Consider the following 57,671-nt stretch of genomic DNA (forward strand, 5'->3'; position numbering starts at 1 on the left):
CACTTTTTTTTAACAAAACATTTTGAATTCCCGAGAATTCTGTTATATTTGTTAATACAGATTTCTAAAAAATATTTAACGATGAGTGAATTTAAAGAACGACATGAGAATGAGATTTTCACTAAAGTGTTGAAAGCAGGCAGAAGAACGTATTTCTTTGATGTGCGAGAGACAAAAGCAGGTGACTATTATTTAACCATTACAGAAAGTAAGAAGAATTTCGGGGAAAATGGCGAAGCAACTTTTGAAAAACATAAGATCTATCTTTACAAAGAAGACTTCAAAAGTTTCCAAGAACTATTCAATGAATCTACAGACTTCATCATTCAGCAAAAAGGCGAAGATGTTATCTCTGAAAGGCATGACAAAGACTTCAAATCAAAATCTTTTACAATAGACTCTGACGATGAAGTTTAACAAAACTAAAAAATCACATCATAAGATGTGATTTTTTAGTTTTGTTTTTCTTAATAATCTTTTTTGGATATCATCATAAAAACTATGCAATATTACCGCAGTAAAAATAGGATAGAACAATAGTAGGTATCTGGGTAATGGTGCCACTACATAGAATAAGACAAAAAACATATAAAAAATTGCCGTACCGTATAGAAGAAAATCTTTCTTATTCTTGCGGAATTTCTTCCTGATTGCAAAAATCAAAAAAGTCTGAAAGGTTATCATATAAAAACTATATGCAAAGTAAAGTTTAAATCTATTAATACCTTCATAACCTGGAAAATACTGAGTTAGATTAATTAACAATTTCTTTCCGGTCAGTTCTATAAATAACTCAGGATTTTCACTGATAAAATCCTGATTAAGTCTCCTCAAATAGTCATTCATATCCTTTTCATTAGTAAACATCTCGGAAAGCGTTTTATTTGTAAGGATTTTTTTCAATTCTGGAGAATAAGGATTATTGAAAATAATATTTGTATCATATTTTTCATTATATCCTTTAGCAAAATTGAAATTAAATGATGTGGAATAAGTAAATGTACCGATTTCAATATAATTCCTTATACACCAAGGCAAATATATAATGAATAAAATGACTAATGATGATATAAATTTTTTAAATGATATTTTGCCCCGAAAATAAAAAACCAGGGCAGATAAAATAATTATAAATATAAATTCATATCTCAAATACATGCCTATGACAGAAACCATCAATAGATATACAAGTTGTTTTTTATTTGCCAGCCGATGTTCATATATTTTATGTAAAATTGTAAAAAAAATTAGCATTACACTCAATGAGAAGGCAAAAGAACTTATTTTATAAGTTCCGACTAGAAGTGGAGGAAAAAAAATAACCGAACAATACGCCAATATTATGGTCGTAGAATTTATTTTTTCACCAAATATACCTTTAAACATCCAATATGATGAGAGAAATACTATTGTTCCTTGAATGATACAGACAATTTGCAACCAGTAATTACCTAAAGTTTTACTGCAAAACAATAGAAAATACGGATAAAACGGAGGCATGTAGGCAGTTGGCATTCCAAATAATCTATAATCATATCCATATTTGGAAAAATCATCCATTATTAGCATCCATTCATATTCCAATACTATATCCTTTTTAAGGAAATAGATGGCTGTTAATATATAAAGCGAAAAAATAAAAAAATAAGCTTTCTTCCTCATGCTCAAGATTGGTATATTAAAATAATTTTATAGCAAATGCTATCATTTATTTTAGCAATTTTTTCCTCAGAAAAGGGCTTTCTATAAATTTCCAAATTAAGACAGAGGATAAAATAACCACAATATAACTCGCAGTAAGGCCAAAAAAAGAATATTTATCATAAATCCCTTGCTGTACAAATATCTGAATGATCGGAAAATGAACCAGGTACATACCGTAAGAAAAATCTCCATATTTTCCAAAATTTTTCAACGGGATACTTGTAAAAGCAAACCATATGATCACAATTGATAAAGCAAATGGAAAAACCAATGTGATTGGTAAAAAATATAACTCTGAAACACCCAATATAATTGCAACAGGTAATAATATTGTTTTATTATTTTTAAAAAAATCAAGATTCAAATACAAAAACATACCACTTACAAAATATATCAAACTTCCTGGAAATTGTTTTGCCATCTCATAATTATAATATTTCCCTACAAAATAGCCATAGGTAAAAGACAACAAATACAATATTAAAAGAATTAAATTTTTTGTTTTCAAAGATTTCCCAGCCAGAAAATAATATAAGATCGGCACAAAGGCATAAAACATGATCTCTACTTTTATTGTCCATAAAGAACCGTTCACAGCACACTCAGGATTACCTGTAAAAACGAAAGGGATACAAGGCTTTAGAAAATTTGCAAAGACGAGATTAGCTCCTAAATATTTTATCCAATCTTTGGAAAAATAATTGGTAATATCAGTTGATGAAAAAATAAATAAAAAGACCGAAAAAAAAATAACTATAAAAATATAAGCAGGCAATATTCTTTTGAGTCTATTTCTAATGTATTTTTTAATATCATTCAGTCTTTCGAAACTTGAGTATATTAAAAATCCACTAATAACAAAGAATGAATAAACACTGTAATTTGGCATTGCTGCTAAAAAGTCATTCCAAAATTCAGGTTTGCCACTTAAAATTATAGAATGTCCAATAACAACTAAAAATGAAAACAAGAATCTTAGAAAATCAAAATTGTTGTTATGCTTCATATGTTTATTAAAATATAAAAATAACGAAACATTCTCAAATAAAAAAACGCATTCTAAATAAGAATGCGTTTCAATGTGGGTGAATGAGGGGTCTCGAACCCCCGACCTCCGGAACCACAATCCGGCGCTCTAACCAACTGAGCTACAATCACCGTTTTTGCGTGTGCAAATATAGCATTTTATCATTTAATTGCAAACTATTCCCTCAAAATTTTTGATTGCAATTAATTTTTCTGTTGTAAAACCCTCCGCATATTCTACTCCGGAAAGTCTTCCCAGATCTTGAGCCCTATAAGTCAAGCTCTCCAGGAAATCCTTTGTTGCGATTGGTGTAATAGGTTCATTGGATTCTGGGTTATAAAATTGTGTCTTATAAGCCAGGCAAGCTTCTATTTTTTTATCCAGAAAACCTGTAATATCAATTACGAAATCCGGTTCTATATTTTTCCACTGGATATAATGAAAAATATGTTTCGGACGCCATACTTCTTGCAATTCATTATTATCGAATGTCTCAATTTTCTTTAACCCAGATAAAAAACAAGCATCAGATATTAATTTTGCAGCTTTTGCATGATCAGGATGACGATCGTCTATTGCGTTAGCTAATACAATTTCGGGCTTATATTTTCTTATTTTCTCAACTACTTTCAATTGATATTCTTCTGAATTATTAAGGAATCCATCTTTCAATTTTAGGTTCTCCCGAACACCTATTCCCAAGATCTTTGCAGCATCTGATGCCTCAACGGCTCTGGTTTGTGCAGTTCCCCTTGTTCCCAACTCGCCTTCGGTCAAATCAATAATACCGATTTTTTTTCCTTCAGAGATCAATTTTATAATAGTTCCTCCACACCCTAATTCTACATCATCCGGATGCGCTCCTATTGCCAGGATATCACATTTCATAATCAAAATATTTTGTACAAATTTACTAAAAACAATACTTCCCAACTTTCAGGGTTGGGAAGTATTCATATCTAGTAACTTAAATTATTTATTCAAAGCTTTCTGAAGATTGATCGCATCCTGGTATGTTGGTTCATATTCCAAAGATTTCGCAACATCTTGCTTTGCCTTTTCAGGATCAGTATCTTTCTCCATAAATGCAATAAAGAAATAGGCATAACCTAAGCTTGGTTTGCTAGCTTCGATCTCTGCTGGTTTTACAAGAGAAATGAATTTCTCATAAGAAGCTTTTGCCATATCATTATTCTTAGCTTGCTGATAAGCATAACCTTGGCTATAATATGCCGGTGCCCAATCCGGTAGAGCAGAAATCATTTTCCCCCAAGTAAGGACAGCTCCATTCCAGTTTTGAACATTCTGATATTCTGTTGCCAATTTGTAAAGTGAATCTGTATCGCTAGGGTTTTCTACGATTTTCTTTTTAAGTGCCTCTATTTCCGGGGAAGTCGGACCTTGGTCAACAGAAGCAGAGTTGATTCCTCCTTTTACTTTTGCAAGTTCCTCATCCCATTTAAGCGTTTCATCTTTTGCAGCCTTTGCGAAAGCAATTTTTTGTTGAGTAATTGCTTCCAACTGTGCCTTCTTCGCAGCATCCTTTTCATCTTTGGCCATACCTGCCGCAATCAGCCCTTGTAAACCTTCATCAGAAGGCTGGATTCTACTTTTTTCAGCCTTTGATAAAAATGTTTCAATGTTTTGTTGAGCCCCGGTATAATCTCCATCTCCGTATTGGATGTAAGCTCTTAATCTATATTTGATGGGATCATCAACTTTATCAAAAACCGAATCTAATGTCGTTTTTGCATTAGCAAAATCTTCGTTTGTGAAGTAAAGTTTTGCAATCTCCAATTTTGTATATGGGTCATCATCCGCATATTTTGTATAGTTGATCAAGTTTTGAGTAGCTTCAGCATTCTTTTGATATTTGATATTGAAACCAGCTAAAGCCTTGTAAGCCGGCGCATAAGTTGGGTCAACGGCAATTGCTTTGTCAATATTCTCTTTTGCCTGCTGCCATCTTTGCGCAGCCATCCAAAGTGTTCCCATTCTCGTATAAACAGATGCTTTGCTTTTTGCCACCTCAAGCGCTTTATCATAAGCAGACATCGCATTGCCCGGATCTTTTTTCAGTCTATAAGCATCACCCAAAGAATAATAATAGTTTGCCGGAACGCCATTTTTTTGAGCTTTTTCTACAGCTTTGTTAAGGAAAGTAATTGCCAGATCTGGTGAACTGTTTTTTTCGAAAAGAGTTAGTGCTTCTCCAGCTCTGAACAGAACTTCAGCATCTCTTTCTTTAGAATCTTTTACAATTTGTTGGATTTCGGCAATTGCAGATTTATCTCCTTTTCCTAATTTAACAGACGCTAAACCGATTTTGTTCAAATAACTTTTAGGATCGGCAGCAAGACCTTTATTGAAATTATCTTGTGCTTCGTTGAAGTTAGGATCAAATTGAGTCAGGTAAGTGTTTCCCAAATAGAAATAGTTGCTAGCATCTTTTGGGTCTTTGTTAATTAGGTCTGTGAAATTTTGTTTAGCCTTGGCATATTTTTGACTATCTACATAATTAATTCCATCTTGAACAGACTGCCCAAAGGAAAGATTTGCAAAAAATCCAATAGCAGCCGTTAAAACGATCTTTTTTGATACATTCATTATATTGTCGGTTTTCATTATTTCTAAAAAATATTAACAGTGGTTTGATTCGCAATATTCAGACCATTATTTTATAATACAAAGTTTTTTTTGTTAAAAAAATATTAAAAATACGATTATCGCATTTGAGCCTCTCTTTTGAAGAGGTTGTAAGGCTGTAGACCTTCTTTTTCAACAACGATCTGACCTAATTGTTGGCAGGAAAACCTAATGAAACCATTTCCTAAACCATAATAAGCTTCATTGGTAAGAAAATATAAAACCCTTGTAAATGGATAGGACATGTTTTTCAAGTTTTCATTAGAGACATCATAAGCTTTATTATCCTTGATAACTTTAAGGATTCTCAGCTCGTTTCTTAGTCTTTCCGCTTCCTTACCAAAGGGACGGCTAATCGTATTATAGCTGATGACGCCTATTTTGTCGGGATAATTCTTTAGCTGCTCTGCCACATTTTCATTTCCATTGATAATGGAAAATTTCAAATCAGCCGGGTCTTTCTGAAATTTCTGAGCGATGAAATTAAGATTACTGGAATTGGTCCCATCAAAAATCAAACGCTTTTTATCAGATTGAAGCTCATTAGAAATCTCATCCATAGAAATAGATTCCAAAGGCGAATCTTTTGGGACAACAAAAAGTACGGCATCGGCAGCAAATTTTGCAGGTTTCCAAGGCAAGTCTATCTTTTGATCATAAGCTTCTTTTTCCTTTGGGGACAGTTCTCTGGACATTATAACAACCCTCGCCTTTTTATCTAGAAGATCCAGCAATCCAAGATCTTCTTTTTTGATAACAAGGTTGATCTTTGTTTTTGGGTTAAGCGCAGTATATCTTTCAACCAAAGCTTCTGCAACACTTTTGAAAGACTCATCAGTTTCTACTGTGATCTCTCCTTTATTAGGATTGTCAATTTCCTTATCTTTTGAACACGAATAGATCATAGCAAAACTTGCTATGACCAGGAAGAATATTTTTTTCATTCTAATTATCATTTTTGAGCGCGATTATAGCTCTTACGAATCTGAATATTCCATAAGCCACTAGCAAAACGCCTAGTGGATAAGCTATATTAGACTCTATGATACTTAGGTATCTATAAACTATAATAAAAATCCCGAACGCTATGTAGAGAAACCCTACAATTAAAGAAAGCCATTTAAACATAACACAAATCTAATAAAAAAAGAGAAGTTATAAAAACTTCTCTTTTATATAATCCATTACAAATTAAATCCTTATTGGAAATTCATTGTAACTGGGAATCTAAATCTAGATCTTACAGGCTGTCCATTAACTTTACCTGGAGTCCATTTAGTTTTAATTCCTTTAACAGTAGCTTCTGCTTCTCTGTTGAAATCTGAATTAGGACCAGTCGCTTTTACTTGGGTAAGAGAACCGTCTTTTTCTACAACGAAAGTAATTTCTGTTTTAAGGGTTCCTTCTCCTTCCAAACTTCCCGAATCAAAATTATTACTGAACTTACTTCTGAAAGCATTGGTTCCTCCAGGGAATTCTGCATTCTGATCCACAGACTCATAAACCTCATTAGTTACAGGTTTAACTTCTGCAACCACACCTTTCCCTGTTGATGGTGGCGGTGGCGGTGGCGTGTAAGATGGAGTTTTAACCCCTTCTTGATTCTGAAGCCCCGTAGTAGTTTCCAATTGTTTTGTAATTGGTGGTGGTGGTGTTTCAATCTTAGGAGCTTTTTTAGGCTCAGGAACAACATTCTGAATCACTTCCTGTTTTTCCTCTTCTTTTGGAGGAGGAGGTGGTGGTGGTTCTTCTTCCTTCGGTTGCTCGATAATTGGTTGTTCATCCAATATATCTACCAGTTTTGCATCTACCTCAACTTTATCTCTAGCATTCATCTGTTGAATCTTAAGATAAATAAGAGGCGAAATTGCAAGAAGAAGAAAAAAAGCCGTTCCTATAAAGAAAGATCTTGTAAGCAACTTAGGATACGCCGTTCTAAGATCGTACGCACCATACTCTTTATTTCTATTTTCAAATACTATCTCGTCAAGACTGAGATCGTATTTCAAATTATCGTCTGCCATTTTTGATATTTTAAATATGATATTGTAGTATAGAGATTACTCTCCAACTTTCTTTTTGTAAATAGCTAACTCCCAAGGCTTGATATCGGTAACACCGTATCTTTCATTTTTGGTAATAGCCATTTCATCGAGAATATCTACAAAATTCTTATATACCGCATCGTCTGTTGGTTTGATAATGACTGTAAACAAATCCTTATCAGCTGCACCAGCTTTTGCCTGCTCGATCACTTTTCTAATTCCCTCTCTATCGAATGTAGTTTCCATAAGAGTCGCATCATTAAGACCTGCTTGGTCTTGCTGATGATAGAATACTTTATTGTCTTTTCCTATGATCACAGAAATTGAATTACTTAATTTAATCTCTGTATCTGGTTGTTTTTGATCTTTTTTCGGTTTTGCCGGAAGACCAAGATCCATTACATTGGGTTTACTAAATGTTGTTGTAAACATGAAGAACATCAACATAAGGAAATTCAAATCAACCATCGGTGTCATATCTACTCGGGGATTATGCTTCTTCGAACGGACCTTGCCGCCTTTCCCGCTATCCTCTTTTACTTGTACTTCTGCCATTTCTGTATGATTTAATTTCCAGGTTTACCTTCTTGTGATGTTATCAACCAAAATTTAAGAAAATCAATATCTCTCAAACCTTCAAATAAGCTTTTTACTTTCGGATATTTTGTACTTACGTCACCTTTTATCGCTAACTTGTAGTTAGGATTAACGGCAAGACTTTGTTGTACCCAATCAATCAATTGCTTATTTGTACTATCCATAGGGATTCCTTCTTTTGCTTTGTAAGTTTTTTGTTGATCTTCAGGCAGATTCAAATAACTTTTAAGCTGACTCATTGGTACGCCAATCGCTTCTACTTTTGCAAATGCAGCTTTTTCCGGGTTAGTAAAAGTCATTCTGTACTTTTGTCCCATTTTATCTAAAAGTTGTATTTTTTCCGATCCATTATCTACTGGTTGAAAATAAAATACACCATCCGGAGTAACACTTACGGTCATAAGACTTGCATCAGGAAGTAACTTCTCTGATATAGAAGAAGGCGGTTTTATCTGTGCCACATCGGGCTTTTTGAACTGGGTAGTCATAATGAAGAATGTAAGAAGTAAGAATGTTACATCACACATTGCTGTCATATCCAGAGCTACACCATGTCTTTTTGGTTTAATTCTCGCCATTATTTTTGTCTATTTAACTTTTTGATGAAATTTAAAATGTAAAAATACATTTTAATAAAATGCCCAATTTCTTAGTGAAATTCAGCAAAAGATTGTTGGATGCTCATGGAAATCTCATCAATCTTGTAAGTCAAACCGTCAATTTTAGCTGTAAAATAGTTATAAAGAATAATTGCAACAGCAGAAGTACCAATACCTAAGGCTGTATTCATCAATGCTTCTGAGATACCGATTGATAAAGCAGCAGCATCAGGAGTTCCTCCTGCATCACCTAACGCCTGGAATGAACGAATCATACCGATTACCGTTCCCAATAGTGCCACCAAAGTTGCAACAGTACCAAGAGTTGATAAGATATTCATGTTTTTCTCTAACATTGGCATCTCCAAAGTTGTAGCCTCTTCAATAGCTTTGTTAAGACCTGCCATTTTTTGTTCTTTGTCTAAAGTAGTATCATGAGCCAAAGCTTTGTATGTTGTAAGACCTTCTTTTACAACATTCCCGATAGAACCTTGTTGTTTGTCACACTCTTCTAAAGCCTCGTCAACTTTGTTATTGTTAAGCAAGCTTCTGATCTTTACAACAAAATTATCAACATTTCCATTTCCTGAAGCCTTGTTCAATACGATAGCTCTCTCGATTGAAAAAACGATAACGATGATCATAAAAGTGATCAAAACAGGAACAAGTATTCCTCCCATATAGATAACACCCAATCCATGAGGATGAAGTTCTTTACTTTCGATGTCAGCAAATGCTACTGAAGGAGCGCCTGCAATACGAGCATCTTCTTGAAAGTTTGAAGGATTACCTAATACAAATAAAAAGATCGCAATACCTACAGCCAATAAAATTGGGATGATTATAGCAGGATTAAGACCTCCCTTTTTTCTAGCAACTACTTGCTCGTCTGTTTTTGAAACATTCATTTCCATATTAAAACTAAATTATAATTGTTAAATTTTATCGTGTAAAATAAAGTCAATTTTTTGAAAAATGCAAAATTATTTTCTGTTTGACTTGTAATTTTTTTATCTATTAAATCAGCTTATTTTAATTATTAATTAAATCGAAGCAGTGTTTTTATGAATTCATTATCTCTTTTGGAAACATTAATGGAAGATATACAAATTTGTCATACATAAATTATGATTTTAATTTCTATAATTTCCAATGGCGAGAATAATAATTTTTCTTAATCTTTCACAAGGCTTTCTTAAATCAGCTAACAATATTAATGATTTTCTTCGGTACGAATATGAAATTTTTAACTGATTTATCTCCTAAAAACTTCTTCACGTCATCATTCTCCATCATTAGTTTTTCGACTTCTTCTTTACCCAATTCAGCAGCTAATTTGATTTTGAATTTCATCTTTCCATTGAAGCTTACCGGATAATCTATCTCATCTTCAACAAGATAGCTTTCATCAAGAGTTGGGAACGGTTCAAATTCAATAGAAGCATTATTTCCGAGCAAATTCCATACCTCTTCACAAATATGTGGTGCATATGGTGAGATAATAACAGCCAAAGGTTGCAAAATATTGCGTTTATTACATTTTAATTTCTGCAATTCGTTCACAGCAATCATAAAAGAAGACACAGAAGTATTGAAAGAGAAATTCTCAATATCGTAAACTACTTTCTTGATCAATGTATGAAGCACTTTGTATTCTTCTTTAGTTGGCTCTTCATCAGAAACAGAGAAATTATCTCCATCAAAGTACAGATTCCAGAATTTTTTCAAGAAACCATAGACGCCGCTTAGACCTTGCGTGTTCCAAGGTTTGGATTGCTCTAATGGACCAAGGAACATTTCGTACAACCTTAATCCATCGGCTCCATATTCATTACAAATATCATCTGGGTTGACAACATTGTGAGTTCTTTTCGACATTTTGTCAACTTCTCTTTCAACAATATATTTCCCATTTTCAAGAATAAATTCAGCATCCTTAAATTCCGGTCGCCAATTTCTCAAAGCCTCAACATCCAATTCATCATTTCCTTTTACCATTGAAATATCAACAGGGATTCTTTGAGTTGTATAATCTTTAGCTAAATTTTTAGAAACAATTTTATTTGTTCCATCAATTCTAAAAATCAATGCACTATATCCCAAAATCATCCCTTGATTAATCAACTTTTGGAAAGGCTCATTTTGCTCAATGTAACCTCTGTCTTTTAAGAACATATTCCAAAAACGAGAATATAACAAATGTCCTGTCGCATGCTCGCTTCCGCCAATATACAAATCAACCTGTCCCCAATAATCTGACAATTCTTTTTTACAGAAAACCTCATCATCATTCGGGTCCATATATCTTAAGAAATACCAAGAACTTCCTGCCCAACCCGGCATAGTCGATAATTCTAATGGAAAAACCGTTTTATCATCAATCAAATCGGTATCAACCACTTTTTGATTCGCCTCGTCCCAAGCAAAAGTTTTCGCATTCCCTAATGGTGGATCGCCATCTTCAGTTGGCAAATATTTTTCAACCTCAGGAAGTTCCAAAGGCAAAACAGAATTTGGCAATGTGTACGGCATTCCCTCCTTATAATAGATAGGAACTGGTTCGCCCCAATATCTTTGTCTGGAGAAAATCGCATCACGTTGTCTGTAATTCGTAGTTCCGTGACCGATTCCTTTGTTTTCGATTTCAGCGATGATTTTGGCTTTCGCATCATTATAATTAAGACCATTCAGGAAATCGGAATTCACACAAACCGAATCTTTAGAATCATAAGCTTCTTCCTGAACATCCACATCAGATTCCACAACCTTAATAATTTCCAGATTAAATTTCTTCGCAAATCTATGGTCACGCTCATCGTGCGCAGGAACCGCCATTACAGCACCTGTCCCATAACCCATCAACACATAATCCGAAATATAAACCGGAATATTTTTCCCTGTAAATGGATTGATTGCATAACTTCCCGTGAAAGCACCACTCACATTTTTCACGTCAGCCATTCTATCACGTTCTGTCTTTTTGGAAGTTTCTTCTATATAATTGGTGATTTCCTTTGCTTGCTCATCCGTTGTTAAATTTTGAACCAAAGGATTTTCCGGTGCCAAAACCATAAAAGTCGAACCAAAAATTGTATCAGGTCTCGTGGTGAAAACCTCAATTGTTTCTCCATTTTCAGTTGAAAATCTAACTTGCGCACCCTGAGATTTTCCAATCCAGTATTCCTGAGAATCTTTTAAAGGCTGTGGCCAATCCAAAGTTTTAAGACCTTGCAATAATCTTTCAGAATAGGCGGAAATTCTCATACTCCACTGCATCATTTTCTTTTGAAAAACAGGAAAACCACCTCTTTCAGATTTTCCGTCTTTTATTTCGTCATTCGCCAAAACTGTTCCGAGAGCCGGACACCAGTTCACAGTCGTTTCCGCTCTGTATGCTAAACGATAATTCAATAAAATTGCGCCTTTATCAATTTCAGAAGCATTTTCCCATTCTTCTACAGTGAAATTCAGTTCTTCATTTTGATTGGCATTTAATCCTTCGCTTCCTTTTTCCTCAAAATGCTTGATTAAAGTTTCAATAGGTTCTGCCTTGTCCGCATTTTTATTATACCAGGAATGGAACAACTGAATAAAAATCCATTGTGTCCATTTATAATAAGAAGGGTCGGAAGTTCTCACTTCCCTGCTCCAGTCGAATGAGAAACCAATTTTTCTTAATTGCTCCTCATATCTCGTTATATTTTGTTCAGTTGTAATGGCTGGATGCGTTCCTGTCTGTATGGCGTATTGCTCCGCCGGAAGCCCAAAACTATCGTAGCCAACCGGATGAAGGACGTTGAAACCCTGATGTCTTTTGTACCGCGCATAGATATCAGAGGCAATATAACCGAGCGGATGTCCCACGTGAAGTCCTGCTCCGGAAGGATACGGAAACATATCGAGGACGTAAAATTTCGGTTTATTAGTTGAGTCGGAAGTCTTGTAAGTTTGATTGTCTTCCCAGTATTTCTGCCACTTTTTTTCTATCTGCTGATGGTCGTAAAACATTCTATGAATTGAAAATTAATAATGAATAATTTTTTTAAGGTTCACAAAGTTAAGATTTTGAGACAAACTGACAATTTTAAATTTTCGAGTTCACTTTTCATCAATAATAATTATTTGGGCGCCTTTATCCGCCCTCCGTTCCCGCTTTTTTATTTCCCCCAATCCTTTCCCGACGTAAAAAATAAAAAGAGCTCCACTCAGGCCGGGGCGCAGGTTCCAGCTTCGAAAAACTTTCTGCCTCAGAATTAACGACGTTATCATAATTTTATAAACAAATCGAAGTATCGCTCCTACGGAGCTCCAATGAAATTAATTTTTTCACCCTACAAACATTTCGCTACTACGTAGCTCCTCGGATTTACGCTGACATTACACTGATTAAAATTATCGAATATTTCATTTTGCATTTCTTCAGACACTGCTCCGGAGGAGCAAAATATTTGTAGTAGCATTACAATAACACATCAGAGCTCCGTAGGAGCTCAATGTTTGTAAAGAATTCAATCTACAATTTTCGTAATATGCAAATCTCGCAATATGAATAGGATAATTTCGCGAGCGACCCAAAATCTTTATCTTTGTGAAAAATTCACAAGTGCCGGAAATTTCTATCATCACACCGAGTTACAATTCTTCAAAATATTTGAACGAAACCATTGATTCTGTTCTCAATCAAACTTTCCAGGATTGGGAATGGCTGATTACGGATGATTGTTCGACAGATAATTCGGTGGAAATTTTAGAAAAACAAAACGACTCAAGAATCAAAGTTTTTAAAGCTGAGAAAAACGGAGGCGCAGGTCACGCAAGGAATATTTCTCTCGAAAATGCAACAGGAAGATTTATCACATTTCTGGATGCAGATGACTTTTGGGAACCCAATTTCCTTGAGGAAATGGTCAATTTTATGAAGTCCGAAAATGCAGAATTGGCTTACTCAACATATTCTCGTTGTGATGAAAACCTCAATCCTACTAAAATCGGAGATTTTGAAGCGGATAAAATCGTAACGTTTAATAATCTTTTGAAAACCTGCAGATTATCGCTTTTAGCATCGATGTATGATTCCAAGAGAGTTGGGAAATGCTATTTCCCGGAAGGCACAAAACGCGAAGACCACGTGATGTGGCTGGAACTTTTAAAAAAAATCCCACAGGGAAAACCTCTGAAAAAGACCTTATCAAAATACAGAATGCTTCCCAACAGCGTTTCCCGAAATAAATCAAACATAATGAAAGACCAATATCTGGTCTATAGAGATCATATGAAATTCTCGACTTTGAAATCTCTATATTACACAGCCAATTGGGCATTGAACGGATTCATCAAATATTCTAAAATCTTTAATTAATGGAGTATTCAAAAGAATTCAAAGCAGCGCTGAGCCAGTTTTCCCATTCAGAAAAGGACAAATTGATTTTCAGGTTATTGAAAAAGGACAAACTGCTTTCCAAAAAACTATATTTCGAACTGATTGATGAGGAAACGACAGATGATAAGCGAAACACAATGGAATCTTACATCAGGGATAGGATATCGGAAATCTCAAGATATATCAGCAATCCAAAATATTTTCTGGTTCTCGTAAGAAAACTAAGCGCCGAAATCACAGAGCACGTGAAAATAACCACAGACAAATTCGGGGAAGCTTATCTGAATCTTCTTTTAGCCAGCGAAATTCTTTCACACAACGACAAGCTCGGAAAACAGAGGTTTGATGCGGTTTATAAACTCTACATCTACCTTATCAATAAAATCTTCAAAGCCTTGATTCAAATCAAAAAACTGGATGAAGATTACTGGCTGGAATTTGATGAAATTTTATCGGACATCGACAATAAAATCCACGACAATCTCTATCTGGAAAAGCTTTGTATCAGCAATGGTTTAGAGTTCAACTGGCTGAAGTGTGTAAATATTCCTGACCATCTTGAACTGATCGTGAAAAACATCCGGAGTCAGGGATTTCTGAGATAGTTTTATGCTCCAACCGACATGATGATCTGGCCAATCATTTATCATCTGCGAGGTTTTGTTGATTAAAGAGAGTAATATTTTGCTCCAAGATTTTCTTCACAATAATCTCAGTCGCATTGGGTTGGGAATTCACGAACTCATAGGCATTTTCTGACATCTGTTTCAGAAATGACCTCTTTTCACCTTCTGCCTGAGCATCTTTTTTAATGACTTCCGTGATGAATACCGAAGCGGCCACAAAATCGTCAAAACACTTTCCGCCATTGGCATCAATCAACGCATCAGCTTCCGGATTTTTCTTGTATTGATTTCCGAAAATAACAGGAACGCCATAAACCGCCGCTTCCAAGATATTGTGCAATCCCGCAGAATGAAATCCACCACCAACAACCGCCAGATCTGCATAAGAATACAATTTGGAAAGTTTCCCGATGCTATCTATGATTAGAGTTGAAGAGTTGGAGAGTTCAGGAGCGTGAGAATTCGTAAGAGAACTGTACAATATAGCGTTCGGAAATAATCTTTGCAAATGCGGGACCCGGTGCAAATCGTGAGGTACGATGACAATTTTGGCTTCAGGAAGTTTTTTCACAAGAACTTGCGCAATATCTTCTTCTGCCTGCCAGCTGCTTCCTAAAACAATCAGTTTTTGATTCGCCTTGAATTCTTCTATAAATTCCAAATGATTATCTCTATCTGGAAATTGTTTCACTCTGTCAAATCTTGTGTCGCCAGAAACCGTAGAATTGGTCAATCCGATTTTTTTGGCCAAAGCCTGAGACTTAATTGTCTGATGAAAAAACCAATCAATATTTTTATGCAGCTGTTTTGCAAACCACTTCCCATAATTTTCAAAAAATACCTGATGTTCATAAAACAGAGCCGAAATCACATAGATCTTTGCTTTGCGATTTTTCAGTTCTTCTAAAAGATTATACCAATAATCATATTTTACAGTGAAAAAGATCTCGGTTTCAAAAGCAGAAGCAAATTCTTTAACATCTTTTTTCCTGTCAAAAGGCAGGTAGCAAATCGCATCAGCAACCTGTTTTCTTTTCTTTACGTTTTCATAACCTGAAGGTGAAAAAAAGGTTACCAGAGTTTTATGCTCGGGTAATTGTTCTTTTAATTTTTCGAGAACCGGCAGACCTTGTTCATACTCGCCCAAGCTCGCAGCGTGCATCCAAAGCACTTTTTGTCCTTGAATTTTCTCACGAACGATTTTCAAAGATTCTTTTCTACCTCGCACTCCTTTTTTGGTTTTGGAATCGAAGATTGAGAAGACTTTCATCCCGAAAATCATTAAGTGAACGAAAAGATTGTATAGAGATCTCATCTTTTATTTTTCTACTGCAAATTTATCATTATTTGTTGAAGGATTTGATATGACAAGAAATTCCAAATCAACATCTGACTTGTTTTCTATCAAATGATTTATATTCGGAGTGATATGGAACCCTGAATTTTCAGCAACTTCAAAGACTTCTTCATCCACTACAAAAGTTGCTTTTCCTTTCAAAATAAAGAAAAACTGTTGTGCGTTTTTATGGAAATGCAATTGCTCTTTTGAATGAGGCGGCATCGTTTCCTGTTTAATAGAAAGATTCTCTGAGTTCAGCAAAATCCAGCTGTCGCAGTTCCCGCCCCAGATATAATGTTCAGAATTTTGTCTTGATTTTATCATCGTTTGTTCTTGATTAAGGCAAATTTAAAGATTAGAAATTATAAACCGTAATTTTGTCATTCTGAAAGAAACCTAACGAAGTGGTTCGATGAAGTCAATCCCAACAGTCTAGATTCCTCCGGAAATCGAAGATTCGACGAAGTCAATGACAATATTGGATTTTTTGCAAACTGTTGTTTTTATGTTGAATCCGCAGCCCGAATTATCTCCTATTTATATATATTATTTTTATTTGAATCGATGAATCTCGTTCCTCGATTTGAGCAGAAATCCTTTTTACGCAACGAAGTGGAGTGAAAAGATTGACTCCGTCGAACCACTCTGTTAGGTTTGGGAACCCTTCGACAAGTTCAGGATAAACTACAGGCGGATTAAGCAGCCCAAACGATTTATTTTTAAAAGAAAGTAAAAATTAACATAAAAAAGTTTTTAAATATTTGCCGCTCAAAATAAAATCTCTATATTTGCAGTCTGAAAATAAAAAGATAATTACGAACTAAATATATTAGTGATGAGTAAAAGAACATTCCAACCATCTGAAAGAAAAAGAAGAAACAAGCACGGTTTCCGTGAAAGAATGTCTACACCAAACGGAAGAAGAGTGTTGGCAGCTAGAAGAGCGAAAGGCAGAAAGAGTTTAACTGTTAGTGCATCTCGCGCTAAGAGATAATTTTCTTTAATTATCATATAAAAAAATGCTTGAAAGTTTTTCAAGCATTTTTTGTTGTTAAAATTTCCCAAAAGTAAAAGCGGAAAAATAAGTTTTTGCTATTTTTGACTTTCACAAACTTTCAATTTCTAAATTATGCCGCACAGAAATGACCCGGGTATCGATATTATAGATTTGAGCAGTGCTAAAATTGTTCAGAAAAACTTCACTGTTCTCAATAATGTTGACCTTCATATCAAGAAAGGAAAATTCTGTTACCTTATCGGAAAAACAGGTTCCGGAAAAAGCTCTCTTCTGAAAGTTCTTTACGGACAACTTCCTTTGCAAGGCGGAAGCGGGCAAGTTGCAGGTTTTAATCTGAAAAAACTAAAACAATCCGACGTTCCAAATCTCAGAAGAAAATTAGGAATTGTTTTCCAGGATTTTCAGCTTTTGCCAGACAGAAATATTGAGAAGAATCTTCTTTTTGTTCTGCAAGCGACAGGCTGGAAAGACAAACACAAAATGGAAACAAGAATTGACGAAGTTTTATCAAGTGTTGGAATGAAAACCAAAAAGCACAAAATGCCACATCAGCTTTCCGGAGGCGAGCAACAACGTGCTGCAATTGCAAGAGCACTTCTTAATCACCCCGAACTGATCCTTGCAGATGAGCCAACGGGAAATCTCGACCCGGAAACATCTAACGACATCATGACGCTTTTGAAAAATCTTGCGGAAGAAAATCATTGCGCGGTTGTAATGGCAACACACGATTATCATATGATCCAGAATTACCCTGGAGAAGCAATCAGATGTGAGAATGGCGAAGTTTCTGTTTTGGATACTGCGGAATTATTCGAATAAGAAAAAATTAGTTATAAACAAAAAAACCCTTTGAAAATTCAGAGAGGTTTTTTGTTGAATAAATGGAAATCTTTTGTCAGCTCAAGATATTCATCAGAATAAACTCTTGGCGATTTTTCTATGACGAAATTTTCTATTATTGTTTCTAATTTTTTAAAAGAATATTCTAAAACTACTCTTTTCGGTTCAGCGGTTTTAATTCCTTTGATAATGACTTTTCTTTGAAGAAATAAATTATTACTAAGACCAATCTGAGTAAATTCCTTCTCGGAATCAATTGGGATAATAACAGAAAACAATCCTTCATCAGAAAGTAATTGACGGGATTTTTTAACCAGATCAGAGAAATCTAATTCTAATCTTTGTCTTGCCAGAATATCTTTCTCAGAAGTATTGATTTCAAAATAAGGTGGATTTGAAATGATTAAATCAAATTTTTCCTCAGTTTCAAAATTTTTAAAATCTTGAAGACGACTTTTGATTCGATCAAAAAAAGGAGAATTAGAAAAATTATTTTGAGAAACATTTACTGCTTCAGAATTAATATCAATGGCTAAAATATTGGCATTTGGATTTCTTTGAGCTAACATCAGAGAAATAATTCCGGTTCCTGTACCAACTTCGAGAATTTGTTTGGCATTAACAACATTCGATAAAGCGCCTAGCAAAACCGCATCTGTCCCCACTCGGAAAACATCAGAACTTTGATCGATATCAAATTGTTGAAATCGGAAAGGTTTCATCTACAAATTCGAAGGCATTGAAATAGTGAAAGTCGCACCTTTATCAACTTCGGAAACAACAGTAATTGTCCCGTTATAATCTTCCACCATCCGTTTTACCATTGTTAATCCGATTCCCATTCCACTATTTTTTGAAGTGAAATTGGGGTCAAAGATTTTACTGATCTTATCTTCAGAAATTCCTACGCCGTTATCCTGAACAGTAATCCTGATTCGTTTCTCAATTTTTTCCAAATCGACATTGATAACCGATTTCCTGTCATCTGCTTTTGCCTGACTTGCATTCGTCACAAGATTGGTAATGATTCTCGCCATATAGTCTTTATCAATCTTCATCATTATATTATCGTGATTGGCATGGACAAAGATATTTTCATCACTGAAAATCGTCAGCACATTTTTGATTTCTTTATTCAGATTGATCTCTTCATCATTTTTTTGTGGTAATTGTGCGAACTCCGAGAAGGCACTCGCTACCCTGCTGATGACATCGATCTGACCAATCACAACTTCGCTTAGGTTTTTAACTTTAGCCGTGACATTTGGGTCATTTGGGTCAAATTTTCTTTCAAAATTCTGCATCATCAGCTTCATGGGCGTGAGCGGATTTTTCACTTCGTGCGCCACTTGTTTCGCCATTTCCTGCCAAGCCGACTGTTTCTCGATATAGCTGAGCCGTTCTCTTTGGTCTGCTATCTCAGAGATCATTTTGTTATAAGCTTTCACCAAGGCATTGAGCTCATCATTTTTATAATATTTGATAGGCTGGAGATTTTTATCAAATAAGTTGATTCGGCTGATCATCGATGTAAAACGTGTAATCGCTTCCGTCAAATTATTCGAAATAATCCAGCTTAACCAGATACTGAACAAAACAATCAAAAGATTGATCCCAATGATGTAGGCAAAATAATGTTTGAAAACCGTCATATAGGCACTCTCATTGTGGTAATACGGAAAATAGACATAAGCGATATTTTCCAGCATGTTGTTTTTCAGGACCATATACGAGGAAACAATTGTTGCTTCAAGCTTCTCATCATAGGACTTGTCGTCGTATTGCTTCCCGTTCTTCTTGATTGCCTTTATGACCTCCGAAGGCATTTTTTTCTGAACAACAAGATTCGGCTCTTTATTAGAAAGAAGATAATTTCCGTTCAGATCATAGATGATAATGTCGTGCTTGTTGATATCGGCAATCTCATAGATTCTATTTTCTAAAACAGCAGGAATATCTTTCGTCTCAACCTGAGAATGACTAAGCGCATAATCCAGAGAAGACATAAGTGCTTCGGATTTGTTCTGCATATCGGTTTTACTTTGCATTTTGGCATTATCACGCAAAATCACAAACGACAAAACCGCCGAAGTAATAATACTAAGAAAACAAATCGCCAGAAACCCAACAAAAACCCTATTTCTTAACCGATAACCTTTATAATCACTAAATGACATTTTGTTTTTTCAAAAGTTTTGCAACATACTTGCCGATGATATCGAATTCCAGATTCACGACATCACCTTTTTTCAGATGCTTCATATTCGTAAACTCCCAAGTGTAGGGAATTATTGCTACAGAAAACTGATTTTTCCCACTTTCTGCAACTGTTAAACTTGTTCCATTCAAAGTAATCGAACCTTGCGGAACCGTCATATATTCTGCAGACTCTTCGTAATTAATTGTGATCAAATAACTTCCGTTCTTGTCTTCGATACTTTCCACAGTTCCGGTTTTATCCACGTGTCCTTGAACAACGTGTCCATCCAATCTACCTTCGAATTTCAAACAGCGTTCCAAATTCACTTCCGTTCCGACATTCCAGAATCCAAGATTGGTTTTTTCCAATGTTTCATTGATCGCGGTTACCTTATAAGTATCATTATTTATTTCCACAACCGTGAGGCAACAACCGTTGTGGGCCAGACTTTGGTCGATTTTCAATTCGTGCGTGAAGGGACAGCTTAGAACAAAATCAATATTGCTTTCATTTCTGTCAATTTTTTCAACTTTTCCGGTTGCTTCTATTATTCCTGTGAACATTTGTTTTGTGATTTAATAATTTTTTCAGGAGCTTTATCCCGCTTTCCGCTGTATCTTTTTTCTTAGCCAAAGCTCTTTCTATAGCCCAAAGAAAAAAGGATGCCGCTGCAATCGGGGCTATCAACCTTGCATACTTATATAAATTACTTAGTATAATTGTGCAAAGAATAGTTATAAAAACAACCTAAAAAGCCTAAATTTGCAAAATTCATTTTAAACGTCAAAGATAAGCAAATGAGCTCCAAACACCATAAAATCAGAGTAGGAATTTCCATCGGCGATTTCAACGGCATCGGCCCCGAAATCATCCTGAAGTCTCTGAAAGACAAAAGCATCACAGATTTTTTCACGCCGGTTATATTTGGTTCAGGAAAACTGTTCACTTATCAGAAAAACGTTTTCAAGCTGCAGACCAATTTCAATTATATCAATTCTGCGAAAGAAGCACAGTCCGGGAAAATCAATATGGTGAATCTCACCAAAGAGAACAGCAATGTGGAATTCGGTGTCCCAACGGAGGAATCTACAAAAATGGCCATTGATTCCTTGGAATCTGCAACACAAGCACTTTTAGACAACGAAATTGATGTCATCGTAACTGCGCCTATCAATAAGGACGAAATGATGAAATACGGTTTCGCTCACGCAGGGCACACTGGTTACTTCGAAGAAAAAGCTGGTAAAAAGGCGATAATGTTCATGGTAACCAACGATTTGAAAGTGGCCGTTTCCACACATCATATTCCGGTTGCAGAGATTGCGCAGAACATTTCCAAAGAGAAATTGAAAAAGCAAATCACTCAGTTGACCAAAACTTTAAAAGAGGATTTCTGCATAGAAAAACCGAAAATCGCAGTTTTGGGACTTAATCCACATGCTGGCGATGGTGGCGTAATCGGTAAAGAAGAAATAGAGATCATAGAACCTGCGATAAAAGAACTTTTCAACAACGGAACTTTAGCTTTCGGACCTTATCCGGCAGACAGTTTTTTCCAACCAGAAAAATACAAAGCCTTCGATGCAGTTTTGGCTATGTATCATGACCAAGGATTGGCACCTTTTAAAACAATTGCCTACGAAGAAGGGGTGAACTATTCAGCAGGATTGCCCTTCATCAGAACATCTCCGGACCACGGTGTTGCATATGATATTGCGGGGAAAAACCGGGCAGACGAAAGGTCTTTTTCAGAAGCAATTTTTACAGCAATTCACATTTTTAAAAACAGAGAAGAATATCACGACCTGATGAGCAATCGTCTTCGTCCGAAAGCTGCTCATGTAAATAATGGTATAGACGAGGACCTTCCTATGGAAAATAATTAGACAAAAAAATCAAGCTTTTCTGAAGTAATTTTTTGCAGTTCAAGTATTTCCAAAAAAGATTTTGTTATTTAAAAAAAATAAATTATTTTTGCAAACCGTTTTTATGGATAGAATTAGAAACTATGACGTTGCCTTTATAGGCTTAAAACCGGGAAAACACGATTTCAAATTTGAGATCGGCCAAGAGTTCTTTGATTTATTTGAGACTGAGCAGGAATTTTTCAATCCAAAAATAGTTGCAGATATCCTTTTGGACAAGCATACCACATTTTTGGAATTCTATATTAATGTTTCAGGAACCGTTCAATTGATTTGCGACATCAGCAATGACGAATTTTCTGAAAACATTGAGAATGATCTGAAAATCCTTGTGAAATTTGGTGAAGAATATGATGACAGCAATGAAGATGTCATTACTATCAACAAAAAAGATGGCGAATTCAATCTTGCCAACCTTATATATGAGGCTGTCGTTTTATCTATTCCGATGAAAAAACTGGCACCATCTGTAAGAGACAATGATGAATATCAGAAGATATTAGACCAATACAGTCCAAAAATAGTCGAGGAAGATGAAGAACAAAGCATAGACCCAAGATGGGAAGCTTTGAAAAAATTGAAAGACAACAATTAAGAAATAACAATATAATTCGGTAAGAATTTTTAAAAAGTACTAACAATGGCACATCCTAAAAGAAGACAGTCGTCTACAAGAAGAGATAAAAGAAGAACACACTACAAAGCTGTAGTTCCTCAATTGGCAAAAGACGCAACGTCTGGAGAAATGCACCTATACCACAGAGCTCACTGGCATGAAGGAAAACTTTATTACAGAGGAAAGGTTGTATTAGAGAAAACAGTAGAAACTACAGAAGAAAACTAAGATCTATCTTTGATAATCTTATACTTAGCATAAAAAACCACTCGGATTTTATCAATTTGGGTGGTTTTTTATTATATTTGGCGTTCAAAACAATTTAAAAATTTTATGGATATAAAAGACATTCAGAATCTTGTAAGATTTGTTGCAAAGGCAGGTGTTTCCGAAGTGAAATATAAAAATAAAGACTTCGAGATCTATATCAAAACTCCACTTGGAGGCGAAGCTGTAAGTTATGTAACTCCGCAAGTTGCTTACCAAACCCCGGTTTCTGCACCAGCTGCAAATCCAGGTTCTGCACCTGTTGCTAATTCTGATGCAGCCAGTTCTGCAGATGAAAGCAAATATATTACTATCAAATCTCCAATGATCGGGACATTCTACAGAAAACCTTCTCCGGACAAAGACGTTTTCGTAAACGTAGGCGATTCTGTAACGGAAGGAAAAGTGGTGTGTGTAATAGAAGCAATGAAACTTTTCAACCAGATAGAATCAGAAATCAGCGGAAAAATTGTAAAAATATTGGTAGAGGATTCTTCTCCTGTAGAGTATGACCAGCCATTATTTTTAGTTGACCCATCTTAAGCAATTTTAGATTAAAGATTATAAATTTTAAATGGAGATTTTCATTTAAAATAATTTAAAATTCAAAATTTATAATTTAAAATTTCGAAAAAGATGTTCAAAAAAATATTAATCGCAAACCGAGGCGAAATCGCAATGAGAATATTGCGTACAGCTAAGGAAATGGGAATTAAAACGGTGGCAGTATATTCAACTGCTGATAAGGACAGCCTTCATGTACGCTTTGCAGATGAAGCTGTTTGCATAGGCCCCGCAATGAGCAAAGACTCATATCTAAAAATCCCTAACATCATTGCAGCTGCAGAGATCACCAACGCAGACGCGATCCACCCAGGTTACGGGTTCCTTTCAGAGAATGCAAATTTCTCGAGGATCTGTGCAAAAAATGGAATCAAATTTATTGGTGCAACTCCTGAGCAGATTGAAAAAATGGGCGATAAGGCTACGGCCAAAGCGACCATGAAAGAAGCAGGAATACCTTGCGTTCCAGGCTCCGAAGGTTTGATCGATTCTTATGAGGATGCAAAAGCAACTGCAAAAGTGGTTGGTTATCCTGTGATGATCAAAGCAACTGCTGGCGGTGGTGGAAAAGGGATGAGAGCTGTCTGGAGAGAAGAAGACCTGAAGGAACACTGGGATTCTGCAATCCAGGAAGCTGTTGCAGCTTTTGGAAATGGCGGAATGTACATGGAAAAACTGATCGAGGAGCCAAGACATATTGAGATCCAGATTGCTGGAGATCAATTTGGAAAAGCTTGTCACCTTTCCGAAAGAGACTGCTCTATCCAGAGAAGAAATCAAAAATTGATTGAAGAGACGCCCTCTCCTTTCATGACAGACGAACTTCGTGAAAAGATGGGTGCTGCTGCTGTAAAAGCTGCGGAATATATTGGGTACGAAGGAGTTGGGACTATCGAGTTCTTGGTAGATAAACACAGAAATTTCTATTTCATGGAAATGAATACCCGAATCCAGGTAGAGCATCCAATTACTGAACAAGTCGTTGATTACGATTTAATTCGTGAGCAGATCCTTCTGGCAGCAGGTACGCCAATCAGCGGAAAAAATTACTATCCAAAAATGCATGCCATTGAGTGTAGAATCAATGCTGAAGATCCCTATATGGATTTCAGACCCTCTCCCGGAAAAATCAAAGAACTTAACATTCCCGGTGGACACGGTGTAAGAGTGGACACCCATGTTTATTCAGGATATACGATCCCTTCCAATTATGATTCGATGATCGCAAAATTGATCGTAACGGCTCAAACAAGAGACGAAGCCATTGCTAAAATGAAACGTGCTTTGGAAGAATTCTATATAGAAGGTGTGAAGACTACCATCCCTTTCCACAGACAACTATTGGAAAATGAGGATTTCCTTGCCGGAAATTACACGACCAAGTTTATGGAAGATTTTGTAATGGATAAAAGTTTTGATAATCATATCTAGAAAGATCATTAATACACATATAAAATTGCCTGACTTTGAAAGTTAGGCATTTTTATTAGCTATGATTGACATCAAATTTATTATTTTTGTAAAAAATAAAAGTATGTCGACAGCAATTCAGGAAAAGAATTCTCAATATTTCATCGAACTCGAGAATCGATATGGCGCGCACAATTATCATCCGTTACCCGTAGTTTTGGAAAAAGGTGAAGGTGTTTTCGTCTGGGATGTTGAAGGTAAGAAATATTACGATTTCCTTTCCGCCTATTCTGCTGTCAATCAAGGACATTCTCATCCAAAAATTGTAGAGGCCTTGGTAAATCAGGCTAAGAAATTGGCGCTAACATCAAGAGCTTTTTACAATTCCAATCTTGGAGAGTACGAGAAAAAAATCACTACCCTTTTTGGTTTTGACAAAGTGCTTCCAATGAATTCTGGTGCTGAAGCAGTAGAAACAGCTGTAAAATTAGCCCGAAAATGGAGCTATGAAGTGAAAGGAATCTCTGAGAATGATGCAAAAATAATAGTCTGTGAAAACAACTTCCACGGAAGAACGACAACAATTGTTTCCTTTTCAAATGATCCAGACGCCAACCAAAACTATGGACCTTTTACACCTGGATTTATAAAAATACCTTACAATGATTTAGCTGCTTTAGAAGAAATCTTTAAAAATGATGCTAAGAATATTGCGGCATTTCTAACAGAGCCAATACAAGGAGAGGCTGGCGTTTATGTTCCGGACGAAGGCTTTTTGAAAGGCGCTTCCGATCTTTGTAAAAAATATAATGTTCTTTTCATTGCTGATGAAGTTCAGACGGGAATTGCAAGAACCGGGAGACTGATCGCCTGCCATCACGAAGATGTCCAGCCTGATATTTTGGTTCTTGGAAAAGCACTTTCCGGTGGAATGTATCCTGTTTCCGCAGTCTTGGCGAATGATGAGATCATGAAGGTCATCAAACCTGGGCAACATGGCTCTACATTTGGAGGAAATCCGCTTGCTTGTGCTGTTGCAGTTGCCGCTCTGGATGTTGTAGAAGAAGAAAAATTATCTGAAAGAGCTGAAGCACTCGGCCAGCTTTTCCGTTCGGAAATTGAAAAATTGATCCAGAAAACAAGCTTAATTACTAAAGTAAGGGGAAAAGGTCTTTTGAATGCAATTCTTATCAATGATACACCAGATAGCAAAACCGCCTGGAATCTTTGTGTAAAGCTAAAAGAAAATGGTTTACTGGCAAAACCTACTCACGGAAATATTATTAGATTAGCACCACCTTTGGTCATTACTGAGGAACAACTTTTGGATTGTGTGAAGATCATTGAAAAAACAGTCTTGGAGTTCGGTAATTAGAATGAAGATATTGGTCATACAGAAAAAATTTATGGGTGACGTTCTCGTTACAAGTACAATTTTACCATTATTGAAAAATAAATTTTCAGATTCTGAAATAAGTTTTCTGGCAGAAGAAAAACACACTCAGATTCTGGTTGGGAATCCGTATATCAATCATTTTATCTTTTTTAAAGACAGTTTTCTGAAAACCCTGTCAGAGGTAAAAAAACAAAAATTTGACATCATCATCGATCTTTATTCCAAAATAGAAACCGGAGCTCTGACTTTACTTTCAGGAGCAAAAACACGGATTGGATTTTTCAAAAATTATACTCAGTTTTTTTATAATTTCCCAGTAAAAAGGACGACAAAACTAAAATCAAAAAACACAACATTTGGGATTGAACATCGATTACAAATGTTAGAACCATTGGGTATTGGTTTTCAAGAAACATTTCCGAAAATTTATCTTTCAGAAGAAGAAATAGAAAACGCACATAGGATCCTTTCAGAAAATGGGTTGGCTATTGATGACAATCTGATCATGCTGAGTACATTCGGTAGTTCAAAAGAAAAAACCTATCCGACCGAATATATGGCGGAGGTTATTAAGTTTATTTTTCAATGCAAACCAAATTCGAAACTGCTTTGCAATTATATGCCTTTTCAAGAGGATCTATTTGAAGAATTATACAATCAACTATCAGAAGATGTAAAAAAATTGGTCATAAAAAACTTCCATACCAAAAGTTTAAGAGAATTTGCCGCCGTGACAAGTCTTTGCAAATGTTTGATTGGCAATGAAGGAGGTGCAACCAATGTGAGTAAATCTTTGAAGATCCCCACACTTACTATATTTTCACCACAAATTAAATTAGAAGATTGGGCTTGGACAAGTAATTCAAAAATGGACAGATTTTTGCATGTAAAGGATTTTGTTCCAAATTCGGAAAGCTATTCGGATTTCACACCAAACTATATTGAGAAAGGATTGAAAGAATTTTTGGACAAAACTATATCACAAGAATAGAAAGGCAGAATGTACGAAGACAAAAAAAATATACTTCTTATTACCTTTGACAACTGGGGTTACAATCAATACATCGCAGATGCATTGGAGAAAAAATCGTATCGGGTAAAGCATGTCAACTTTCATAGTTTTGAGTATACTTACCCAGATTTTACCCATAAGGCTTTTAATTTTATCACAAAAAATCTAGGTATCGTAAATCTTAAGCACATTCATTATAATGATATTATTACGGATGAAATCAAGAATATCAATAATATAGATACTGTTATCTACATCAAAGCCGATTTTTTATCCAAACAAACTATTGAAACGGTCAATCAAAAGGCTAAAAAGTCTGTTCTCCTCATTAACGATTCTATCAACAGATATCCGAATACAAAAAATATTCTTAGCTTATTTGATAAAGTTTTTTCTTTTGAGAGGAAAGACTGCGACAAATATGATCTGATCTTCAAACCAAATTTTATTTATAAAACGATTGATAGAATACCAAAACATTTTAAATACAAAGTTTTCAACATAAGTTCTTACGACAAGAGATTTCCGGTAATAAAGAAAATTGCAGAGGCTTTGTATGATCTCAAAATCAAGAGCAAGATCGTTATTTTCTCTTCCAAAGAGAACAATGATCCCTATTTGGAGTTTTCAAAATGTACATTATCGATTTCTGAGATCAATGCTTTGATGGAGGAGTCGGAAATTATCCTTGATGTCAATAGAAATCAGCAAGAAGGCTTAAGTTTCCGTGTTTTTGAGAGTCTGGGACTAAAGAAAAAATTGATCACGACCAACCCCGACATTGTGACCTATGATTTTTATAATCCAGAGAATATATTTGTAATCGAGGATGTAGACAATATAAAGATCCCGCAATCTTTTCTGCAATCACCTTATAAGGATATCCCTCAAGAGATTTTGAATAAATATCTAGTAGAAAATTGGGTGGATGAATTGATAAATTAAGCTATTGTTATTTTCAAAATTATATGCTATTATAGCTGATAAATTTGGCAAGGTTTTGTTATCAAATTTTCATCAACTCTATCCTTAATGATCTCGTATAAAAAAACATCAAAAATCATCATCTTTTGTCCTCCAAGAAAAGTAACAGGTGGGCCGGAAGCTTTGCATCAATTATCTAATAAATTGATCGAGTTGGGTGTTGAAGACGTTTTTATGCGATATATCCCTAAGCGAACAAACGCCAAAGCAAAAAACTACAACATATATAAAACCAAAGAAATCTTCTTTGTCGAAGATAATCCTGACAATATTCTGATCATTCCAGAATCTATGACCTTTCTGGTTAAGAGATTCCCTAAAAGTCAAAAAATCATATGGTGGTTAAGTGTAGATTTTTACAGAATTTTGATGGACCATAGAATTAGAAAGCAAAGTTTTTTGACAAAGCTTTTCTATAAACAGGATGAAAAAGAATATCATTTTGAACCGTTTTCAAATGTTTTTCAATGGGCGCAATCTTTTAGGTCTGGGTTGTATTTGAAAAATCATAAAGTTCCAGAGAATCAGATAGATTTTGTTTGTGATTACATCAATCCAAGCTTTCTAAAAAACCCTGATCAGATCCAAAAAGACCTTTCCAATAAAAATATTTTATACAATCCTAAAAAAGGGAAGAAAGAAATTGCGGAATTAATCAAAAATTCTCCGGAGCTCACTTGGATTCCTATCCAGAATATGAATGCTGAAGAGATAAAAAACCTTATGGCAAAATCCCTGTTATATGTAGATTTTGGAGAAAATCCGGGAAGGGATAAAATGCTAAGAGAATCGGTTTCACAAGACTGCTGCATCATTTCCGGGAAAAATGGTTCATCTTTGTATTATGAAGACCTGAAGATTCCCGATGATTATAAATTTGATTTCAATAATGATAATATTCCTAACATTTTGCGCAAAGTAAAAGATGTTCTTGAGAATTATCCTGAACATATTCCTCATTTTAAATTTTATAAGGATAAAGTTCTGAAGGAAGAAATCGATTTTGAAAATAAATTGAAAGAGATATTTGTGAAGTAATGGCAAAAAGAATCACATTAATTTATCCTTTCGCCTACGGTTACATAGATTTTGTTATGAATGAGTTACAATCTTACTCTGACATCATTGTAACTGATATAAAAACCGATTCTATAAAATATAAATATCCAAACTTTGGCTCTAAAATTCGGAACGGAATTACTAAGCTTTTTGGAAAAAACATCAAAAAAGAATATTTCAAAAATCAGATTGTTGAGAAAATCAATGAAAAGCAAGACATTATTTTCATCATTCGTCCGGATTTGATGGAAGATTCTCTTTTAAAAAAACTAAAAGAAAAAACAGACTGTTTTATTGCCTATTATTATGACAGCTGCAAAAAATATCCTCGACAAATAGATATTGCAAATGTATTTGATGAAATCTATTCATATGAAAAAGAGGACATTGAAAAATATGGTTTTACAGAAACAACAAATTTCATTTATGATGAACATATCGAATCAGAAGAAATAAAATATGATATTTTCAACATCTCATCTTTTGATTCAAGAATCGATGAGATCGAGAAAATATCAAAACAGTTATCTGAGAATGGCTTCAAAATCAATTTTATTCTATTCTGGTTCGAAAAACTAGACTACCCATATTTGACATCAATAACCGAATATCTTTCTCTTGATGAAACTAAAAAACTGATCTCACAATCAAAGGCAATGATAGACATCCAGAGAGATGACCAAAAGGGACTTTCTTTCAGGACATTTGAGAGTTTGGGTTATAGAAAAAAACTGATTACAACTAATTCTTCGATTAAAAATTACGATTTTTACGATCCAAATGATATATTGGTAATTAATAGTGAAAATGTAGATATAGAAACATTGAAATCTTTTCTTGATCAGCCTTATGTAGAGATTCCAAGAGAAATTTTAGAGAAGTACACTGTCAAAACTTTCGTAAAGAAAATATTCAAAATAACAGACTGATGGGAATTAAAAGAAAGATAAAAAACTACATCCATATAAAGAAACATTATCCTTTATCAAACAAGACCATTATCCCGGATCCCAATAAAAAAAACATTTTGATCCTGGATAGCCAGATTCCTACATTTGATAAAGATTCCGCATCCAACAGGCTTACTGAAATAGCAAAGTTTCTGGCAAAATATTACAATGTCTATCTAATGGACTGGAGAAAATCTATCCCAACCATAGATTCTAAAAAATACATCCATAATTTAAATGACCATAATGTAACTGTATATGCACCTTTCATCAATAAATTTGGAATAATGAAAGGGAAAAGACATTTCCTCGGTCAATTAGTTCCAAAGCTTGATTTTGTCTGGTGTCACAGACCAGAGCTTTTTGAATATTATCTGGTCTTCTTCAGAAAGAATGCACCACAAGCCAAGATCATTTATGATATGGTCGACATCCATTACCTGAGAATGGAAAGAGGACTGGAAATAAAATATGATAAACAAAGAGCGAAAGAGGTAGAACATTATAAATATATCGAAACAGAACTTTGCAAAAAAGCAGATAAAATTGCTGTGATCAGTGATAAAGAAAAAGAGTTCATGAGATCTTTCGTGGACGAGTCCAAACTTTTCACGGTAAGTAACGTCCACAATCTGAAAGTGAGACCAGAAGAAATGCCTTCTTTTGAAGAAAGAAAAGATATTTTCTTCATCGGGACTTTCCTTCACGACCCTAATGTTGATGCCGTTGAAATCCTTTATAATAAAATAATGCCTTTGGTTTGGAAAAAAAAGCCTGACTTAAAAATCACAATTATAGGTTCAGAAGCTCCGGAATCGATTCAAAAAATGAATTCGGAAAAATTTGAAATCGCAGGATACGTGGAAGATGTGACTTCTTTTTATAAAAATTGTTACGCTTCTGTCTCTCCATTACGTTTTGGTGCCGGAGTGAAAGGAAAAATAGGACAAGCTCTGGAATATACACTTCCTGTTTTGACGACGGAAATAGGAGCGGAAGGTATGTTTCTGGAAAATGGCATTACTGCTCTTATCGCAGGAAATAATGATTATCAGAAATTTGCTGATAACATTATAGCAATTTGCTCTGATGAAGATCTCTGGAACAGACTTCACAACAATTCGGAAAAAGGAATTTTCCCATTCTCTATTGAGGCCCAAAAAGAAGAGATCTTCAAATTATTATCTTAGAAGTATCATGATTCGATGATCTTCTTATAAATATCAGAATGTTCTTCTGCTACTTTATCCCATGAAAAGTGTTTGGAACGATCTAGGGCTTTTTCAGCATATTCTCTTCTCAGACCATCGTCACTATAAAAACCCCACATAGTTTTTATAAGACTTTCTTCATCTTTCGGCTTCAGCATAATACCTCCATCCGCAACAACTTCGGGTAAGGAAGAAGTATTAGAGGTCACTGTTGGGACACCACATTGCATAGCTTCTAATGGAGGAAGACCGAAACCTTCATAAAAAGACATATAATAAAAAGAGTTTGCATGGCTATAGAGACTTGCCAAATCTTCATCCGGTACAAATCCTGTGATAATGACCTTGTCTTTAAAAAGACTGGCATTTTCATATTCATCGAATATTTTTTCATAATCCCAACCCTTTGACCCAACCAAGACCAAGCTCAAGTCCGCAACTTTGTATTTTGTGATCATCTTTATGAAACATCGGATCACGTGGTCGATATTTTTTCTAGGCTCCAGTGTTGCCAGGCTTAATAGATATTTTTTCGGAAGACTATATTTTTCACGAATATTTCTGAACTTATCTTCATCATTACACACGTAAAACTTCTCGGGGGAAGCCGCCAGCAAACTAACAAATACCTTCTTTGCATTAATATTTGGAGCAAAATCAAGTAGATCTTTCTTAGTATTTTCTGAAACGCATATCACAAACCCATCCTCCCCTATACTACTTACTATATTCTTTATCAAGTCGGAAGTAAAATGAAACCCCGGAAATAAAATTGGAATTAAATCGTGAACCGTTACAACTTTTTTTAAATTTGGAAAGTTCCTTACAACCTTATCAATTGGGTAATATGTGGAATGGAAAATCTGGGCAGTTTTCAAATCATCTTCAATCAATACATTTTTATAGTTGAAAATGCCTATTTTTTTATAGAATTTTTTAAATAATTTTTCTTTTCTAAAAGGTAAAAACTTCCTTCTAAATCTTTTGTTGACAGCTCTTATTTCGATATCATTATCTTTGAAAAAAGCATCCAACTCATCTGTGCCTGTTTCGCGATTTAGAAAACTGAGATGCGAATAGAAAAGTCCAATATCTTTCCTCTTACTGAGGCTTTTGAAAAGCTCATAAGTCACCCGGAAAATGCCTGTCCTGTTATCTTTATAAAAATCCGCAATTACATCAGCATCCAAAATCACTTTCATACCCATATCAATATTTATAAAATAGTATCATAAAAAGCATTTTGTCTCTCCTGTCTTTCTATTTCTTTTATATGCAACAGACACATCGTGTAATCAGAAGATGGTAGTCCTCCAATTTTATCATAGTTAAAAAGCTTTTCATGGACTTTATTTTTCCATAAGATCCCTTTGTTCAATTTAAAAATTCTGTGCTGATAATCCGGATAATTGATATATCCGAGTTCATTTACTTTCCAATTCCATTGCTCAATATGTTTGGCTGTAATATTATGAACAATATTAATTCTAGGAACCATAAAGACATCTTTCTTTCGTTTTTTAAACAGATAAGGTTTTAAATTCTTTATTAAGGACTCCTTTGGGATTTCATCTGCATCAATTTGAAATAAATAATCTTTCTGCGCAAAAGCTATCAAATTATTTTTAAATGCAGCAAAATCGCCATTCAGACAGGATTTTATCTTTTTTATCTTTTCTCCATAAGAGTTCAAAATTTTTGTGACCTCCAGGTTCTCGTCAGTTATATCTTGTAAAACTATGATTTCATCATCTTTATCAATTAATGGGATAAGAGCATCCAGAAGATTTTTAATCTCTTCTACTTCATTATTTACAGTTATTCCGTAGCTAATAGTCGTGTTGATAAAGAATTTTATGATTCGGTTTATCATTTTAATTTCTTATTATGAGTTTCTTTTCCAGCCTCTTCCCTTCTTTTATATTGATGATTGGTTTATATCCTTTAAAAATCCTATCATATAGTTGCTTTAGATAAGAGATTTTAGTTTTTCTATCAGCAATTTTTTGAGATATTATATCAGATATATTTGCTAAAGTATTCAATGTTCTAGAATTGTATTTTTTTCCGTTAATATAGATCATAACATCGCGTTCTGAAATATCTTTGATATTTTTTATCTTATCTTTTAATAAAATCCTTGTTTTAGGTTGCTCGGAATCAAGATACCCTCCAAAATCAAAATCTGTGTAAATTACCGAACCCAAAGGCTCTATCTGAGAAATAATATCGATAGTCCCATTCTTAAGAATAATTCCAATGTCATATTTGGCCTTAGATTTAGAAAAATTGTAAAAGCCCCATTTTCTCACAAAATTTCTTTGAGAGTTTTCTTCTATCAATTTGGTTTTATATCGATATTCCTCAGAGAACCTAGAAGTTTTGCTTACAAAATGATATGTGATCGCATTTGGGCAGACATAAAACTTTTCTCCAGACAATTTCAGCCTCAGAATAAGATCGTCATCTTCACAAAACATTGGTGAGAACAATGGATCCAGACCTCCTAAATTGCTTATTATTTTTTTATCACAAGCTAAAAAAAAGCTCACATTATCGGTAAACTCTCCTCTTATATTATCATGTTTTTTTTCATAATCATAGAAAGCTTCGTAATCAAAATTTTCAAAGGAATCTCCAAAATCCCTTACCTCTTTCCATAATCTTTCGTCCTTATCAAATATTGGGGGTTCAACAGTTTTATAATAAACAATCGAATGATTTTTCAAAGATTCTGTAATTTCATTTACAAAATTTTCACCCAGAACCATATCATTATGCAAGAAACAAATAAACGTCTTTGTTGAAATCTCTATAGCTTTATTATATGTATCAGATAATGTTCTATTCTGCTCAGAATAATGATATTTTAAGTTTTTGTCAACCAAAGAATCCAACCATTCGTGTGTTCCATCAGAACTTCCAAAACTAACAAACACAATTTCTATATCGGGATAAAACAAACGAGTATTCTCATAAAACTTCTGAGAATACTCTAAATTATTTTTTAATCCGACAAGAAATGACAAATTATTCATGATAATTAGCCCCTATCATACTCATCCTCCAACCTCACAATATCATCTTCACCAAAATAAGTCCCTGTTTGCACTTCTATGAAAACAACAGGTTTGTCTGTAAGGTTCATGATTCTATGCTTTGCTCCAAGGGGAATAAAAATGCTTTGTCCATAAGTCAAAGGGATTTCCTCACCATCCAAAACTATGGTTGCATTACCTTCGATAATTGTCCATTGTTCCTGTCTTTTGTAATGGAACTGGTAGGATAATTTCTGTCCTGGATTGACTTCGATTCGTTTCAGTTTATAATGTGGCTCATCTGCTAACACAAAATATTTCCCCCAAGGTCTTTCGCCTATTTCTAACATAGTTTTTATTTTAATTAACAAAAATAGTATTTAGAAAAAGATTAGCCAAATTCAAAAGACAAAACGGGAAGAATTTCTTAATTTTGCACCACAATTTTTTAGTCATGAATATGGCTTGTAAAATAAATATCTATTTATGAAAAAAGTACGAGTGCGTTTTGCACCAAGTCCAACGGGAGCTTTACATTTAGGTGGTGTAAGAACCGCTTTATATGATTATCTTTTCGCTAAAAACCAAGGAGGAGAATTCGTCCTTAGAATAGAGGATACAGATACTTCAAGGTATGTTGAAGGTGCAGAAGATTATATTATGGACTCCTTGGAATGGTGTGGAATTATTCCTGACGAAAGTCCAAGAATTGGCGGACCTTACGCACCTTACAGACAATCTGAAAGAAGAGACATTTACGATAGATATAAAAAACAGATCCTGAAAACAGATCATGCTTATTTAGCTTTTGACACGCCGGAAGAATTGGATGCAATCAGAAAAGATTTCGAAGCGAGAGGTGATGTTTTTTCGTACAATCATCAGACAAGACAACAACTGCGCAATAGCATTTCGCTTTCTGCCGAGGAAGTTCAGAAATTGTTGGATGCGAATGTTCCTTACGTCGTTCGTTTCAAAATGCCGATTGACAGAACACTTAATCTTCAGGATATAATCAGAGGAAATTTTTCCGTAAACACTAATACATTGGATGATAAGGTTTTGATCAAAAATGATGGAATGCCAACTTATCATTTTGCCAATGTGGTTGACGATTTTGAGATGAAAATCTCTCACGTGATCCGTGGCGAGGAATGGCTTCCATCTATGCCTTTGCACGTTTTATTATATGAAGCTATGAATTGGGAGGCACCAGAATTTGCACATTTATCATTAATTCTAAAACCTGAAGGTAAAGGAAAATTAAGCAAAAGAGACGGTGCTAAATTTGGATTCCCGGTTTTCCCTATGGATTTCAAAGATCCTGAAAGTGATGAGATCTGGAAAGGTTACAAAGAATCCGGATACTTCCCTGAAGCTTTCATCAATATGACAGCACTTTTAGGATGGACGCCTGCAAATGACAGAGAAATTGTTTCTATGAATGAAATGATCTCTGAGTTTGACCTTCATAAGGTTCATAAAGCCGGCGCAAGATTTGACCCTCAGAAAGCAAAATGGTTCAATCAGGAATATCTTAAACTGAAATCTGATGAAGAAGTTCTGGGATTATTAAAAAAAGTTGATGGAGTTGAATCAATAAATATATCTGATGAAAAATTATTGAAAATAGTTTCTCTGATGAAAGAAAGAGCCACATTTGTTGCTGATATCTACAATATCAATGAAAACGGAAGGTTCTTTTTCGAAGCTCCAAATTCTTACGATGAAAAAGCATTGAAAAAAGCCTGGAACGACACAACTTCCGCCATATTAAGAGATTTTTCAATTAAACTGGAAGCTTCCGAATTCGATGCAGAAAGCTTGAAAGAAACAATTCATCATTTTGCTGAAGAACATTCTTTGGGCATGGGAAAAGTAATGATGCCTCTTCGTCTTGCCTTAGTTGGTGAACTGAAAGGCCCTGATGTTCCGGATATCATGAATATCATTGGTAAACAAGAAACGCTTGCAAGAATAGAAAAAGCTATCAGTTTAAATTAATTAACTAAACACTTCGACAAGCTCAGTGTGACAATCAACTATTCAAATTTGTCAGTCTGAGGCTCTCGAAGACTTTTTATTAATATTAGGATCCATTTAAAAAAAATAGATTATTTTTGAACGGTTTAATCCAAACAAAATATGGAGTATTTAGAATTTGAACAACCTGTAAAAGAATTGATCGAGCAGTACGAAAAATGTGTACAATTAGGCACAGAAAGCGGTATCGATGTTGACGAATCCTGCAAAAAGATCAAGACTAAAATAGAAGAAACGAAGAAAAAAATATACGGAAACCTCACACCTTGGCAAAAAGTTCAGCTTTCCAGACATCCGGACAGACCTTATACACTTGACTATATCAATGGTTTGACAGACGCAGGAAGTTTTGTAGAACTTCATGGAGACAGAAACTTCGGAGATGACCCTGCAATGGTTGGGGGAATTGCCAGTATCAGCGGAAATACCGTAATGATCATTGGAACCCAAAAAGGCAGGACGACCAAGGAGCGCCAGCACAGACGTTTCGGGATGTCGAATCCAGAAGGTTACAGAAAAGCGCTTAGACTGATGAAATTGGCAGAGAAATTCAACATTCCTGTTGTTACATTGGTTGATACTCCCGGAGCCTATCCCGGCCTTGAAGCAGAAGAGCGTGGACAAGGTGAGGCGATTGCCAGAAACATCTACGAAATGTGCCAATTGAAAACCCCAATTATTACCATAATCATCGGTGAAGGTGCAAGTGGCGGCGCATTGGGAATTGGTGTTGGGAATAAGGTCTATATGATGGAAAACACTTGGTATTCTGTTATCTCTCCAGAAAACTGTTCTGCAATCCTTTGGAGAAGCTGGGAATATAAAGAAACTGCAGCAACTACAATGAAGCTGACAGCTGATGATATGCTCAAACAAAAATTGATTGACGCCATTATTCCAGAACCACTTGGAGGTGCTCATTATGACCTTGCAGCGACTTTTGAAAATGTAAAAAAAGTATTATTAAAAGATATCAAAACACTTTCTAAAGAACCTGTTGAAAAATTGGTAAATGACCGTCAGGAAAAATTCATTGCGATGGGAGAATTCAAAGGGTAATTATATTTCTTTGGTTATATAAAATTAAAAACCTTTCGGAGTTTGAAACTTTGAAAGGTTTTTTGTTTCTATTGATTGACGAATATTATGTTGAATCTGCGCCCCGACTTGAGTGGACTCTTCGAGAGCCTCAGAGTGACATATCAGGAACATTCGACAAACTCAGGATAAACTACAGGCGGATTAAGACGCCCAAATAATTCACAAAAAAAGCGGTTCAATTAAAATTGAACCACTTTATATTCTAGAAAAATTCTAATTATTCAGCATCGAAATCAGCATCTGCTTCTGCAGAAACTTTTTCGCCTTCTTCTTTAGATTTTTCTTTATCTGCTTTTCTTTGAGACAGACCATCTTTGATAGAAGCTGAAACTACGCTCAACAACATATCGATAGATTTAGAAGCATCATCATTTCCTGGGATTACGAAATCCACTTTTCTTGGATCTGAGTTAGTATCTACGATACCGAAAACCGGGATACCCAATTTTTTAGCTTCAGTTACTGCGATGTGCTCTCTCATAATGTCAACTACGAAAATAGCTGAAGGAAGACGAACCATGTCTGCGATAGATCCCAAGTTTTTCTCAAGATTAGCTCTTTGACGATCAACTTGTAATCTTTCTTTTTTAGATAAAGTTTCGAAAGTACCATCTTTCTTCATTTTATCGATAGAGTTCATTTTCTTAACCGCTTTTCTGATAGTTACAAAGTTTGTAAGCATACCACCTGGCCATCTTTCTGTGATGTAAGGCATATTAAGTTCAGCAGCGTGTTTTGCTACTACTTCTTTCGCTTGCTTTTTAGTAGCTACGAAAAGAACTTTTTTGCCTGCAGAAGTTAATTTTTCCAAAGCTGTACAAGCCTCGTCCAATTTAACAGCTGTTTTATGTAAATCTACGATGTGAATACCGTTTTTCTCCATGAAAATGTATGGAGCCATATTTGGATTCCACTTTCTGGTCATGTGACCGAAGTGTACACCAGCCTCTAAAAGGTCTTTTACATTTGCTTTTGCCATGTTTTCTTGTTTTTGTTAGTTTACTTTCCGCTTTTCTGCAATCAACTTTACTTTAGATGGGAGTAAAGTTTGGATGCTAAACATAACGGGCAATATTTTTTGGTTGGATAAATAGACTTCAGAAATAAGACAATCGATAAAAAATCTGATATATCCAATCTGTTGTCCAAAAAAAATTAACGTTTTGAGAACTGGAATCTCTTTCTCGCTTTTTTCTGACCTGGTTTCTTTCTTTCTACCATTCTTGCATCTCTAGTCAACAATCCATGAGGCTTAAGAGCCAATCTGAATTCTTCGTTGATTTCGCATAGCGCTCTAGAAACACCTAGTCTGACAGCTTCTGCCTGACCAGTGATCCCACCTCCAAAAACATTAACAGTTAAGTCATATTGACCTAAGGTTTCTGTCAACAAAAATGGCTGATTCACTTTATAAACCAAAACATCCGTACAGAAATAAGTTTTAGCATCTTTACCGTTTATAGTGATATTACCAGTTCCCGGCTTCACATAAACTCTTGCAACAGAAGTTTTTCTTCTTCCGATTTTGTGTACTATAGACATACTCAATTATTTGAATTCGTTAACATTGATTACTTTTGGCTGTTGAGCTTCGTGTTTGTGCTCAGTTCCTTCATATAGATAAAGGTTCTTGAATAAAGCCGAACCTAATCTGTTTTTAGGAAGCATCCCTTTCACAGATCTTTCTAATACTTTAAGAGCATCTTTTTTTCTAAGCTCATCAGCAGTCATAGACTTCTGACCTCCTGGATATCCAGTGTGCCAAATGTAAGTTTTGTCTGCCCACTTGTTTCCGGAAAGTGTCACTTTCCCAGCGTTCAAAACGATCACGTTATCTCCACAATCTACGTGCGGCGTGTAATTCGTTTTGTGCTTACCTCTCAAAATCTTTGCAACGGTAGAAGCTAGTCTTCCCAACGGTTGCTCAGCAGCGTCTACAACAACCCATTCTTTATTTGCTGTAGCCTTGTTTGCCGATACTGTTTTGTAACTTAATGTATTCACAATTTATCGTTTACGATTAAACATAATTTTCCCTTAAAGGGTGTGCAAAGGTATGAATTTTTTCCCGGATGAAAAATTTTCTCCAGAAAAATATTTTAATTTTCTAAAAATTAACAAGTTAACGAATCATTAATTGACTGAAAACTTTCTGAAATTTGTCAAAATAAGCTTTATTTATAATTCGGGATTTTTATATTTTTGAGGAAAATTCTATAAAATGAGCCACGGAAAACTGAGAGAAGAAAAAGATTGCCTTAATTGCGGACATATTGTCGAGGAACATTACTGCCCACATTGCGGACAACAGAACATCGAGACCAGACAGCCTTTCCATTACCTCTTCACCCATTTTGTAGAAGATTTCACCCATTATGACGGACAATTTTGGGGGACTCTCAAAAATCTCCTTTTTAAACCCGGGAAATTGACCAATACTTATCTGGAAGGTAAAAGACAAAAATTTGTCCCACCAGTTAAGCTTTACATTTTCATCAGTTTCATTACATTTTTCCTGTTTGCAGTATTTCCTCCATTTTCTATCGATTTCGATGGTAAAAAGGGCTCTGAAAAAGAAAAGATTGTTTCACTGAACAGACTTGCAGAAACTTCGAAAAAGCTTGACAGCATCAGAACGGAAGAAAAAATAAAAGGAGCAGATTCTGTAACAATTAGCAAAGTGAATGCTTTGCTAAAAGATTCTGCCAAATTGAGTGATATAGAAGACAGCTTTGATATGAGCAAGAAGCTGGATGATGATTTTGAATTTAATGGTTATACAAACAGAAAATCATTTGATTCCGCAAAAGCAAAAAATCCATCTTTCTTCGATTTCATCAATGTTCCTGTTGCGCATAAATTTTTTGAATTAAAAGAAAAAGGCGTTACAAAAGGTGAAATCCTAAAAAAACTAGGTGAGACGTCTTTTCATAATCTGCCTAAAGCATTGTTCATATATCTCCCGATTTTTGCATTTTTCCTGTGGATCTTCCATAACAAGAAGAAATGGTGGTATTTTGACCACGGGATTTTCACATTACATTATTTCAGTTTTTTATTATTGACCATTTTGTTATTTTCATTTTTATATAAATTGGCAGACGTAACACATTCTTCAATCAGCATCATCATTTACTTATTGATGAATGTTATATTCTTCTACAGTATCATTTATTTTTTCATAGCACATTATAAAGTTTATCATACTCATGGCGTCATCAGCTTCATCATTGGCAGCATTCTGTTTATGTTTAATTTCTTTGCCTTTATGTTTCTGGTCATAGGCCTAGGTGTGGTCAGCTTCCTGATGATTCATTAAAAATAAAAGCCGGACCTCTTTCGAAATCCGGCTTTTAAATTATATCTCTAAAATTAATACCTCAACGATTTGCTTTCCCGGAAGCTTGCGATCATATAATATGCTACGAAAACTGTAGAGAATTTGATAATGGAAGGAACTGCAGTTTCAAAATCGAAAAACAGCAATCCAACAGCGACCAAGAAAACGATTCCAATCAGGGAAATTCCCATTTTCTTGGGAAGCGGCCATTCCGGATGGTCCACAAAATAAGCCAATCCCCAGCCAATCCCAAAAGCAGAAGCCACGTAAAGCTCTAACCAAAAGTCTGCTTGCTCTCCTGTAAAACGTCTTAAGAAAAAACTAATCAGGGTTCCAATTACGAAATACATCAGCGCTTTTACCATTTCAAAAAATTTTGACAAAAGTAAGGATTGTAAATTTTATAATGCAGTAAGAACAAAATACAAAGACACAATGAGCTATTTTTCTTCTTAATATTTCAAGGCACAAGGCAAATCTTTGATTTTAAATTTTAACAATGTAAAAACATTGTGCCTTAAAACATAGCGATTTTATAAGTCTTTGTGTTATTTCTTTCCTCATTAAAATCTGCCTCAACAAAATTCCTTAGATTTGTGTAAATGATATTTTTATGCGCGAGGTAAGACTCAATTCTATTCTGGACAACGACTTCTACAAAATCACAATGCAAAATGCAGTGGTGAAACTTTTCACCAATGAAATTGTAAAATACGAATTCATCAACCGAGGAAAACATCAGTTTCCGGAGGGTTTTGCAGAGGAACTCAGAAAGTCTGTCAACGCAATGGCTGAACTGAAGCTCACTAAAGACGAAAAAAAATATCTGAAAGTCACGTGTCCTTATCTTGCCCTACCCTACCTCGATTTTTTGGAAGGTTTTCATTACGACCCTTCTGAAGTAAAGATTGAACAAATTGGCAACGAACTAAAAGTTTCGGTTGAAGGTCTTTGGTACAGAACAATTCTTTGGGAAGTTCCGCTTCTGTCGCTCATCAGCGAGCTTCATTACGAGATGAATCATATGGAACGCCAAACCAACGAAGAAGTCATTAATAAAACTGTAGAAAAAGCAGTTCATCTTACAGAATTGGGAGTTCCTTTTGCTGAATTTGGCACCAGAAGGAGACATTCTTATAAAGTTCACAGATTGGTAATGGATGCCTTGATCCAGGATAAAAAATCAACTTTTACAGGGACTTCCAATGTTCATTTGGCAATGCTTTACAAGGTAAAACCAATCGGAACACACGCTCACGAATGGTTTATGTTTCACGCTGCTGAATTTGGTTTCAAAATGGCCAATTCTATTGCTTTGGAAAATTGGGTGGATGTCTATCGTGGTGATCTGGGAGTTGCACTTTCCGACACTTATACGACGGAAGTTTTCTTTCAACAATTCGATAAAAAATTTGCGAAATTATTTGACGGTGTTCGCCACGACAGCGGTGACCCGTTTGAGTTTGCTGACAAAACCATTGCACATTATCAGAAACACGGCATCAATCCATTATTCAAATACATCATTTTTTCGGACGGACTGAATCTCGAAAAGGTAGAAGAAATCACGAATTACTGCAGAGGAAGGATCGGGATTTCTTTCGGAATCGGAACTAATCTGACGAATGATGTCGGACTCAGACCAATGAATATCGTAATGAAACTCATCAGCGTAAAAGGCATTAATAATGAATGGATACCAACCGTAAAGTTATCCGATGAAAGAGGAAAATACACCGGTGACCCGAAAATGATAGAGTTAGCTAAGGAGTTTTTAAGGATAAAATAATTTTCTGTTCAATTTTAACCCTCAAATTCAATCATAAAAGAATATCCTTTTTTACAGTAATGAAAATTAAAAAACATCATTGCAAATTATGTTTTTCCGGATTTAAAATACTGGGTATCAATTTTGTTAATTTTAATTAAAATTATTTTCAGTATCAAAAAATAATTTAATTTTACCATTAGTGAAAGTTTAGAAATAGCTATCAGGATTTGAATGAATTCTCCTTTTGGCATCAATTTTAATACTTATAAAAAACACAATATAAATTTTTATACTATGAGAAAAACAATTAAAATCGCTGCTCTTGCCCTGATGGTATCAATGACAGCAGTTTCTTGTAAAAAGAAAGTCTCTGATGCCGATCTGACATCACAGGCAACAACTGCAATTACCGCTTATCCCGGAACTTCTGTGGAAGTGAAGGAAGGACAGGCTCATTTGAGCGGGGTTTTCGCAACCGAAGCTGACAAACAAGCAGCAATAGACGCTCTTAAAAAAGTTCAGGGAATCAAAGACGTCCACGATATGGCAACTGTTGCACCAGTAGCAGCTTCTGTAGAAGTTAATGCTGTTGATGCGGCTGTTCTTCAGAAAGTGAATGATGCATTGAAAGACATCCCTGGTGTGAAAGCTGAAGATGTTGCCGGAACCTTGACATTGACAGGAACTACAACTTCTGCTAACGCAAGAAAGGTAAAAGAGTCTGTAGATGCGCTTAAAATTGGTAAATATGATAACAAAATAACTGTTAAATAATTATGAGCTTACAAGATAAATACGCAAGTGTAGTTTCTGCAGCTCAGTCTGCTGGACTCTCTGACCTTTCTGTTCAGGAGCAGGACGGTGTTTTGTACATCACAGGAAAAGCTGCAAGTAGTGCTGCAAAAGACACAGTTTGGAATGCTTTAGGTGCGATTGACCCATCTTATACGGCAACCGATGTCAATATCGATGTTCAGGTTTCCGGATTGGCAGCAGGTGCTTCTTTGACCGTTGCAACGGATGAATCCAATCTTAATATCAGGCAAGAGCCTTCAACTGAAGCTTCGATTGTAGGAAAAGCAGCGAAAGGAGAAACAGTAACTTTGATTGAGCAGTCTTCTGACGATTGGTGGAAGATCAGAACAGCCGATGGTGAAGAAGGTTATGCTTATGCAAGATATTTGAAAGCTTAATTTCAAAACTTTAATAAAATTTGAAACCTCTGACTTTTTCAGGGGTTTTTTATTTTTGAGGTTAGTATTTAACATTACGTCAATTTCCAATCTAACTTCTAACTATTAAAAACCATTGATGAGAAAACTCCTATTTCTTTTTATTCTGATTTGTCTAAGACTAAGTGCCCAAACCTACAGCATCAACGGGAAAGTGACGGATGAAGGAAACAACCCAATTGAAAACGCCACAATTTCATTAATCAAACAAAAGGATTCTTCCATCATCAATTTTACCGGAACTAATAAAAAGGGAAACTTCGTAATCAAGATCCCGGAACAGAGAGAGCCTTCATTCCTACAGATTTCCGGAGATAAACTTCGTATGTTTTCTAAAAAATTCGAAGTCATTGATAAAGATGAAGACCTCAGAACGGTCAAATTAGAAAAAGAAACAATCACCAATATCGAGGAAGTTCAGATCACAGCCTCACCTGTAAAAATCAAAAAAGACACGGTTGAATACAATGCGAATTATCTGAAAGTAAAACCTGATGCCAAAATAGATGAACTTCTAAAAGAAATCCCGGGCGTAGAAACGGATGCCGATGGAAAAATGACAATTAACGGACAACCCGTAAACAAAATCCTCATCAATGGGAAACCTTTTTTCAATCAAGACGGAAGCATCGCTTTGCAGACGTATCCTGCAGACATCATCAAGAAAATTCAAATCACGACGTCTAAAACCAAGGAAGAAGAATTTACAGGAAGAGCTCCAATTTCCGATAGCTTGACCGTGAACTTTAATATTGATGAAAAAGACAACAAAGTCAATCTCAATAATATAATGCTCGGCTATGGAAGCAATAATCGCTATGAGGGAACTATGTTTTTCACAAGAGCCCAAAACAACAGAAACATCGCTTTGATAGGCGCTTCCAATAACATCAATACAACCGGATTCTCTGTTGATAGTTTTTTTGATAGTGGAACAAAAAGCAAAAACGCCGCAATCAATGGGAGTTCTTTAAACCAAGGAATTATGAGAACCTCGATGATCGGACTCAATTATATTGACAGAATCGGAGGCAATCTCGACTTGGAAAAATTCAGTCTCCAATACGATGACAATAATCTGGAAACTCATTCCAAAACATCGAGGACGACTTTTTTACCCGAATATAAACTTGATAAAGACTCCGAACGAAGTGGAAATACTGATACTCGGAAATTCAATTTCAGCACAGATGCGAATTATAAAATCGATAAATACACAAAAATCACGCTATCGGTAGATTTCACAAACAACTCTATCGACAGAACTACTGACAGCAAGAGTTTTACGCTTCGGGATGATGAGCAACTCAACAGCAATGTAAGTTCGTCCTGGGGAAATTCTGTCAGCAATAGTTTTTCTCCGCGAATTGGATTTACCAAAAAATTTCAGAAAAACGGAAGGTCTTTCTCGGCGTATCTCAAGAATGTTTTTTCGGAAAGCAAGAATGACAATTTTAATCTTCAGGAAACCATTTTCTACCAATCTCCGGAAGATAATGACTACAGGGACCAGCGTTCGCAAACCAAAAACTCCAGGAATAGTTTCTTCGCAGATGTCAAATATTACGAACCGATCACTGATCATTCCACGATCTCTATGACTGTGACTTATGATAATCAGACCCGTGATAATGAAAAAATAGTGAATGATCTTGATACGACGAACAATCAATATTCGGCCTATAATTCTCAACTTTCGAACACGCTGAATCAAAACAGCACTTACATCAATCCTGAAATCGGTTATCATCTCAACCGGGACAAAGTGTCTTTCCAGGCGAGTATGAACCTCAGCATTTCTAAATTGGATGTTAATTCGATGTTTAATCTTCAGAATTCCGGGTTTCAGAAAAACTTCACTTTGCCGGAGTATGATCTGAACTTCAAATACGATTTTACCAAAATCAAAAATATCCGAATTACCAATCGCGGCGGTTACACGATTCCCACAGCAATGGAACTGAATCCTTTCCGAGACGAGTCCAACCCGCTTTTGACTTTTCAGGGAAATAAGGATCTGAAAAGCACTTGGCAAAATACCACAAATATCAATTATATCAGTTCCAACATCAGCAGAACGATGAATTTTTATGTTAAGCTTGGTTTCAGCTATTGGGAAAATGATATTGTGGATTATTCTTATTTTGATGAAACAGGAAAGCAGTTCAGCTCTTATGCGAACATCAGCGGAAACAAAAAACTGAATCTAATTTCCAATTTTACAAAAACCTTTAAATGGAACGGGAATCAGTTAAAATTAACCCCAAGTTTCTCATCTAATTACAACTACAGAAAAGGTTTTGTGGATGGTTCAGAGTTCACGAATGACATTTTCAGTGTGACACCAAGATTTAATTTAAATCTAAGACTGAAAGACATTATCGATTTGAGAGCATCCTACAGTTACGGTTTTTCGCAGTCCCATTACACCAATTATCGTTTGGATAAAACCAAAACATCCAATAAAAATCTGACTTTGGGGATGGTCAATTATTTCCTTGTTAATAATTTATTTATCGAAAATGATTTCAGATTCAGAGAGAACAATAATATGTCGGCCAACTTCAACAGAAAATCTTATTTCTGGAATGCAAGTGTGAATTATCAATTCTATAAAAAACAGATGATGCTGAAATTCCGGGTTTATGACTTACTGAATCAAAGACAAAACGCTGTCACAAATATCGGTGACAACTATATCGAAGATCGGGAAGATCTGGTTCTCAGACGGTATTTTATGTTGTCATTGGTAATGAAACTCAATAAAATCGGCGGAAATAAGAGTTGATCTTATTCTAATCCAACCACATAGGCACATAGGAAAATCTAAAAAAGAAAAGACCAGAAGTTCAAATAGCTATTTCATCTTAGTTATTTTTTGCAAAAACAAAATCTATTGTGCCTATGTGGTTTAATCAATACAAAACCTCTTTTGTGATAATACTCTCAATATTATCCGGATAATCTACTTCTATCAATTGGTCGGAATTGATCCATTCCCGGATTTTGACCGGGTCAAGTTTGTCAGAATTGGCGATACCCATTTTGTGAAGTGCAAACGCATTACATTCTTGTTCGTATTGATTTTCTATCGGGATAACGAATAATTTTTTATTCATAAAAAGTGCTTCGGCAGGCGTTTCGAAGCCAGCATTACAAAGAATTCCTTCGCAAGATTCGAACAATTCCAGATATTTTGTTTCATCAATTGGGAAAATTTCCACATTGTTGAACTTCTGATGTTGCTTGGCATATTTGGAAAAAACTTTCCATTGGACATCAATTCTCGTCAGGAAATTAGTGATGACCTCATCCGAAAAGCTTGGAAGATAAACTAGGTAATGACCTTTCTTTTCGGGATTCAGCTTTCTGATCTTTTGTCTGATGACCGGCTTTTTGATATGCGAATTATAATTTTCAAAATGAAACCCGATTTTCTTTTCACAAGGTACATAATGTTTCAGAATAAAATCCCCGAACCAATCTTTCTTCTCCGGCTTCGGCGTTTCTTTGAAAGTTAAAGAAGCTTGATGGCTCAGTTCTACAATTGGTAAATTCCTCAATTTCGCTGCCCAACCTGTCAAAGGTTCAAAATCATTGATGATCAAATCATATGCACTCAAATCCAGATCTTTGATCACTTTCGCTGCTTTGCAAAAATTATTTTCAAACAACGTTTTCTTGTAAGACAAACCGCCAGTTTTGTTATAAAGCAAAGAAATCCCCTTGAATCGGAAATCGATATCAAAATCCGACTTCAACTGTGTCTGATGCCCGCTTATCAAGGTATCCACAAGAGCATGTTTTTTCAAAATCGGGATAATTTCCTGAGCTCTCGCAAGATGTCCGTTTCCCGTACCTTGGAAGGCGTATAATATTTTCATATTATTAAAAAATTTAAATATCTGTGTTTTTTTTAATTTTTAATTAGACACTTCGACAAGCCCAGTGTGACAGTTTTAACAATAATTATTTTAGCAGTGTCAGTCTGAGGCTCTCAAAGACTTTTATACAATCTGAGTTACGATTTTCATCAGTTCCTCACTATTGATTTCTTTAATTTCGTCGGTTTCTTCTTCCAACAATGTATGTTTTTCATCTTCGTAAATGAAAAGTTTCCAATCGCCATTATGATATTCCAAAGCAGAAAGATTTTCCACCCAATCGCCGGAGTTCAGATAGATACATCTTCCTTTTCTGTTAACAACTTCTCGAATCTGAGGCTGATGAATATGACCACAGATCACATAATCAAATTCATTTTCAATAGCCAGTTCAGAAGCAGTCAGTTCAAAATCACCAATATATTTCACGGCTTTTTTGACGTTGTTCTTGATCTTTTTGGAAAAAGAATATTTTTCTTTTCCCATTTTTTCCAATCCCCAGTTCACAAGATTATTAATCGCAATCAGCAGATCATAGCCTTTTCCGCCCAACTTCGCAATCCACTTGGAATGCTGGACCGAAGCGTCAAAAACATCACCGTGGAAAATCCAGGCTTTCTGACTCCCGAGTTTCAAAACGTGTTTGTTGCACAATTTCAGTTTTCCCAATTCGAAATCTGTGAAATTCCTAAATGCCTCGTCATGATTTCCCGTGATATAAAAAACCTCCGATTCCTTGGTTGCAAATGAGATTAATTTTTTAACCACTTTCAAATGAGACTTCGGAAAATAAGATTTCTTGAACTGCCATATATCGATGATATCACCATTCAAAATCAATGTTTTTGGACGGATAGAGTTCAGATATCTCAGCAATTCTTTCGCTTTGCAGCCGTATGTTCCAAGATGCACATCAGAAATAATCACAATGTCTACCTCTCTCTTCATAACGTTCTTGAAGTTGATTTCATTCACAATCAGATTTATACAAAGAACGAAATCTAATTTGAACTGTGCGTGAATGCTATTTTATTTTTGTTGATGAGAATCGGCGAGTTTTCTTTGATCGTCTTAATATTAATTTAAAATATTGGTGGTTATTCTCTCAAAAATATTAGTTTTGTTCAGTTACAATTTATATAAGAAGTTATGAAAGGTCAGAATAAGCTATTTTTCGCAATCATCATTGCATTGATTTTGGGTGTCGTTTTAGGAGGCATTGTCCACACCAACTATCCCGATTCGGCCGATGACTTTTCAAAAAACATCAAACTTCTGGGAACGGTTTTCATCCGGCTGATCCAGATGATCATTGCGCCTTTGGTTTTCTCAACTTTAGTGGTTGGGATTGCAAAAATGGGCGATATCAAAATGGTTGGTCGTGTCGGGACAAAAGCAATGCTTTGGTTTATTACAGCGTCTTTGGTTTCATTATTAATCGGATTGGTTTTAGTGAATTGGCTGGAGCCGGGTCACGTGACACAACTTCCGATCACAGATACTTCCTCAGCTTCCGAAATCGTGAATAACAGCAAAGGTTTCTCGATGGAAGATTTTGTAAAACACATCATTCCAAAAAGTTTATTCGAAGCGTTTGCGACTAATGAAGTTTTACAGATTGTTGTTTTTTCTGTAATGTTTGGAATTGCACTTTCTGCAATGGGCGAAGAATATACAAAACCTGTTATCAAAGGATTGGATATAATTGCCCACGCTATTCTGAAAATGGTGGGTTATATAATGTGGGTTGCTCCTTTAGGTGTTTTCGGAGCGATTGCGGCGGTAGTTGCAACCAATGGTTTCGAGATTTTCAAAGTTTATGCGATTTACCTTCGGGATTTCTTCTTTGCTTTAGGTGTTCTTTGGCTGGTTCTTCTTTTGGTTGGTTATATGATTCTAGGCAATCGACTTTTCGAATTATTGAGAAGAATCAAAGAACCTTTGTTGATTGCATTTTCCACCACAAGTTCCGAAGCGGTTTTCCCGAAATTGGTAGAAGAACTGGAAAGATTTGGGTGCAACAGCAGGATTGTTTCGTTCATTTTACCTCTAGGATATTCCTTCAATCTGGACGGAAGTATGATGTATATGACCTTTGCATCGATTTTCATTGCTCAGATTTATGGAATCGACATGCCTGTTGGACAGCAAATCATAATGCTTTTGGTTCTGATGCTGACAAGTAAAGGAATTGCAGGTGTTCCGAGAGCGAGTTTGGTAATCATTGTTGCAGCGTGTGGAATGTTTGATATTCCTGTTGAAGGAATTGCTTTGATTTTGCCAATCGACCATTTCTGCGATATGGGAAGAAGTATGACAAATGTTCTTGGGAATGCGCTGGCTACTTCTGCTGTGAGCAAGTGGGAAGGGCAATTGGAGAGTTAAGTATTTCTTATGATAAAAAAAATTCGATTTAATTGTAAAACCCATAGCCCTGATGGTAGTGGAAATCCTTTTTTGCTTTGGCTTCGAAAACCTCAGCCCGACAAAGCGTGATGCAAAAAAGATTGCAGCGGACAGCAGGTTCCCGGCTTCAAAAACGGGTTGGAAAATTTGAGAGTATGAGAGTTTTTCTTTAAGCTGAATCACTCAACCTTTCAAACTCTCCAACTCAAATGCCTGCCAAAAATCATCAACATAGACAAAATCATAAATTCAATTAATTCTAAATTAATTTTAAAATCCGTAATTTTGTAGCCACTTAAGAATAATAAATTTTATGCTGACGAAATCAAAAGTTCAGGATTTTCTGAAAGAGATAGAAGTGGATGACCTTGTGAGTAATTTCCAGGTGATGGGCGATGATGTGTATATCGATATGACATCCCACTCGCCTGCGATGCACGAGAAAAAGAAGTTGGAAGTCGCTATGAAACAAGCCTTTGCTTCGGAATTCGGGGAACAAATCAATCTTAAATTGAAAATCTCTTCTCCCGAGCTACCTGCAACTCCTGTGACGAACGAAATCAAAGGAAAGCAGATTCCGGGAATCCAGAACATTATTGCAATTGCTTCCGGAAAAGGTGGCGTTGGAAAATCTACTGTTGCGGCAAACCTTGCGGTGACGTTGGCAAAAATGGGTTTCAAGGTTGGATTGCTGGATGCAGATATCTATGGACCGTCTGTTCCTACAATGCTTGACACAGAAGGACAACGACCAATCTCTGTAGAAGTGAACGGCCGAAATCTGATGAAACCAATCGAAAATTACGGCGTAAAAATGTTGTCAATCGGCTATTTCTCAGGAGCAAACCAAGCGGTTGTCTGGAGAGGACCGATGGCCTCCAAAGCTTTGAACCAGATGATTCGGGATGCAGATTGGGGGGAATTGGATTTCCTTTTAATCGACCTTCCTCCGGGAACCGGAGACATTCATTTGTCTATCATTCAGGAAGTTCCGGTAACTGGAGCGGTTATTGTGAGTACGCCTCAACATGTTGCTTTGGCGGACGTGAGAAAAGGAATAGCAATGTTCAATATGGAAAGCATTAATATTCCTGTTTTGGGATTGATAGAAAATATGGCTTATTTCACGCCGGAAGAGCTACCTGACAATAAATATTATATCTTTGGAAAACAAGGTGCCCAATTTATGGCGGAAGATCTAGGAATTCCTGTTTTGGGAGAGATCCCATTGATTCAAAGTATCAGAGAGGCCGGAGATGTTGGAAGACCGGCGGCATTGCAGGAAAATTCCAAAATCGCTGAAATCTACACCAAAACTGCCCAAAATATGGTAGAGAGCCTTGTAGAAAGAAACACCAATCTGCCACCAACCGAAGCCGTGAAAATCACAACAATGGCCGGTTGCTCGCCTAAGAAAAAATAATAAAATGAATAATACAAATCAAATTCAGGAAGAGCTGGTAACCAAAGTAATGGATGCTTTGGACAGTATCCGACCATTTCTTAACAAAGACGGCGGTGATATCGAACTTGTAGATGTTCAGGGAAGAACCGTTATTGTAAGACTTTTGGGGCATTGTTCCAGCTGTGGAATCAGTAGTTCTACAATGAAATTGGGTGTGGAAAACACCATTAAGCAGTTTGCTCCGGAAATAGAGACTGTTATCAATATTGAATAAAAAAATCCCGATTCATTTTGAATCGGGATTTTTATTTATTGTTATTCTACAATTTCTGCGTCTATAACATTAGGGTTATTTTTACGGCTTTCCCAAAGCAGGAACTTGTCTACTTCTTTCATCAGCAATGGAATCGCAAAAGCCAGAATTGCCAAATCGTCCAAAGCCCCTACAACAGGAACGAAATCCGGAATGATATCGATAGGCGAAATCACATAAATCAGAGCCAAAGCAGGCAAAAGAATATCTGTGAATTTCATTTTATATTCCCCCTTGTAATAAAGTTTTATCATCCTGAAAACCGCAGGAATCTTCTGCAGAAACCCCTTGTGTTTGATAGCTTCCTGAGCCAGTTTAAATTTTGAATGTTTCATTTTGTGTTTGATATTTTCATTTTCAGATGCAAAATTTGCAAATTCTATTCCATTATATTTTTATAATTGTTAATTAACTTTCATTAAGATTTACATTATTTTTTTGAAATCTTTAATACAAATTTGATAGGGTTAAAATAACTAATTAATATTGAATGAGAATTTTAAATTTCAAAATATTATGTGTGTATATGGTTTTTAAATTATTAAGTCAACTTGTCTGTTAGTTTTGCAAATTGTTTCTCTGCACTTTTCCCTTCATACAAAATATCATACACAGCATTGATGATGGGAAGTTTAAGTTTCTTTTCTTTACAGATTGCGTAGATTCCGTTAGTCGCATAATAACCTTCTGCAACCATACTCATTGATTGGATTGCTGATTTCACGGTGTAACCTTTACCAATTAAATTCCCCAAATTTCTGTTTCTGGAAAATAGCGAGTAAGCCGTTACAATCAAATCGCCCAAATATGCACTGTCATTCACATCTCTCTTTTCAGGATAAATCGCTTCCAGAAAAGTTTCCATTTCCCGAATCGCATTAGAAACATAGACCGCGATGAAGTTGTCTCCGTAACCCAAACCGCTCGCAATCCCAGCTCCAATGGCGTAAATATTTTTAAGAATCGCCGAATATTCGTTTCCAAGAATATCGCAACTTGTATTGACCTTGATATAAAAAGATGACAGAACTTCTTTTAAAACATCTGCATCATCTTGCTCAGCAACAGCCACAGTAAGATAGGATAAGCGTTCCATCGCCACCTCTTCTGCATGGCAAGGACCAGCAATGACCGCTTGATTTTTGAATCCGATCTTGAACTCATCACGGAGATAGTGAGCCACGATATCATTATGTTTCGGAACAATCCCTTTTATGGCAGAACAGAATAATTTGTCCTGATAATCACAGGTCAATTTTTCCATAGATTCCGCCAGATAAATAGAAGGAACTGCCAAAATAATCACATCAGAGCTAGAAACCAGCTCGTTGATGTCTGTGGTGATCTGAAGTTTTTTGAGATTGAAACTAACCGTTGTAAGATAAGTCGGATTATGTCCACGCTGTTCAATAGCACCTTTTACAAACTCGTTACGAACACACCAATTAACCGTTTTACAATTTTCAAGAAGCATTTTAACGATTGCAGTCGCAAAACTTCCGCTTCCTAAAACGCCAACTCGTACATTCTTAGGTGATTTAGTCAATTTCTTTGCCATTCTTTTTCGTCTTTTTCATTGTTACAAATCTAATGTAAATTATGAATTTACATCCATCTAAATTTTCTTTAACAATAAATTAAGAATAATTAACCTTCTTTAATCAAATTATATTCCGAACACCTATTAACATTAGAAAAAAATAAAAATTCCTTACTTTTGCAATCCATTTAAAAATCCTATTAATGGTTCAATTTTTAAAATCGAAAAAGAAAAAGAACGTTGTTCTTATACTATTGCTGATCATTTGCTTTATCGAAGGATTGGTCATCGCAAAATTTTACAACGGCGTAGATGACAAGGTCTATCAGGTAAACCTTGTGAAAATCAATAACGAAAAAGACAGCATCGACCATCTGCAGTTAAAAACTGACCTTGCCTTGGTTGACCAGAGCATCAGAAGCATAGATGGGTTTTTAAAGTCAAAGAATGTTTCTGACCTTAGGATCGAAAGGTTGGCAAAAGATAGTCTGGAAAACGGAGTTTACCTGGCCAAAGTCAGTAACAGATATAGTCAATATCTTATCGATCTGGAACAAAAATTACAGCAAATCCCTCTGGGAATCCCGACTGACGGCTACATCTCCTCGAATTTCGGGATCCGAAAAAATCCAATTCCCCCAAAAACTACCGAAGTTGCAAATAGTTCCAATATTGCCGAAGAAAAAGATAGTCTTGGTAATGTTATAAAAAGACAAGCGATTGTAAAAGAAGACAAAAATGCATCCAGCAATGCACCTGCCGAGAAAGACCAAATGCAATTCCACAAAGGTTTGGATGTCGCAGTTGCTTATGGAAGTGCCGTGAAGTGTGCAGCATCCGGAAAAGTGATTTTTGCCGGCATGAAAGGTGGCTACGGAAACTGCGTTATCATAGAGCATGGTAACGGATTGGCGACTTTATACGGTCATCTTTCAGAAATCCTGGTAGAAGCCAATGACAGGGTAAAAGTTGGTCAAATCATTGCCAAATCGGGAAATACAGGACGTTCTACAGGACCTCATCTTCATTATGAGATTCATAAAAACAATCAGCCGATCAATCCGAGGCTATTCTTGAATTTTTAATTTTACGAGTCTTCCAGAACCTCAGACCGACAATCTGAGACGACACGTTAACCAAATAAAAAACGCTCCGGAATCTGGAGCGTTTTTCAATATATTTTGAGGAAAATTATTTCTTCAATACTTCAAGAAACTCATCGTGAGAGATCTTCGTTTCCTTCTTTTTAGATTTTTCAAGGATTACATCTTTCAACTTGGCCATAGCAACTTCAGAAGATATTTGTCTTACCTGGTTTTCGTCTTTCAACATTTCCGCAGCATATTTCTGAACCTCATCATCACCTAAATGGTGGATCCCGTAGATGGCTAACTGGTTTCTCACCAATTGCTCAGCTTGCCCAAGCACTTCTGAATAATCCAATTGAATCTCATTATCGTTCATCAATTTTCCTTCAAGGATCTGACCCTTGATAATGTTCTTCTCGTTTTCAAGAATTTCTTTTGCCTGAGCTTCAGAAGTGATATTTTGGTTAGAGAACAATAACCATTTGATCAGGAATTCTTCTGGTAATTTGATTTCTTCTTTCTCGTTAACCTGCTCTAGGATTTTGTTTACGAAATGAACATCAGCATTTTGTTGGAAATATTCATCCAATTCAGTTTTCACTCTGGCTTTCAGTTCTTCTTCAGTTGTGATAACGTCTTTACCGTAAACTTTGTCGAATAATTCTTGGTTAAGTTCCGCAAGGTTCAATCCGTAGATATCTTTTACAGTTACTTCAACCTCGTTATGGTGAAGGTGTTCTGCTTCATCTTTGCTGAATCCTAATTGTTTTGCCAATTCTTCTTTAGAAACTAGATCTTCTTTAGAAACTTTTACAGAATCCTCTTTTTTCAATTTTTTAACCAGATCGTAAGCTTCTTTCTGTTCCTTAGAAATCGTTATATTTTTTGGAGCGTGGTGGTGCTCACCTTCTGCATCAGCTTCTACAACTTGAGAAATTTCTAATGCAACGTAAGAATCCTTACCGATTTTTTCCTCAGGAACTCTTTCTGCAAAACGCTTTTGCATATTTTCTACACTTGTAGAGATTTCTTTGTCAGAAGCTTCTACTTTGTAGTGAGGTGCTTCGTATTTAGTCAGATCCACAGTGAATTCTGGCTCATATCCAACTTCAAAAGCCACAGACAAAGATTCTGCATTGTGGTTGAAGTCGTTGACTGGCTGAGGAACCGGTTGTCCGACCAATCTCAGTTTGTTTTCGTTTACATAACCGTTTAGAGCCTCAGAAACCTGCTTGTTGATTTCTTCGAAAGCGATTCCAGCCTCATATTGTTTTCTTACCATACTCAATGGCACTTTCCCTTTTCTGAATCCAGGAACTTGTGCATTTTTAGCATAGTTGATCAATTGCTTTTCTACTTTGTCCTTATAATCTGCTTTCTCCAATGTTACTGTAAGTAGCGCACTTACCTCATCGTGGTTTTTAGCTGTAACGTTCATTAATTGAAATTTTTAGGTTGCAAAAGTATGCAAATTCTGAGGAACTTCAAAATTAAATACAATCTTGATATTTATAAAAAATCATAATTTTTATATAAATGATGTTCTTAAGAAGCTTTCCAAAAAGTCCAGACCGCCCCATTGAAAACAGCCAGCATCTTTTTTGTCGTGTCATAAACTATCATTCCCGGTGTTGGGGAAACAATATTAAGATGTGGGTCGGCCACTTTTGGCAGGATCATGGCTCTATTTGTATCTTCCAAAACCAATATCCCAGGCGTTGATGTGACTGTTCCAAAAGAAACTTTCGCAGCGGTTTCTTCTACCAGGCCATCCTGCAGTGTAGTATCGGCAGTTCCATCACTATTTATGGAAAGGTCTTTCCACGCATTACTTTCGTAGACCTTTACTTTTTTGTCATTTAAATCGAAAATCATAGTTCCATTTACCACTCCGGAAACGACACTTGCGCTCGTCACCCAGGGAAGAACCAGACCTCTGTTCTCTGTACCAAATTCAATAGAAGAAGACGCAGACTCCAATACGGTCTTTCCAATTGCAACTTGGGAAAAACTGCAAGAATAAACAAGAATAAAAGTTGACAATAAGGATTTTTTCATTTGTTTGTGTGTTGGTTTTTTATTTTTATTAATCCGGACAGGCCTGTGTATTGAAACATTTCCAGCCAGTGACTGTTCCGTCCGTATTGATCTGTAAACAGTTCAATGTCGTATTGTAAATCATCATTCCTTCTTTCAGATCACCAGTTGGAATTTGTTCAACTTGGGCCGTCGTTAATCTATTAACCACAAAACCTTTGGTCTTGGATTCCAAAACCAGCCAGGCTCCTTTCCTTGTTTCCGGCCAGTTGGTATCTCCCGGGCTGGCCCTGGTCAAAGAAGTGATGCCACTTGGGGAAGGCAAAGCTGTTCCCGATGTAATCGCCGGTTTATAACATACTGGATCACCTCCCGTTACATTTATCGTAACAGTTGCTGTGCTACAACTACTTGGTAAACTAATTCTACATATCTGATAAGTCATAGTATAAGTTCCCGTCAAGACATTTGACCCAACTTGTACCAAACCTGTAGATGTATCAAGCGTAACATTGGGATTGGATGTAGAAACCTGCGTGAGAATCACATTAGAAGTTGTCGCAGCAACGCCATTATACTGCTCAAGATCATTGGCCAGAACAGATGCTACAGAGGAAGAGCCTGCATTGACGGCAAAAGTATCACTATTTGCAACAGGTGGAAAGCTGCCATCCATATTCGGGCACAATCCAATATCGGTAGTCAAAGAAGCTCCGCAAGCACCACCTGCCGAGCAATCGAATGTCACATTTGCCGAAGCAGCCGTCGTGGTAGTTCCAGAAGTATTTATATAACTGGGCGCGTTGGCAAAAATCGCAGTTGCGCCTTGAGTTCCTGATTTTATCATTGTGCCCTCGTACTGCGAATATCTTGTAAAATCCAGATCAGGTCCCACTTTAGCTCCGTTGGGATTGATCTGATTGATGACATATACAAACCCTTTCTTTGAAGATGAGACCGGTCCTTTGATGGTCGCACCATTAGGTTGCCATGTCGTTATTTTCAAAAGTCCCTCATTATATATGGAAGATGTGCTTGAGCCATTTATAGATCCT

57 protein-coding genes and 1 tRNA gene (1 of these 58 only partly in view) are annotated in these 57,671 nt (G+C 35.8%); 27 read left to right on the forward strand and 31 right to left on the reverse strand.

The features are described from left to right. Window positions 1-81 precede the first annotated feature (81 nt). The gene (locus K319_RS0110685; RefSeq protein WP_027383662.1) at window positions 82-417 is read left to right on the forward strand and encodes a DUF3276 family protein; all 336 of its coding nucleotides are present in this window, start codon (window positions 82-84) and stop codon (window positions 415-417) included. Window positions 418-435: 18 nt separating this feature from the next. Here the strand turns inward: K319_RS0110685 and K319_RS0110690 are convergent, their stop codons facing one another. The 11 genes from K319_RS0110690 to leuS all read right to left on the reverse strand — a co-directional run bounded on the left by K319_RS0110690 (window position 436) and on the right by leuS (window position 12,626). Next, window positions 436-1,662, reverse strand: a complete 1,227-nt coding sequence (locus K319_RS0110690; RefSeq protein ID WP_027383663.1) for a hypothetical protein — start codon at window positions 1,660-1,662, stop codon at window positions 436-438. Between the two features lie 46 nt (window positions 1,663-1,708). Further along, window positions 1,709-2,710, reverse strand: a complete 1,002-nt coding sequence (locus tag K319_RS20205) for an acyltransferase family protein (protein WP_051230614.1) — start codon at window positions 2,708-2,710, stop codon at window positions 1,709-1,711. Between the two features lie 77 nt (window positions 2,711-2,787). After that, a tRNA-His gene (locus tag K319_RS0110700) sits at window positions 2,788-2,863 on the reverse strand. Window positions 2,864-2,896: 33 nt separating this feature from the next. Further along, window positions 2,897-3,619: a bacillithiol biosynthesis deacetylase BshB1 gene (gene bshB1 / locus K319_RS0110705; protein WP_027383664.1), complete on the reverse strand. Its 723-nt coding sequence runs from the start codon at window positions 3,617-3,619 to the stop codon at window positions 2,897-2,899. An 84-nt stretch (window positions 3,620-3,703) separates the two neighbouring features. Further along, on the reverse strand, window positions 3,704-5,338 hold the full coding sequence (locus tag K319_RS0110710) for a tetratricopeptide repeat protein (protein WP_235696102.1): 1,635 nt from the start codon (window positions 5,336-5,338) through the stop codon (window positions 3,704-3,706). Between the two features lie 116 nt (window positions 5,339-5,454). Beyond that, window positions 5,455-6,321, reverse strand: a complete 867-nt coding sequence (locus tag K319_RS0110715) for a PstS family phosphate ABC transporter substrate-binding protein (protein WP_027383666.1) — start codon at window positions 6,319-6,321, stop codon at window positions 5,455-5,457. A gap of 255 nt (window positions 6,322-6,576) precedes the next feature. Further along, the gene (locus K319_RS0110725) at window positions 6,577-7,401 is read right to left on the reverse strand and encodes an energy transducer TonB (RefSeq protein ID WP_027383668.1); all 825 of its coding nucleotides are present in this window, start codon (window positions 7,399-7,401) and stop codon (window positions 6,577-6,579) included. Between the two features lie 36 nt (window positions 7,402-7,437). Beyond that, a complete protein-coding gene (locus tag K319_RS0110730) occupies window positions 7,438-7,977 on the reverse strand; it encodes an ExbD/TolR family protein (RefSeq protein ID WP_027383669.1) in 540 nt (179 codons plus the stop codon). Between the two features lie 11 nt (window positions 7,978-7,988). Beyond that, the gene (locus tag K319_RS0110735) at window positions 7,989-8,597 is read right to left on the reverse strand and encodes an ExbD/TolR family protein (protein ID WP_027383670.1); all 609 of its coding nucleotides are present in this window, start codon (window positions 8,595-8,597) and stop codon (window positions 7,989-7,991) included. 71 nt (window positions 8,598-8,668) lie between these two features. Then, window positions 8,669-9,532: a MotA/TolQ/ExbB proton channel family protein gene (locus K319_RS0110740; RefSeq protein ID WP_027383671.1), complete on the reverse strand. Its 864-nt coding sequence runs from the start codon at window positions 9,530-9,532 to the stop codon at window positions 8,669-8,671. 286 nt (window positions 9,533-9,818) lie between these two features. Beyond that, on the reverse strand, window positions 9,819-12,626 hold the full coding sequence (leuS, locus tag K319_RS0110745) for a leucine--tRNA ligase (RefSeq protein WP_027383672.1): 2,808 nt from the start codon (window positions 12,624-12,626) through the stop codon (window positions 9,819-9,821). A 595-nt stretch (window positions 12,627-13,221) separates the two neighbouring features. On the opposite strand from leuS, the gene K319_RS0110755 reads away from it, so the two are divergent. Both K319_RS0110755 and K319_RS0110760 read left to right on the forward strand, forming a co-directional pair. Continuing rightward, window positions 13,222-13,977, forward strand: a complete 756-nt coding sequence (locus K319_RS0110755; RefSeq protein ID WP_027383674.1) for a glycosyltransferase family 2 protein — start codon at window positions 13,222-13,224, stop codon at window positions 13,975-13,977. After that, entirely contained in the window at window positions 13,977-14,603 is a 627-nt protein-coding gene (locus tag K319_RS0110760) for a hypothetical protein (protein WP_027383675.1), read from the forward strand. Before K319_RS0110755 ends, K319_RS0110760 begins: the two co-directional genes overlap by 1 nt. Window positions 14,604-14,637: 34 nt before the next feature. Here the strand turns inward: K319_RS0110760 and K319_RS20210 are convergent, their stop codons facing one another. Continuing rightward, window positions 14,638-15,939 (reverse strand): 3-deoxy-D-manno-octulosonic acid transferase, encoded by a 1,302-nt coding sequence (locus K319_RS20210; RefSeq protein ID WP_051230616.1) that lies wholly within the window; start codon window positions 15,937-15,939, stop codon window positions 14,638-14,640. Between the two features lie 3 nt (window positions 15,940-15,942). Continuing rightward, window positions 15,943-16,287 (reverse strand): cupin domain-containing protein, encoded by a 345-nt coding sequence (locus K319_RS0110770; protein ID WP_027383676.1) that lies wholly within the window; start codon window positions 16,285-16,287, stop codon window positions 15,943-15,945. A gap of 511 nt (window positions 16,288-16,798) precedes the next feature. Between K319_RS0110770 and rpmH the strand changes: the two genes are divergently transcribed. Beyond that, a complete protein-coding gene (rpmH, locus tag K319_RS21340; RefSeq protein WP_007843334.1) occupies window positions 16,799-16,957 on the forward strand; it encodes a 50S ribosomal protein L34 in 159 nt (52 codons plus the stop codon). A gap of 135 nt (window positions 16,958-17,092) precedes the next feature. Continuing rightward, on the forward strand, window positions 17,093-17,803 hold the full coding sequence (locus tag K319_RS0110780; protein ID WP_027383678.1) for a cell division ATP-binding protein FtsE: 711 nt from the start codon (window positions 17,093-17,095) through the stop codon (window positions 17,801-17,803). Window positions 17,804-17,841: 38 nt separating this feature from the next. On the opposite strand, the gene K319_RS21720 is transcribed toward K319_RS0110780, so the two are convergent. The 3 genes from K319_RS21720 to K319_RS0110795 are packed head-to-tail and all read right to left on the reverse strand — an operon-like array spanning window position 17,842 to window position 20,587. Beyond that, window positions 17,842-18,546: a tRNA1(Val) (adenine(37)-N6)-methyltransferase gene (locus tag K319_RS21720; protein WP_027383679.1), complete on the reverse strand. Its 705-nt coding sequence runs from the start codon at window positions 18,544-18,546 to the stop codon at window positions 17,842-17,844. Then, entirely contained in the window at window positions 18,547-20,001 is a 1,455-nt protein-coding gene (locus K319_RS0110790; protein ID WP_027383680.1) for a sensor histidine kinase, read from the reverse strand. Further along, complete coding sequence (locus tag K319_RS0110795) at window positions 19,991-20,587, reverse strand: riboflavin synthase (protein WP_027383681.1); 597 nt, start codon at window positions 20,585-20,587, stop codon at window positions 19,991-19,993. Before K319_RS0110795 ends, K319_RS0110790 begins: the two co-directional genes overlap by 11 nt. Before the next feature lie 234 nt (window positions 20,588-20,821). On the opposite strand from K319_RS0110795, the gene pdxA reads away from it, so the two are divergent. The 11 genes from pdxA to K319_RS0110850 all read left to right on the forward strand — a co-directional run bounded on the left by pdxA (window position 20,822) and on the right by K319_RS0110850 (window position 31,397). Continuing rightward, window positions 20,822-21,910 (forward strand): 4-hydroxythreonine-4-phosphate dehydrogenase PdxA, encoded by a 1,089-nt coding sequence (gene pdxA, locus K319_RS0110800; RefSeq protein WP_027383682.1) that lies wholly within the window; start codon window positions 20,822-20,824, stop codon window positions 21,908-21,910. A 103-nt stretch (window positions 21,911-22,013) separates the two neighbouring features. Continuing rightward, entirely contained in the window at window positions 22,014-22,544 is a 531-nt protein-coding gene (locus K319_RS0110805) for a YceD family protein (protein WP_027383683.1), read from the forward strand. A 45-nt stretch (window positions 22,545-22,589) separates the two neighbouring features. Beyond that, window positions 22,590-22,793, forward strand: a complete 204-nt coding sequence (gene rpmF, locus K319_RS0110810) for a 50S ribosomal protein L32 (RefSeq protein WP_027383684.1) — start codon at window positions 22,590-22,592, stop codon at window positions 22,791-22,793. 105 nt (window positions 22,794-22,898) lie between these two features. Next, window positions 22,899-23,375 (forward strand): acetyl-CoA carboxylase biotin carboxyl carrier protein, encoded by a 477-nt coding sequence (accB, locus tag K319_RS0110815; protein ID WP_027383685.1) that lies wholly within the window; start codon window positions 22,899-22,901, stop codon window positions 23,373-23,375. Window positions 23,376-23,468: 93 nt separating this feature from the next. Beyond that, window positions 23,469-24,827: an acetyl-CoA carboxylase biotin carboxylase subunit gene (accC, locus tag K319_RS0110820; protein WP_027383686.1), complete on the forward strand. Its 1,359-nt coding sequence runs from the start codon at window positions 23,469-23,471 to the stop codon at window positions 24,825-24,827. Between the two features lie 103 nt (window positions 24,828-24,930). Then, window positions 24,931-26,181: an ornithine--oxo-acid transaminase gene (gene rocD / locus K319_RS0110825; protein ID WP_027383687.1), complete on the forward strand. Its 1,251-nt coding sequence runs from the start codon at window positions 24,931-24,933 to the stop codon at window positions 26,179-26,181. Window position 26,182: 1 nt separating this feature from the next. Further along, on the forward strand, window positions 26,183-27,193 hold the full coding sequence (locus tag K319_RS20215; RefSeq protein WP_051230618.1) for a glycosyltransferase family 9 protein: 1,011 nt from the start codon (window positions 26,183-26,185) through the stop codon (window positions 27,191-27,193). Between the two features lie 9 nt (window positions 27,194-27,202). Further along, complete coding sequence (locus K319_RS0110835; RefSeq protein WP_027383688.1) at window positions 27,203-28,159, forward strand: hypothetical protein; 957 nt, start codon at window positions 27,203-27,205, stop codon at window positions 28,157-28,159. Window positions 28,160-28,246: 87 nt separating this feature from the next. Beyond that, the gene (locus K319_RS0110840) at window positions 28,247-29,236 is read left to right on the forward strand and encodes a hypothetical protein (protein ID WP_027383689.1); all 990 of its coding nucleotides are present in this window, start codon (window positions 28,247-28,249) and stop codon (window positions 29,234-29,236) included. Then, window positions 29,236-30,186 carry a hypothetical protein gene (locus K319_RS0110845; RefSeq protein ID WP_034671677.1) on the forward strand — a complete coding sequence of 317 codons (951 nt, stop codon included), beginning with the start codon at window positions 29,236-29,238 and terminating at the stop codon, window positions 30,184-30,186. The genes K319_RS0110840 and K319_RS0110845 overlap by 1 nt, the downstream gene beginning before the upstream one ends. After that, window positions 30,186-31,397 (forward strand): glycosyltransferase family 4 protein, encoded by a 1,212-nt coding sequence (locus tag K319_RS0110850; protein ID WP_027383691.1) that lies wholly within the window; start codon window positions 30,186-30,188, stop codon window positions 31,395-31,397. The genes K319_RS0110845 and K319_RS0110850 overlap by 1 nt, the downstream gene beginning before the upstream one ends. A 5-nt stretch (window positions 31,398-31,402) precedes the next feature. Here K319_RS0110850 and K319_RS20220 read toward each other — a convergent pair whose 3' ends face one another. The 4 genes from K319_RS20220 to K319_RS0110870 are packed head-to-tail and all read right to left on the reverse strand — an operon-like array spanning window position 31,403 to window position 34,806. Then, window positions 31,403-32,620 (reverse strand): glycosyltransferase family 4 protein, encoded by a 1,218-nt coding sequence (locus K319_RS20220; protein WP_169712664.1) that lies wholly within the window; start codon window positions 32,618-32,620, stop codon window positions 31,403-31,405. A 14-nt stretch (window positions 32,621-32,634) separates the two neighbouring features. Next, window positions 32,635-33,291 (reverse strand): glycosyltransferase, encoded by a 657-nt coding sequence (locus K319_RS0110860; RefSeq protein WP_027383692.1) that lies wholly within the window; start codon window positions 33,289-33,291, stop codon window positions 32,635-32,637. Between the two features lies 1 nt (window position 33,292). Continuing rightward, a complete protein-coding gene (locus K319_RS0110865; protein WP_027383693.1) occupies window positions 33,293-34,456 on the reverse strand; it encodes a glycosyltransferase family 2 protein in 1,164 nt (387 codons plus the stop codon). A 5-nt stretch (window positions 34,457-34,461) separates the two neighbouring features. Next, window positions 34,462-34,806 carry a phosphomannose isomerase type II C-terminal cupin domain gene (locus K319_RS0110870; RefSeq protein ID WP_027383694.1) on the reverse strand — a complete coding sequence of 115 codons (345 nt, stop codon included), beginning with the start codon at window positions 34,804-34,806 and terminating at the stop codon, window positions 34,462-34,464. 136 nt (window positions 34,807-34,942) lie between these two features. Here K319_RS0110870 and gltX point away from each other — a divergent pair, with 136 nt between their 5' ends. Together gltX and K319_RS0110880 are read left to right on the forward strand one after the other, a co-directional pair. Next, window positions 34,943-36,460, forward strand: coding sequence for a glutamate--tRNA ligase (gltX, locus tag K319_RS0110875; protein WP_027383695.1), 1,518 nt, complete (start codon window positions 34,943-34,945; stop codon window positions 36,458-36,460). Between the two features lie 141 nt (window positions 36,461-36,601). Beyond that, the gene (locus K319_RS0110880; protein ID WP_027383696.1) at window positions 36,602-37,558 is read left to right on the forward strand and encodes an acetyl-CoA carboxylase carboxyltransferase subunit alpha; all 957 of its coding nucleotides are present in this window, start codon (window positions 36,602-36,604) and stop codon (window positions 37,556-37,558) included. 259 nt (window positions 37,559-37,817) lie between these two features. Here K319_RS0110880 and rpsB read toward each other — a convergent pair whose 3' ends face one another. From rpsB to rplM, 3 genes are all read right to left on the reverse strand, one after another. After that, window positions 37,818-38,579 carry a 30S ribosomal protein S2 gene (rpsB, locus tag K319_RS0110885; RefSeq protein ID WP_027383697.1) on the reverse strand — a complete coding sequence of 254 codons (762 nt, stop codon included), beginning with the start codon at window positions 38,577-38,579 and terminating at the stop codon, window positions 37,818-37,820. A 176-nt stretch (window positions 38,580-38,755) separates the two neighbouring features. Further along, entirely contained in the window at window positions 38,756-39,142 is a 387-nt protein-coding gene (rpsI, locus tag K319_RS0110890) for a 30S ribosomal protein S9 (RefSeq protein WP_027383698.1), read from the reverse strand. Between the two features lie 6 nt (window positions 39,143-39,148). Next, the gene (gene rplM / locus K319_RS0110895; RefSeq protein ID WP_027383699.1) at window positions 39,149-39,604 is read right to left on the reverse strand and encodes a 50S ribosomal protein L13; all 456 of its coding nucleotides are present in this window, start codon (window positions 39,602-39,604) and stop codon (window positions 39,149-39,151) included. A gap of 217 nt (window positions 39,605-39,821) precedes the next feature. On the opposite strand from rplM, the gene K319_RS0110900 reads away from it, so the two are divergent. After that, window positions 39,822-40,919 (forward strand): DUF3667 domain-containing protein, encoded by a 1,098-nt coding sequence (locus K319_RS0110900; protein ID WP_027383700.1) that lies wholly within the window; start codon window positions 39,822-39,824, stop codon window positions 40,917-40,919. 53 nt (window positions 40,920-40,972) lie between these two features. On the opposite strand, the gene K319_RS0110905 is transcribed toward K319_RS0110900, so the two are convergent. Beyond that, window positions 40,973-41,323, reverse strand: coding sequence for a hypothetical protein (locus tag K319_RS0110905; protein ID WP_316930929.1), 351 nt, complete (start codon window positions 41,321-41,323; stop codon window positions 40,973-40,975). A 230-nt stretch (window positions 41,324-41,553) separates the two neighbouring features. Between K319_RS0110905 and pncB the strand changes: the two genes are divergently transcribed. The 4 genes from pncB (at window position 41,554) to K319_RS0110930 (ending at window position 46,731) form a co-directional block, all read left to right on the forward strand. Beyond that, complete coding sequence (pncB, locus tag K319_RS0110910; RefSeq protein WP_027383702.1) at window positions 41,554-42,729, forward strand: nicotinate phosphoribosyltransferase; 1,176 nt, start codon at window positions 41,554-41,556, stop codon at window positions 42,727-42,729. Window positions 42,730-43,005: 276 nt separating this feature from the next. After that, complete coding sequence (locus K319_RS0110920; RefSeq protein ID WP_027383703.1) at window positions 43,006-43,485, forward strand: BON domain-containing protein; 480 nt, start codon at window positions 43,006-43,008, stop codon at window positions 43,483-43,485. 2 nt (window positions 43,486-43,487) lie between these two features. Beyond that, complete coding sequence (locus tag K319_RS0110925; protein WP_027383704.1) at window positions 43,488-43,904, forward strand: SH3 domain-containing protein; 417 nt, start codon at window positions 43,488-43,490, stop codon at window positions 43,902-43,904. A gap of 118 nt (window positions 43,905-44,022) precedes the next feature. Next, a complete protein-coding gene (locus tag K319_RS0110930; protein WP_027383705.1) occupies window positions 44,023-46,731 on the forward strand; it encodes a TonB-dependent receptor in 2,709 nt (902 codons plus the stop codon). A gap of 127 nt (window positions 46,732-46,858) precedes the next feature. On the opposite strand, the gene K319_RS0110935 is transcribed toward K319_RS0110930, so the two are convergent. Together K319_RS0110935 and K319_RS0110940 are read right to left on the reverse strand one after the other, a co-directional pair. Next, window positions 46,859-47,827, reverse strand: a complete 969-nt coding sequence (locus tag K319_RS0110935; protein WP_027383706.1) for a glycosyltransferase family protein — start codon at window positions 47,825-47,827, stop codon at window positions 46,859-46,861. 123 nt (window positions 47,828-47,950) lie between these two features. Further along, window positions 47,951-48,775 carry a UDP-2,3-diacylglucosamine diphosphatase gene (locus K319_RS0110940; RefSeq protein WP_027383707.1) on the reverse strand — a complete coding sequence of 275 codons (825 nt, stop codon included), beginning with the start codon at window positions 48,773-48,775 and terminating at the stop codon, window positions 47,951-47,953. Window positions 48,776-48,976: 201 nt separating this feature from the next. On the opposite strand from K319_RS0110940, the gene K319_RS0110945 reads away from it, so the two are divergent. The 3 genes from K319_RS0110945 (at window position 48,977) to K319_RS0110960 (ending at window position 51,912) form a co-directional block, all read left to right on the forward strand. Further along, on the forward strand, window positions 48,977-50,212 hold the full coding sequence (locus K319_RS0110945) for a dicarboxylate/amino acid:cation symporter (RefSeq protein ID WP_027383708.1): 1,236 nt from the start codon (window positions 48,977-48,979) through the stop codon (window positions 50,210-50,212). Between the two features lie 334 nt (window positions 50,213-50,546). Further along, window positions 50,547-51,656, forward strand: coding sequence for an Mrp/NBP35 family ATP-binding protein (locus tag K319_RS0110955; RefSeq protein ID WP_027383709.1), 1,110 nt, complete (start codon window positions 50,547-50,549; stop codon window positions 51,654-51,656). Between the two features lie 4 nt (window positions 51,657-51,660). Then, window positions 51,661-51,912 (forward strand): NifU family protein, encoded by a 252-nt coding sequence (locus K319_RS0110960; RefSeq protein ID WP_027383710.1) that lies wholly within the window; start codon window positions 51,661-51,663, stop codon window positions 51,910-51,912. 41 nt (window positions 51,913-51,953) lie between these two features. Here the strand turns inward: K319_RS0110960 and K319_RS0110965 are convergent, their stop codons facing one another. Together K319_RS0110965 and K319_RS0110970 are read right to left on the reverse strand one after the other, a co-directional pair. After that, window positions 51,954-52,286 (reverse strand): YkvA family protein, encoded by a 333-nt coding sequence (locus K319_RS0110965; RefSeq protein WP_051230622.1) that lies wholly within the window; start codon window positions 52,284-52,286, stop codon window positions 51,954-51,956. A 206-nt stretch (window positions 52,287-52,492) separates the two neighbouring features. After that, window positions 52,493-53,509: an NAD(P)H-dependent glycerol-3-phosphate dehydrogenase gene (locus K319_RS0110970; RefSeq protein ID WP_027383712.1), complete on the reverse strand. Its 1,017-nt coding sequence runs from the start codon at window positions 53,507-53,509 to the stop codon at window positions 52,493-52,495. Window positions 53,510-53,694: 185 nt separating this feature from the next. Between K319_RS0110970 and K319_RS0110975 the strand changes: the two genes are divergently transcribed. Beyond that, window positions 53,695-54,576: a M23 family metallopeptidase gene (locus K319_RS0110975; RefSeq protein ID WP_027383713.1), complete on the forward strand. Its 882-nt coding sequence runs from the start codon at window positions 53,695-53,697 to the stop codon at window positions 54,574-54,576. 106 nt (window positions 54,577-54,682) lie between these two features. On the opposite strand, the gene K319_RS0110980 is transcribed toward K319_RS0110975, so the two are convergent. The 3 genes from K319_RS0110980 to K319_RS0110990 form a co-directional block, all read right to left on the reverse strand. Then, window positions 54,683-56,017 carry a trigger factor gene (locus tag K319_RS0110980; RefSeq protein ID WP_027383714.1) on the reverse strand — a complete coding sequence of 445 codons (1,335 nt, stop codon included), beginning with the start codon at window positions 56,015-56,017 and terminating at the stop codon, window positions 54,683-54,685. A gap of 107 nt (window positions 56,018-56,124) precedes the next feature. Continuing rightward, window positions 56,125-56,637, reverse strand: coding sequence for a hypothetical protein (locus tag K319_RS0110985; protein WP_027383715.1), 513 nt, complete (start codon window positions 56,635-56,637; stop codon window positions 56,125-56,127). 28 nt (window positions 56,638-56,665) lie between these two features. After that, window positions 56,666-57,671: the 3' portion of a hypothetical protein gene (locus tag K319_RS0110990; protein ID WP_156907093.1), read on the reverse strand. Its footprint extends 743 nt past the window's final position; 1,006 of the gene's 1,749 nt are visible here — the last part of the coding sequence; its start codon lies beyond the right edge, outside the window; it ends in the stop codon at window positions 56,666-56,668.

The sequence above is a fragment of the Epilithonimonas caeni DSM 17710 genome (assembly GCF_000426465.1).
GTDB classification, from domain to species: Bacteria; Bacteroidota; Bacteroidia; order Flavobacteriales; family Weeksellaceae; genus Epilithonimonas; species Epilithonimonas caeni.

Bases quoted from the DNA above. Each gene is read 5' to 3' on its own strand.
- K319_RS0110685 (WP_027383662.1), top strand. From the start codon at position 82: ATGAGTGAATTTAAAGAACGACATGAGAATGAGATTTTCACTAAAGTG.
- K319_RS0110690 (WP_027383663.1), bottom strand. From the start codon at position 1,662: ATGAGGAAGAAAGCTTATTTTTTTATTTTTTCGCTTTATATATTAACA.
- K319_RS20205 (WP_051230614.1), bottom strand. From the start codon at position 2,710: ATGAAGCATAACAACAATTTTGATTTTCTAAGATTCTTGTTTTCATTT.
- bshB1 (WP_027383664.1), bottom strand. From the start codon at position 3,619: ATGAAATGTGATATCCTGGCAATAGGAGCGCATCCGGATGATGTAGAA.
- K319_RS0110710 (WP_235696102.1), bottom strand. From the start codon at position 5,338: ATGAATGTATCAAAAAAGATCGTTTTAACGGCTGCTATTGGATTTTTT.
- K319_RS0110715 (WP_027383666.1), bottom strand. From the start codon at position 6,321: ATGAAAAAAATATTCTTCCTGGTCATAGCAAGTTTTGCTATGATCTAT.
- K319_RS0110725 (WP_027383668.1), bottom strand. From the start codon at position 7,401: ATGGCAGACGATAATTTGAAATACGATCTCAGTCTTGACGAGATAGTA.
- K319_RS0110730 (WP_027383669.1), bottom strand. From the start codon at position 7,977: ATGGCAGAAGTACAAGTAAAAGAGGATAGCGGGAAAGGCGGCAAGGTC.
- K319_RS0110735 (WP_027383670.1), bottom strand. From the start codon at position 8,597: ATGGCGAGAATTAAACCAAAAAGACATGGTGTAGCTCTGGATATGACA.
- K319_RS0110740 (WP_027383671.1), bottom strand. From the start codon at position 9,532: ATGGAAATGAATGTTTCAAAAACAGACGAGCAAGTAGTTGCTAGAAAA.
- leuS (WP_027383672.1), bottom strand. From the start codon at position 12,626: ATGTTTTACGACCATCAGCAGATAGAAAAAAAGTGGCAGAAATACTGG.
- K319_RS0110760 (WP_027383675.1), top strand. From the start codon at position 13,977: ATGGAGTATTCAAAAGAATTCAAAGCAGCGCTGAGCCAGTTTTCCCAT.
- K319_RS20210 (WP_051230616.1), bottom strand. From the start codon at position 15,939: ATGAGATCTCTATACAATCTTTTCGTTCACTTAATGATTTTCGGGATG.
- K319_RS0110770 (WP_027383676.1), bottom strand. From the start codon at position 16,287: ATGATAAAATCAAGACAAAATTCTGAACATTATATCTGGGGCGGGAAC.
- rpmH (WP_007843334.1), top strand. From the start codon at position 16,799: ATGAGTAAAAGAACATTCCAACCATCTGAAAGAAAAAGAAGAAACAAG.
- K319_RS0110780 (WP_027383678.1), top strand. From the start codon at position 17,093: ATGCCGCACAGAAATGACCCGGGTATCGATATTATAGATTTGAGCAGT.
- K319_RS21720 (WP_027383679.1), bottom strand. From the start codon at position 18,546: ATGAAACCTTTCCGATTTCAACAATTTGATATCGATCAAAGTTCTGAT.
- K319_RS0110790 (WP_027383680.1), bottom strand. From the start codon at position 20,001: ATGTCATTTAGTGATTATAAAGGTTATCGGTTAAGAAATAGGGTTTTT.
- K319_RS0110795 (WP_027383681.1), bottom strand. From the start codon at position 20,587: ATGTTCACAGGAATAATAGAAGCAACCGGAAAAGTTGAAAAAATTGAC.
- pdxA (WP_027383682.1), top strand. From the start codon at position 20,822: ATGAGCTCCAAACACCATAAAATCAGAGTAGGAATTTCCATCGGCGAT.
- K319_RS0110805 (WP_027383683.1), top strand. From the start codon at position 22,014: ATGGATAGAATTAGAAACTATGACGTTGCCTTTATAGGCTTAAAACCG.
- rpmF (WP_027383684.1), top strand. From the start codon at position 22,590: ATGGCACATCCTAAAAGAAGACAGTCGTCTACAAGAAGAGATAAAAGA.
- accB (WP_027383685.1), top strand. From the start codon at position 22,899: ATGGATATAAAAGACATTCAGAATCTTGTAAGATTTGTTGCAAAGGCA.
- accC (WP_027383686.1), top strand. From the start codon at position 23,469: ATGTTCAAAAAAATATTAATCGCAAACCGAGGCGAAATCGCAATGAGA.
- rocD (WP_027383687.1), top strand. From the start codon at position 24,931: ATGTCGACAGCAATTCAGGAAAAGAATTCTCAATATTTCATCGAACTC.
- K319_RS20215 (WP_051230618.1), top strand. From the start codon at position 26,183: ATGAAGATATTGGTCATACAGAAAAAATTTATGGGTGACGTTCTCGTT.
- K319_RS0110835 (WP_027383688.1), top strand. From the start codon at position 27,203: ATGTACGAAGACAAAAAAAATATACTTCTTATTACCTTTGACAACTGG.
- K319_RS0110840 (WP_027383689.1), top strand. From the start codon at position 28,247: ATGATCTCGTATAAAAAAACATCAAAAATCATCATCTTTTGTCCTCCA.
- K319_RS0110845 (WP_034671677.1), top strand. From the start codon at position 29,236: ATGGCAAAAAGAATCACATTAATTTATCCTTTCGCCTACGGTTACATA.
- K319_RS0110850 (WP_027383691.1), top strand. From the start codon at position 30,186: ATGGGAATTAAAAGAAAGATAAAAAACTACATCCATATAAAGAAACAT.
- K319_RS20220 (WP_169712664.1), bottom strand. From the start codon at position 32,620: ATGAAAGTGATTTTGGATGCTGATGTAATTGCGGATTTTTATAAAGAT.
- K319_RS0110860 (WP_027383692.1), bottom strand. From the start codon at position 33,291: ATGATAAACCGAATCATAAAATTCTTTATCAACACGACTATTAGCTAC.
- K319_RS0110865 (WP_027383693.1), bottom strand. From the start codon at position 34,456: ATGAATAATTTGTCATTTCTTGTCGGATTAAAAAATAATTTAGAGTAT.
- K319_RS0110870 (WP_027383694.1), bottom strand. From the start codon at position 34,806: ATGTTAGAAATAGGCGAAAGACCTTGGGGGAAATATTTTGTGTTAGCA.
- gltX (WP_027383695.1), top strand. From the start codon at position 34,943: ATGAAAAAAGTACGAGTGCGTTTTGCACCAAGTCCAACGGGAGCTTTA.
- K319_RS0110880 (WP_027383696.1), top strand. From the start codon at position 36,602: ATGGAGTATTTAGAATTTGAACAACCTGTAAAAGAATTGATCGAGCAG.
- rpsB (WP_027383697.1), bottom strand. From the start codon at position 38,579: ATGGCAAAAGCAAATGTAAAAGACCTTTTAGAGGCTGGTGTACACTTC.
- rpsI (WP_027383698.1), bottom strand. From the start codon at position 39,142: ATGTCTATAGTACACAAAATCGGAAGAAGAAAAACTTCTGTTGCAAGA.
- K319_RS0110900 (WP_027383700.1), top strand. From the start codon at position 39,822: ATGAGCCACGGAAAACTGAGAGAAGAAAAAGATTGCCTTAATTGCGGA.
- pncB (WP_027383702.1), top strand. From the start codon at position 41,554: ATGCGCGAGGTAAGACTCAATTCTATTCTGGACAACGACTTCTACAAA.
- K319_RS0110920 (WP_027383703.1), top strand. From the start codon at position 43,006: ATGAGAAAAACAATTAAAATCGCTGCTCTTGCCCTGATGGTATCAATG.
- K319_RS0110925 (WP_027383704.1), top strand. From the start codon at position 43,488: ATGAGCTTACAAGATAAATACGCAAGTGTAGTTTCTGCAGCTCAGTCT.
- K319_RS0110930 (WP_027383705.1), top strand. From the start codon at position 44,023: ATGAGAAAACTCCTATTTCTTTTTATTCTGATTTGTCTAAGACTAAGT.
- K319_RS0110935 (WP_027383706.1), bottom strand. From the start codon at position 47,827: ATGAAAATATTATACGCCTTCCAAGGTACGGGAAACGGACATCTTGCG.
- K319_RS0110940 (WP_027383707.1), bottom strand. From the start codon at position 48,775: ATGAAGAGAGAGGTAGACATTGTGATTATTTCTGATGTGCATCTTGGA.
- K319_RS0110945 (WP_027383708.1), top strand. From the start codon at position 48,977: ATGAAAGGTCAGAATAAGCTATTTTTCGCAATCATCATTGCATTGATT.
- K319_RS0110955 (WP_027383709.1), top strand. From the start codon at position 50,547: ATGCTGACGAAATCAAAAGTTCAGGATTTTCTGAAAGAGATAGAAGTG.
- K319_RS0110960 (WP_027383710.1), top strand. From the start codon at position 51,661: ATGAATAATACAAATCAAATTCAGGAAGAGCTGGTAACCAAAGTAATG.
- K319_RS0110965 (WP_051230622.1), bottom strand. From the start codon at position 52,286: ATGAAACATTCAAAATTTAAACTGGCTCAGGAAGCTATCAAACACAAG.
- K319_RS0110970 (WP_027383712.1), bottom strand. From the start codon at position 53,509: ATGGCAAAGAAATTGACTAAATCACCTAAGAATGTACGAGTTGGCGTT.
- K319_RS0110975 (WP_027383713.1), top strand. From the start codon at position 53,695: ATGGTTCAATTTTTAAAATCGAAAAAGAAAAAGAACGTTGTTCTTATA.
- K319_RS0110980 (WP_027383714.1), bottom strand. From the start codon at position 56,017: ATGAACGTTACAGCTAAAAACCACGATGAGGTAAGTGCGCTACTTACA.
- K319_RS0110985 (WP_027383715.1), bottom strand. From the start codon at position 56,637: ATGAAAAAATCCTTATTGTCAACTTTTATTCTTGTTTATTCTTGCAGT.